Here is a 57,671-nt window from a genome sequence, read left to right on the forward strand (position 1 = left end):
GAACAGATATTATTGCAAGTCATTAGAGCTACAAAGGGGTGGATCAATTATCATGGTATATCAGATAATCAAAGACGAGTAAGTTCATTTATTCACCAAACTAGGCGAGCAATATATGGGTGGTTTAATAGAATGGGTGGGAAGCGTAAGATGAATTGGCAAAGATTAGCTGAAATACTCAAAAGGGTCGACTTTCCAAATAAGTGGAAGACCATTTCAATGTTCTAAAACCAACAAAAAAAAATAGGGTACAAGCCTATCTTACCTTTCGGGAGCCGGATGCGGTAGCTCTGCATGTCCGGTTCTGAGGAGGGGCTTAACCAAGCAATTGGTTAGGTCTACTCACAAAGTTCATTTTTTATTTTCCAATAAATCATATTTAAAGAGCCTTTCTAATTAAGTGTGTAAATTTTTCATAGGGCTTAAATTCTACCTTCAAATTTTATCAAAAAGTGAGCCATAGCTGCGTTCCAGTTCGGAATCGGCATAACCCATTTCTTGGTCATATAATCAATTGCCAAATATAAGGTCTTAAAAACGGCATTATCATTTGGAAAAACCCTTTTATTCTTAGTAACCTTACGTAATTGGCTATTGACAGATTCTATACTATTAGTTGTGTATATTACTTTCCTTATCGCCTCAGGGTATTCTAGAAAAACCATTAAATTTTCCCAATGAACATACCAAGATTTAGCAATTTGTGGATACTGTTTACTCCATTTAGCTTCAAAAGATTCTAAAGCAAGATGTGCTTCTTCCTCTGTGCTAGCAGTATATATAGGCTTTAAATCAGCCGCTAATTCTTTTCGGTCTTTATATGATACCAATTGCAATAATTAACACAGTGGTGTAAAATGGGTTTTTAACTGATAAAGGTACTCAAATGGCTAGGTTAATATTACCACAAGGTTTTCATGGTCATGATTTTATAAAAATGATGAAACATGAGCCGCATGGTCGAAATCGTATACGTTTATTGGCGATGTATCACCTTCAATTAGGCAAATCTTTAAAAGCCATATCTGAAATAGTGAAGTCACACTGGAAAACTGTGCAATCATGGCTCAGAAGATTTAGGAATCATGGTTTTGAAGGATTATTTGAATCACAAAGAAGCGGTGCCCCTAGGAAGATTAACACTATACAAGAGTCTGCTCTTTTTGATAAAATCAATACGCTCAGTGAAAGTAAAACTGGTGGGTATATAACTGGAAAGGAGCTACATATCATGTTACTTGAGGAATATGGTGCTAAATGCGCTTTAAAAACAGTCTACAATACTATGCACCGCCTTGGTTTTAGCTGGATTACTTCTCGTTCAATGCATCCAAAGTCAAATCAAGAGACTCAAAATACATATAAAAAAACTTCCCAGACATGTTAACAAAATTATTACCAAAAAATATCGATAGATGTAAAGTTGATATATGGTCTCAGGATGAAACTCGAGTTGGGCAACAAGGTAGCTTAACTCGTATATGGGCTAAGCGTGGCACTAGACCCCGTAAAGTTCGGCAACAGCAATTCATTTCAACATATATTTATGGAGCTGCTTGCCATGATACAGGAGAAGCTTTTGCATTAATTTTACCATATGCAAACACACAGGCAATGAATAAATTCTTAGAAGAGCTTTCTCGCAGTATTCAAGGCAACCGACATATAGCTTTACTAACGGATAATGCAGGTTGGCACACAGCCAAAAAACTAACTGTGCCAAGCAATATCACTTTGATACCGCTTCCGCCCTATGCACCGGAACTTAATGCAATGGAACAAGTTTGGGAATGGATCAAAAATCATTTCTTGTCTAACCAATGTTATGGTGTATATGAAGATATCGTCACTATGGCTTGTTACGCTTGGAATCAATTTGCTCATAATGTAGATTTAGTAAAATCAATTATGTATAGAGACTGGATAAACACACCGTGTTAATTATTGCAATTGGTATGATACATATTTTAAACTATTTCTAATCTGATGTACAATACATAATTGATGTTCGGTTTTCGGAAAAACTGCTTCTATTGCCTCAGACATACCGGTTAAATTATCACTGCAAGCAATAAGCATGTCTTGCATACCTCTGTTCTTCATCTCAGTAAAATTACCAAGCCAAAATTTAGCTCCTTCATTTTCACTGTTCCACAATCCTAAAATATCCTTCCTTCCAGATAAATCAATACACGTCAGTTCGGGATAAGATATAGATGAAATAGTAATAGATAAAAGGATTGTCAAAAAGGAGTGCCTGCAGTATTTATATTTTTAAACAAAAAAACAAACTACAGGCATGAAAAAAGATATCACAGAATTATATAGTTTTATAGATGATTTTTGTAAAATTTATTTGGAGTATGAACAGAGAAAGTTATTACCATCAAATAAGCAAAGAAATCGCTGTTGTAGCATGAGTCTAAGTGAAATGTTAACAATAATAATTATGTTTCATACATCCTATGCTAAGAATTTTAAATTTTTCTATAAAAGTTATATAGAGTGCATGCATAAGGATGATTTTCCCAAAGCCTTGAGTTATAATAGATTTGTTGAATTAATGGCACGATTATTCATACCGCTAAATATGTTGATTCATTTGTTGTTTGGTGAGGAAACAGGTATTTATTTTATTGACTCTACAACGATTAAAGCTTGTCACAATAAAAGGCGTTATAGCAATAAAGTTTTTAAAGGATTAGCCAAACATAGTAAATCCTCTATGGGGTATTTTTATGGTTTTAAATTACATGTAATAATCAATAATAAAGGGGAGTTTATGGCATTAAAAGTGACCAAAGGCAATGTAGATGATAGGGTTCCAGTACCGGAGTTAACAAAAAGATTAACTGGAATTATAGCAGCTGATAAAGGTTATATTAAGCAAAATTTGTTCTTAAATTTATATGAAAGAGGCTTAAAAATGATTCATGGAATTAAGAAGAATATGGAAAATAAATTAATGGATTTGAAAGAAAAAATCTTACTTCGAAAGCGTAACTTAATTGAAACAGTTTTTGATTATCTAAAAAATAAAATGAACCTTGAACATACTAGACATAGATCACCAATAAATGCCTTTGTCCATATATTATCTACTCTTGTTGCTTACTCATTAAAGAAAAATAAACCTTCAACAAAATTTGATTTTAATCTACATGTTCACAATATCCTTATCCCGAATTGACGTAATACCTAATGCTACATATACAGACTTATTGATAATTCGTTTATCTTGACGTACTTTTACTACTAAACAGTCAAAAAATACTATAGCATATACTCGATCCAATGGTCGGCTTTGCCATATCTTGACATCCTCAATTACATCATCAGTAATTTGACTTATCAAACTTTCGCTAACGTCAGCTCCATACAATTCTTGCATTTGAATCTTAATATCAGATAAGCTCATTCCTTTAGCGTATAACGATATTATTTTATCATCAAATCCTTCAATACGTCTTTGACGCTTCGGAATTAATGCAGGTTCAAATGTACTACTTCTATCCCTTGGAACCTCAATCTCTACAACTCCATTATTTGTTACTAGATTCTTTACTTTACTACCATTACGAACATTATTGCTATCAGTATGACAATATTTATCATATCCTAAGTGATTATTCATCTCTGACTGCAATGCCTTCTCTACAAGCCTTTTGGTTAATTGTTTTAATAAACCATCCTCTTTAAATAAAGTTGATATATCTGTATCATTATTTATTAATAAATCTATTGCTTGATTCATTGCTTCATTTTGTTTGTGACGCATTATAATTTCTCCTTTTGTTATATTATATTTTTATATAACCTTTGAAAAATTTACACACTTATTTGTACAGAGCCCATTCTGGAGTTTTATAATCCAAAGCTTGATGCATCCTTTGTCTATTATAAAAGTCCATATATTCGTTAATTGCTGTCTTTGCCTCCTTTACTGTTGTTAAAATAATCCGATAAATTTTTTCCTGTTTTAATGATCGCCAAAAACGTTCAATAAAAATATTATCTAAGGCTCGTCCCTTACCATCCATACTAATCAAGATATTATGTAGCTTTAGCATACTAATAAAATTCTCCGAGGTAAATTGTACTCCTTGATCAGTATTAAATATTTTTGGCATACCATATTTTTCTATAGCGTCTTCAAGGGCTGTTACACAAAATTCACTTTCCAAACTAATGGAGATTCGCCAACTTAGAATATAACGACTATACCAGTCAATAATAGCTACTAAATATACGAACCCTTGGCTCAGTCTTATATACGTTATATCTGCACTCCAAACCTGGTTTGGCAATACTATTTCTAATCCTTTTAGTAAATAAGGATATATTTTATGCGCTTGATTCCTCTTGCTTAAATTTATTTTAGGATAAACAGCTTCAAGACCCATTATCTTGTAGTAACGTCTAACAGCTTTACGACCTACCGAAAAACCTTGGGCTTGTAAATATTTAGCCATCCGCCGCATACCATAATATGGATGCATAGTATAGGTCTAATCAATTATTGCCATAATCTTGATATCTTGTTCACTAATACCAGTAGGTTGATAGTAATAGGTTGACCTGCTAATATCCAATAACTTACACTGTTGTACAATTGTTAACTTATTATGATTAGGCTCTATTATATTACACCTAACCTTTAATTCCAAACAATGCAGATTTTTTTTGAGCCAGTCACTAAGGTGGTCCACTTTGTCTAGACAAAGTGGACCACCTTAGCTTTTTAGGTGCAAAAATAGTCGTTCAACACTCCAACGAAATTTATATAAAGCAAAAATATCTTGCTCTATTTCAATTGAAGACACCAGAACCATCAGCTCACTCTTATCATTTCTATATGCGGTAAAATTAACCTTTCTATTCCATAATATACCACTACAAGCCCTATACTCTAAGGCTTTAACATCACTAAATATTCTTTCAATGGTTAAAGTTCTTAAACCTTTTGTAAGACGAATTTTATGATCCATTTTTAATGGAATAACAAACTTTAGATGGTTATTTATCAGAAAGTCTAACCATTCTTTATTCATAAATTCTCTATCAGCAAGCAAATATTTTATTCTTTCAACGCCAAAATTATTAATAAATTTCTGTAAAAATTCCTTCATAAATTCTGCAGAACACCCGCCACCATGCGACAAAGTCTTCCAGTTTCTGTTTCGATGTAGCATAAACTTTTACATCTTTTGTTTTCATTAGTTTGACTTGCAAACCAAGCTTAGCAATTTCCTGTGACCAATAATTAGCTCCTCCACATGCTTCCATAGCTACCAATGAACTTTTATCGAGATTGCTTAAATAGGCTATTAACTCATCTCTTGTAACTTTTTGATAACCTATTTTTTTGCCATTTTGATCGACTTGCACCAAGTGCATACTATTTTTTGCTAAATCTATTCCTATTATAGTATTTTTTATGCTATTATTTATCATGGTATGGACCTATTAATTAAATTATTATTTAATTTGGAGCAGCTGAAAACTATTTTTCAGCTGACTCCGTACAAGTAAAGCATATTTCGCTTCACTCGTCCATACCATCATTCCCGCTTCGGTGCGGAATCTATAATACCTCAGGGTATTTTTAGATCCCGCACTGAAGCAGGGATGACAACCATGATCCTATATTTTATTCAAATCTGCAAAAAAACTTGATTATCGAGTTTAAGAAAACAATAATTGAAAAATCGTCATTGCGAGGAGACCGTAAGGTCGACGAAGCAATCCAGAAAAGTGATTAGAAATGGATTGCCACGCCACCTACGGTGTATAGTACCCTACAATTTTGAGAAGATGAAGAAGAATGGTTGATTTAGAGTGGTGTGAAGTAGTATAAGGTAGGTATTTTTATAACAAAATGCATAATATAATACTTCAAGAATTGATTTTATATATAGACGGAAATAAATCAAGATTAAAATGTTTGGTTGGTATGGTAATTAGTTTGCTGACGGGCAGCTCAATTTATCAAAAAGGTTTAGCACTTGGTATTTTAGGTGATGCTAAAGCGACGTCAAAAACTCATAGAATTTATCGTTTTTTAAAAGATTTTAATTTTGATTATATGAAGGTTGGCTATTTGCTATTAAGCTTTTTTGCTTCAAAAAATTATGTCGTAGCAATGGATAGGACAAGTTGGAAATTTGGTAAATCCGATATTAATATTTTATTTTTAGTAATGGTAATTGGTAAAATATCGGTGCCAATATTCTGGAAGACTTTGTCGCATGGTGGCGGGTGTTCTGCAGAATTTATGAAGGAATTTTTACAGAAATTTATTAATAATTTTGGCGTTGAAAGAATAAAATATTTGCTTGCTGATAGAGAATTTATGAATAAAGAATGGTTAGACTTTCTGATAAATAACCATCTAAAGTTTGTTATTCCATTAAAAATGGATCATAAAATTCGTCTTACAAAAGGTTTAAGAACTTTAACCATTGAAAGAATATTTAGTGATGTTAAAGCCTTAGAGTATAGGGCTTGTAGTGGTATATTATGGAATAGAAAGGTTAATTTTACCGCATATAGAAATGATAAGAGCGAGCTGATGGTTCTGGTGTCTTCAATTGAAATAGAGCAAGATATTTTTGCTTTATATAAATTTTGTTGGAGTGTTGAACGACTATTTTTGCACCTAAAAAGCGGTGGTTTTGATATTGAAAAAAGTCACATTGTAAAATTGGATAGATTTGAAAAATTATTAGTGATAACTGCTATTGCTTCAGCTTTAATAGTCAAAAATGGAATAATACAAAATGCCTTAAATCCCATCCGAATAAAACGGTACAAAACCATTGAAAGACAATTGTTTTCATTATTTACCTATGGCTTTGATCATATCAAAAATGCTTTTTATCAATCTACAACAGCCATAACGCAGCTAATATCCACATTATTAATACCTCCCAAACAAAAACTTTTTTCTATCCTAATACCATCTTTACAAAAATTGTAGGGTACTATGGTCAAATTCACTCGTCCATATATGACAAAAAACTCAGGTGTCATCCCTGCGAAGGCAGGGATATAAAGATTCCCGCCTACGCGGGAATGATGGTATGGACGAGTGAAGCGAAATATGCTTTACTGGTACGGAGTCAGCTGAAAAATAGTTTTCAGCTGCTCCAAATTAAATAATAATTTAATTAATAGGTCCATACCATGATAAATAATAGCATAAAAAATACTATAATAGGAATAGATTTAGCAAAAAATAGTATGCACTTGGTGCAAGTCGATCAAAATGGCAAAAAAATAGGTTATCAAAAAGTTACAAGAGATGAGTTAATAGCCTATTTAAGCAATCTCGATAAAAGTTCATTGCTAGCTATGGAAGCATGTGGAGGAGCTAATTATTGGTCACAGGAAATTGCTAAGCTTGGTTTGCAAGTCAAACTAATGAAAACAAAAGATGTAAAAGTTTATGCTACATCGAAACAGAAAAATGATTATAACGATGCGTTAGCAATATGCAAAGCGGCTCGTGATCCAGAATTAAAAACTGTGCTGCCAAAAAGCAAAGAGGAACAAGATATAAAATTTTTGCATAAAATTAGAAGTAATACGATCAGAGATCGTGTGCAAAAAACTAATTCTACAATATCAAGTTTATGTGAATATGGCTATAATACAAAATTAAGTAAAAATAAATTTTGCAAATCATGTAGGCTGGAGGTAGAGTTAGCGTATAGTAAAGGTTATATAAATTCTGGGATACGGTCAATTTTACTTTTAGAATGTAAAGAAATTGAGGATTTATGTGACAAAGAGAAAACTTTAGAAAAGCTGATTATCAGCAATAATAAGCAAAGTGAGAAAGCTACTAGGTTGCAGACAATTTTTGGCATTGGAGCAATCAATGCTAGTTGTTTGAGTGTAGCCCCAATGGAAAGTTATCCAACCCCGAGGGATTTTGCTGCTTCGCTTGGTTTGGTACCAAAGCAACATAGCTCAGGAGGTAAGATAGTTTTAGGAGGGATTACCAAACAGGGAGATAGATATGCCAGAACTATGTTGATTCAAGCCGCAAGGACAATAGCAATAAGAGCAAAAAGTGGTAAGGAATCGAAAGATAAACTAGTGCAGTGGGCAGTGAAGAAATTTGCTGAAAATAAATCATATAATATTATATGTGTTGGTTTAGCAAATAAGTTAGCAAGGATTGCTTATGCAGTAGTCACCAATGGTAGCGAATATGTTGCAAATTAGTTTAGTTGAGAAAAAAGAAGAAACTATGTCAACTAAATAAAAATTGGTAATTGATAAATATTGCGAGTAAAGAATAGTAACAATAAAGAGAACGAAAGTTAAAGAGTTAATGAATAAGTATTCTGAATAAAATCCGTAATTATGTCGAGGCTCTAGAAGCCGTGGGAATGAGAGGTCACTCAAGGATATTTATAAGAATGCAGAAACCATTATGGCACTCGATGCCGAATATATGACCGCTTCCTTTGTGGCTCTATTTTTTTATTTTCTTTGTTGACAAATTCACTCGTCCATATATGACAGTAGTGGGTGGAAATGATAATAGTGGGCGGGAATTACAATTTACAACTAGATGGGTTTTGCTGAATAAAGATATAAAATTTGTGGTAGTAGCATTTGCTACTGTTTCTAGGTTTGTTTCTTTTATTTCAGCTATTTTTTCTGCTACATATTTGACAAAAGCTGGTTCATTTTGTTTGCCACGCATCGGAACAGGGGCAAGATAAGGAGAATCTGTTTCAATTAATAACCGGTCTAGTGGAATATAACGTACTATATCCTGTAAAGCGGTGGAGTTTTTAAAGGTTACAATTCCAGCAATCGATATATACATACCAAGGTCAAGCATTTTTTTTGCTAAATGCTTTGAAGCGGTAAAGCAATGAATAAGACCGTGAAACGCGGTATTTTGCATTTCGCTACTTAAAATATCAATAGTATCTTGTTCTGCCTCTCTTGTATGGACTATAATTGGCAACCCGGTACTTTGAGATGCCTGTATATGTTGCCCAAAAGAACTAATTTGTTGATGTTTGTTTGATGTCTGGTAATAATAATCTAGACCAGTTTCACCAATGCCAATAATTTTCGGATGATTACAATATTCCATAATAGTTTCGCACGAGACAATTTCCTTCACTTCATTGGGGTGAACTCCACACGAAGCAAAAACATTACCGTATCTTACGGCTATTTCTAAAATATCCGGCAATTCCTCAATGGTAGTACATATAGTCTGCATGTACTTAACATTATTGTTCTCAGCTCTGCTTATTATGGCTGATAAATCTTCTTTTAACATGTTAAGGTGACAATGAGAATCAATTAATATATTTTCTGCATAAGCCAGGCTAGTTGGTGATTTTGTCGTCGAATTATGGATCATCATTTTATCCAATTTTTTGTAATTATGATATTAGCAATTTTTTCTACTTCATTAAGAGGGGCATAATTATAGTTTTCAAGCTGAATTACAGATTTGTCTAGTATTTTAGCTATTCCTAATTCTAGCAAATTTTGTGTAAATGCTAGATGTTTAGGTGATTTAAAATTACTAGGACAGAATATATAAAGAGGTTTACCAGTGGAAGCTGCCTCACTACACATAGAAATCGAATCAGCAGTAGAAATTATGTAATCTGCCTGTGCCAACATACCAAAATAAGGGTTAGATTTAGCTTTTTCCTCTGTTGGATCGTAAATAATAGCCGATGAAGGTACCTTATTTTTGATAATTTGTTTTGCTGAATTAGGAGTACGTCGACTAAAGCTAATAAACAAGGTATGTTTTTCATCTTGATTCTTATAGTCAATTGATGAGAAATTGGGGACGTTGTCACTCGTCGCTCGCCTATTACTTATAGGCGTCGCTCCATCGTTCCTAGCCCCAAATTCTCCTGAATTGACTATAGTAAGATTAGATAATATTGCAGCAAATTCTCGAGCATTTTCATCGGTAAATTGATAATTTTTGCTATTACCACCAATAATTACTGATATAAACTGCTTAAGATATGGATAATTTTTGCGTAACTCAATACCGCCAGCTTGTATTTTTGCTTGAACATTATTAAGAGCTCCAGTAATTCTCAATATATTCTTGTCATTCGTGCATAGTTCTTCCCTGCTAACCTTATCATGATGCGGTAAAATAATTATATCAAATTGCTTAAATGGTAGATTAGGGTGCATAATTTGAACAATTTTTACTTTACCAGCAGATTTATGTTTTAAATAGCTCGCTAAAGAAGCGGTTCTTCTCCCAGCAGAAATTATTAAGTCAGGGAAGCCTTCCATTTCCCACGATTGTAACAGCTGCTTTTTTACATGGATAGGGCTAAGGGCTAGTAAAAAATTTGGTAATTTACCCCAAAAATTATATTCAATAGGTTTTAATTGATAACCAAGACCAAGCTTTTCTGCTAGAGCTATAGCTTGATTGACATTACCCACCCTGCTGTCAGCTAATACCCAAATCTTGGGTTTAATATTGTGCATTTTTCATAATTATTGTTAAGTTATCATTTTATCAATAGCTAATTCACTATTTATTGATTTTATATTTACAATATCCCCGCTACCGATCCTACTAGAAAGAATCATTTTGGCGAAATTATTCTGTAATTCTCGTTGAATAACTCTTTTCAATGGTCTAGCACCAAACATTGAATCATAACCTTTATCAGCCAGGTAATTTATTGCCGATTGATCAAATTGCAATGTAATATTTTGTTGTGAAAGAATTTCTTTCAAATTATCTAGTTGTATTTTGACAATATCATGTATGTCAGCACGAGTTAGTTTATGGAATAGAATAATCTCATCTAGCCTATTTAAGAACTCAGGTTTAAATACTGCTCGTACATATTGCATTACTTGTTCTTTAATTGCATCTTGGTCATCATCTTGCTGTTGATTAATAAGTATTTCAGCCCCAAGGTTGGAAGTAAGAACAATGATGGTATTTTTAAAATCAACGGTTATTCCTTGACTATCAGTTAGACGCCCTTCATCCAAAATTTGTAACATGATATTGAAAACATCCGTATGGGCTTTTTCTACCTCATCAAATAAAATAACTTGATAAGGTCTCCTACGTACTGCTTCTGTTAAAACTCCTCCCTGCTCATAACCAACATAGCCTGGAGGAGCCCCAATCAAACGTGATATAGAGTGTTTTTCCATATATTCAGACATATCAATTCTGAGGATGGCATTACGATCGTCAAATAAAAAAAGTGCCAAAGCTTTGGTTAGTTCCGTTTTACCAACACCAGTTGGACCTAAGAATAAAAACGATCCAAGTGGTCTATTATGATCCTGTATTCCAGCACGAGAACGACGCACAGCATCGCTGACTCCTTTTATAGCTTCATCTTGACCGATTACCGATTGACGTAGTTTATCTTCCATCGCTAATAACTTCTCACGTTCGCTTGATAGCATTGTGTCAATCGGTATACCAGTAATTTTGGAAATAATTATAGCTATATCGTTTTCTGATACAACTTCTTTTGATAATTTGTTATTTCCCCCTTCTATTGCTTGTTGTAGTTTCTTAGTCAAATCAGGAATAATACCATATTTCAGCTCGCTAGCTCGGGCAAGATCACTACTTCTTTCTGCTCTTTCAAGTTCTAAACGAGCTTTTTCTAGCTCTTCTTTTAATTTTTGTTCAATATGTATTTTGGATTTTTCAGCTTGCCAGCTAGCATTCATATCGTAAGAACGAGATTCAAGTTTAGTTAATTCGTCTGTTAATTGGATAATTTTCTTTTTTGAATATTCATCATCTTCTTTTTTTAGAGCTGCTAGCTCAATTTTTATTTGAATGATACGACGATCAAGCTCATCTAATTCTTCCGGTTTGCTAGATAATTCTATTTTTAGCCGACTACATGCTTCATCGATTAAATCAATAGCTTTATCTGGTAAATAACGATCGGTAATATATCTGTTAGATAGAGTGCTAGCGGCAACTATAGCACTATCAGCAATTCTTACGCCATGATGTAATTCGTATTTGTCCTTAATACCACGCAGAATCGAAATAGTATCTTCTACTGTTGGTTCACTAACGTAAACTGCTTGAAATCTTCTGGCAAGAGCGGTATCTTTCTCGATATATTTACGATATTCATCTAAAGTCGTAGCACCGATACAATGGAGCTCTCCTCTAGCAAGCATTGGCTTTAGTAAATTTGATGCATCCATGGCTCCGTCTGTCTTACCAGTTCCTACTAAAAGATGTAGCTCATCAATAAATAAAATAATCTCCCCACTAGAGTGCTTAATCTCATTTAATACAGCTTTTAGTCGTTCTTCGAATTCACCACGATATTTAGCCCCAGCAATTAAAGCTCCCATATCAAGTTCAATGATTCGACAATTTGCTAGAGTTTCTGGAATATCTTGGCTAAATATTCTTTGGGCTAACCCTTCTATTATGGCTGTTTTACCAACTCCTGGCTCTCCCATTAGCACGGGGTTATTTTTCATTCTTCTCGACAAAACTTGCACGGTTCTTCTAATTTCTTCATCTCTACCGATGATTGGATCAAGTTTACCAAGTTCTGCTAGCTCGGTTACATCTCTACCATATTTTTTTAGGGCGTCATAACTACTTTCAGAAGAATTATTATCTGCTGTCTTACCTTTTCTTAACTGTAAAATTGCTGCGTTTATTTTTTTATTAGTTATGGCATTCTCTGATAAAATCTTACCAGCAGAGGTTTGGTCATATGATAATGCCTCAAAAATTCTCTCAATAGTTATAAAACTATCGGCATTATTCTTTGCAAGCTCTGATGCTTTATCAAGTAATTTTAGTGCTTCTGATGATAAGTAAAGTTGTCCTCCTCCCTCTATTTGCACTTTTGGGATTTTGTTTAATTCTACGGTTATAGCTCTATTCAAATCATCGAAGCTAGTACCTAAAGTATTAATAAGATTATCAATAACTCCACTATCATCGTTTAATAAACTCGCCAATATGTGTAATGGCAATATTTGCTGATGATCATTTTTTGCTGCTATGCTTTGGGCATTAGACAATACAGATTTTGCGTGGGTAGTAAATTTATCTATGTTCATTGCCATAACCTCATAAATTTTAAATTAACTCAAAGTTTATTATAGCCAACCCGATTAGTATTACTCCGTCATTGCGAGACCACGCAAGTAGGTCGTGGCAATCCACACTTATTGGATTGCTTCGGAGGCGTAAGCCTCCTCGCAATGACGTTTTAGTTTCCACCGTCATTACGAGCGAACATATGTGAACGTGGCAATCCTTTCTAATCACTTTTCTGGATTGCTTCGTCGACCTGTGGTCTCCTCGCAATGACGGTTTCTCAATTATTGTTTTCTTAAACTAACATGCGGTCTCCTCGCAATGACGTTAGTTTGTTATGAGCTATACTATAAATATATCATAATATTTTCTTCCACTAAGTCTTTAAATATATAATTAATGGTGAATAATAATACAAGAGATGCTGGTATATTAAATCAATAAATCAAATTTCTTGATTAATTTACTTAAATCTTATAGAACTCATAGGAGTAGTATAATGAAAACCCTGAATTTAGGGTATTCCATTTTATTTTATATAATATAAATTATTTTTTAGATCGGTAATGAATCATAACATAGTTAACTTGGTAGCTGCAATTGTCTTATCCCTTGGGATTATTTTTGGATGGCAATATTTTTATGATAAACCAAGATTACAAAAATTAGAACAGCAAAATAAAATATATAACAAGCAAGTTCAAGAGTTAAAGAATATTCAAGTAGCAACCCCTGAAGAAGCTGAATCACTTATTTCTACTAAGAGAATTCGGATAGACTCAGAATTACTTTCTGGATCAATTGCTTTAAAAGGACTCCGGTTTGATGATTTAATTTTGTTGAAATATAAGCAAGATTTATCACCAGATAGTAAACCTGTTGTGTTATTTGCCCATTCTCAGTCAGAAGAAGCCTATTTTGCTGAAATAGGCTGGTTTAACAAGGATAGTAGTATTATTCTTCCTGATAGTGAAACTCTTTGGCAGGCTGATAATGATCAGTTAACGCCTACAAACCCTGTGAATTTATCATGGATCAACAAAGATGGGGTTAAATTCTTGGTTACGATAAGTATGGATAGTAATTATTTATTTACCATAGATCAAACTACGGTGAATGATAGCAAAGAACCAATCTCAGTGCAATATTATGGACTAATTAACCGTAAATATACTGGCGGCAAAGAGAAATTGATTAATCTCCATCAAGGACCAATTGGTGTTATTGATGGTAGGCTTAAAGAACATTCTTTTGACGATTTAAAAGATAAAAAAACTGAGAAATTTCCACAAACTGTTGTTGATTGGGTTGGTATAACCGATAAATATTGGTTAGCTTCCTTAATTCCAGATAAAGCTAGTATGTATAGTTCTAACTTCAATTATGCAATAAAAAACGGTGTTAAAAAATACCAGATCGACTTCATTTCTTCAACTCAGACTATAGAAGTAGGAAAAAAATTCACTATATCGCAAAGATTATTTGCCGGAGCAAAGAAAGTTGATTTATTGGATAAATACGAAAAGCAATATAATATTAAGTTATTTGATCGGGCAATTGATTTTGGTTGGTTTTATATAATCACTAAACCACTCTTTAATGTTATGAACTTTTTTTATCACTATGTTGGTAACTTTGGCATTAGTATTTTGATTGTAACTGTTATTATAAAATTGCTAATGTTTACTTTTGCTAATAAACAATATCGTTCTATGAAAAAAATGAAAAATCTTCAACCTGAAGCAGAGAGAATTAGGGCATTATATGCTGATGATAAAATGAGACTTAACCAAGAAGTTATGGCTTTGTATAAACGAGAAAAGGTTAATCCCCTCGCTGGTTGTTTACCGATTATTTTACAAATCCCGGTATTTTTCTCAATTTACAAAGTGTTGTACGTAACTATTGAGATGCGTCAGGCACCGTTTTTTGGTTGGATAAAAGATCTGTCTGCTCCCGATCCAACATCAATTTTTAACTTGTTCGGATTACTGCCATTTGCTTGTCCAAGCTTCCTGATGATTGGTGTATGGCCTATTTTTATGGCTCTTATTATGTTCTTACAGCAAAGGATGAGTCCAGAACCAGCCGATCCAATTCAAGCTCAAGTAACGAAATTTATGCCACTGGTTTTTTTAGTAATGTGTAGTAGTTTTCCAGCAGGAGTAGTGATTTATTGGTCCTGGAATAATATTTTATCAATAATTCAGCAATATTACATCAATAAGCTAGATAAGAATGTCGGTTGATAAGGTTACTCACCTTACGCATGGCATTTAAAAGTCATATAGAAAATAGTTTGGCGTCATTGCGAGAAGCTACTTTAGTAGTGACGAAGCAATCTAATGAATGTGGATTGCCACGACCACGTAGTGGTCTCGCAATGACGTTTTGTACTTTTCTGGAATTTTTAAATTGTCATGGGGTTTATGCATAAGGTGAGTAAAGTTACAAAACTATTCCGGCAAGAGGTAAAATTTATAGCTGGTGTGGCAAAAATAAATCAGTTCCCTAATACATCTGTACCAGAGATTGCCTTTGTTGGTAAATCAAATGTTGGTAAGTCGAGTTTGATTAATAGTATCTGTAATAATTCAAGTATTGCTAAGGTTTCTAATACTCCTGGTCGCACTAGGCAAATAAATTTTTTCTCCCTTATCGATAGACTTATTTTAGTTGATCTTCCTGGATATGGCTTTGCTGAAGTGCCAATATATATCAAACAACAGTGGGAAGTATTAATAACATACTATCTCAGAATGAGTGTAAATCTCAAATTAGTAAATTTGTTGATTGATGCCAGAAGAGGAGTAAAGCAAAATGATATGGAAATTGCTAAATTGTTACTTTCTTGCAATAAAGATTTTCAAATTGTTTTCACAAAGTCAGATAAGGCAACAGATAAAGAAAACCTAACGGCGACAGCACAGAATTTTCTTGCAACTTTGGGCTACTCCTGTAATGTAATTTATACAAGTAGTAGGAGTAAAGAAGGGGAAAAAGAATTGCGGTTTAGTTTGGCAAAATGCATTAAATTGTAAACTCACCTCACGCATGGCATTTAAAAGTCATATAGAAAATAGCTTGGCGTTATTGTATAGGCGTCAGTTTAAGAAAATAAAGTAGAAAAGTCGTCGTTGCGAGCCACCGTAGGTGGCGTGGCAATCCATTTCTAATCACTTTTCTGGATTGCTTCGTCGACCTTACGGTCTCCTCGCAATGACGGTTTTTCAATTATTGTTTTCTCAAACTGACGCTTATGCGTACGTTCGCTCGCAATGACGTTTTAATTGGCAACTCACGTTAATGAAAAAAAATAAGTAATATTACAAAAATAATGAAAACATCTATTAGTGGAGCATAAAAATCTGCTATATTTATAGATATAACCGAATTTGAGTTAAAGGGGATTAATTTATGTCAGGTAGTTTAGTATCAGATCCGTTATTTGTTGGTTTAACAAGACCTGCAATGATATTTGGCGTGAGTATAAAATTTGCAGCACTTAATATGATCATATCGATGTCATTATTTATTCAAAGTAATAGTATTATGAATTTGCTTGTTGCTTTTGTAATTCATATGATAGGGTATGTAATATGTTTTAAAGAACCAAGATTTATAGAATTGTTCTTAAATAAATCTTCTAAATGTAGCCAGTGTCCTAATAAATCATTCTATGGAGCGAACTCATACGGTATTTAAAAGAACAGTTATAAAATGACAAAATGATAAAATTATCTGTAACAAAAACAGCAAAAGAATCGAGTTCTAGGAAAGAAAAACCTACTTCTCACTTTATTCCTTATAAGTGTCATTGGGATAGTAATACTATCTTAACCAAAAATAACGAATTATTACAAGTAGTAAAGATAGGGGGATTTTCCTTTGAAACAGCTGATGATGAAGATTTAGATATTAAAAAAAATATCAGGAATTCTTTGCTTAAAAATATGTCGTCAGGCAACATTGTGATGTATTTCCACACGATCAGGAGGCGTAGACCAGTGATTTTTGATGGGCTGGAATATACCTCTGATCCTACCATAAAAGTACCTAATGATTTCACAACTTATTTATCAAATGAATGGCGTAAGAAACATGCCGGTTCTAGGTCTTTTTTTAATGAGTTGTACGTTAGTATTCTTTATCGACCAGATAAAGCTGGAGTTGCTGTAATCGAGTACTTTGTTAAGAAGTTGATGCAAAAGTCTAATAAATCGGCTTGGGAAAATGACATGCGAGAGATGCAGGACAGTCTACGAGAAATGTCCTCAAGAGTAGTTAACACCTTCTATAGTTATGGTGCTACGCTACTTGGCGTCCACAAATCTAGTAGTGGTTATTGTTGTGATATTATGGAGTTTCTTGGTACTCTGGTAAATTGTGGTTCTTCAATGCAAATGGTTGTTCCCAGAAACTCCATAGACCAATATCTTCCAACCCATAGATTATTTTTTGGTTCTAGATCCATAGAAGCACGTGGTCCAGCGGGTAGAAGATATGCTGGGATACTAAGTATTTTAGAATATGGACCATCTACATCAGCTGGGATATTTGATGGCTTTTTACAAATGCCCTTTGAATTTGTTATGACTCAGAGTTTTATTTTTGCTAATAGAACGGTGGCAATTAATAAAATGCAACTACAACAAAATAGGATGATTCAATCAGACGATAAGGCTGTATCACAAGTTGCCGAAATCTCTCGAGCACTTGATATGGCTACCAGTGGTGATATTGGTTTTGGAGAACACCATTTTTCACTTCTCTGCTCTGATAGTAATTTAAAATCTCTTGAAGATACTTTATCTATGGCTTCTGTTGAACTCTCCAATTCTGGAATTCAACCTGTTAGAGAAAAAATTAATATGGAACCGAGTTATTGGGGACAGCTTCCTGGGAATATGGATTATATAGTAAGAGGTTCGACTATCAATACTTTAAACATGGCTAGTTTTGCATCTATGCATAATTATCCATTAGGTAAGGTTTTTAATAATCACTGGGGAGAATATGTGACTGTACTCGATACTACTTCGGGTACTCCTTTTTATTTCAGTTTTCATGTTAGGGACGTTGGGCATAGTTTGATTATTGGTCCAACTGGGGCTGGTAAAACAGTATTAATGAATTTTTTATGTGCACAAGCACAAAAATTTAAACCGAGAATGTTCTTTTTTGATAAAGATCACGGTGCTGAAATATTTATTAGATCACTTAATGGGGTTTATACCACAATTGATCCGGGGGGAGAATGTAACTTTAATCCCTTGCAACTTGATGATACTGGAGAGAATAGAGCCTTTATATTAGAGTGGCTTAAAGTATTGGTTACTTCTAATGGAGAATCGGTATCATCAGAAGATAATAAGACTTTATCACAAGCAGTAAGCGGTAATTTTAAGCTGCAAAAGAAAGATAGAAGGTTAAAAAATGTTGTAGCATTTTTAGGCATTGATGGTCCTAATAGTTTGGCAGGTAGGATTGCTATGTGGGTTGGGAGAGGTTCGCATGCCAGAATATTTGATAATGAGACAGATAATATTGATTTACAGAAAGCTCGAGTATTTGGTTTTGATATGACAGAGTTGTTAAAAGATCCAGTTAGTCTTGCTCCTGTATTATTATACATCTTCCATAGAATTAGTATTTCTTTAGATGGTCAAAGAACTATGATAGTTCTTGATGAGGCATGGGCTTTGATTGATAATCCAGTATTTGCCCCCAAAATTAAGGACTGGCTAAAAGTTTTGCGTAAGTTAAATACTTTTGTAATTTTTGCTACCCAAAGCGTTGAAGATGCAGCTAAAAGCAGAATCAGCGATACTCTGATTCAACAAACTGCAACCCAAATATTTTTACCCAATCTTAAGGCAACTGATATTTATCGTAGTGCCTTTATGCTTAGTCAACGGGAATATATTTTAATAAAAACTACTGATCCAACATCACGTTATTTTTTAATAAAACAGGGAGTAGATGCGGTTGTTGCTAAAATAAACCTAGATGGTATGAATGATATTATTAATGTTCTTTCTGGTCGGGTTGAAACGGTGTTATTGTTGAATCAGATTAGAGAGCAATATGGTGATGAGCCTGAAAAATGGTTACCTGTATTTTATGAGGAAGTAAAGTCACTTTAGTTAATTTATGCATTACAAACATAGAAAATTATTATTATACTGTAACTTTAGTGTCAGTGGTTTATTGTGTAGTGTTAAAGCATTTGGTAGTATACTGATCTTATGTAGTATACTCAATATTACTGTTATCCATAATAGTTTTGCAGAAGAAAAAGATACTTTAGATACTATAATTGATATTCTTTCAGGTTTGACTTGTGAAACTCAAGGAGTTGGTGACTTATTACGTACAGAATTTTCTCACACTTGTATACCAGGATCGTTTTTTTCCTTTGCTACTGCGAATATAATCTCGCCAGGGGTTTATGCCAATACGATGCTGCGTCTTAAAATAAATGATCATGAATTATTTGATAGAGATTACCCTGGGGGGCAGTGTGCAAGAAATAATAAAATTGATCCAAACGATCCCAAATTAACCTTTGCATTTTGTAATAATATTAAGCTACAAACCGCTAGGATAAAGGCAATAGGTATTTCTGCCATTGCTATTGCTAAAGCCGTATTAACCGGCTCCGATCCATGGAATGATATTATGGAGGCTTGGAAAAGTAATAAGGGCGATTTTCATGTTATTTATAAGGATCAGAAAGATGGTGATACTGATGTAATGTTGGACGTGCTTTTGCCAGTTATTTTTAAAGTAGTAAGGCAAAAGGATACTATGTGTGTAGCTGCTCCTACTATATTGGCAGATTGGGTGCCGGTTGGTTGTAAGTATATTAGAGAGCCCCAACCTGAATCTATATATGCGTCTTTTATGAATCTTAGCGATAATTCTCAAAATGGTTCTAACAAAACTGCTACTGATCCAATGGCGATAGTTGATTGTGGTTTATCAGCCTCTAGTTGTTATCAAAGGGCTTATAATAATTCTAAGACAGCCATAGTTATCTCTGCTCCATTAATTGAATGTATTAAAGAAATGACAGCAAGATTACTGATTAGTAAAGATGTTTGTACATTTGATGATGTTAATAAAGTGATTAATTCCAGTAAAAGGGAGAGTAGTGTATTATTTCAATTTCAGCGTAATATGCACAGAACTGTCACTGCTTTATTAACTATATATGTAATTTTCTTTGGTTTTAAAATCATACTTTCTAGTGAAATTCCACCTAAAAATGAAATAATTAATTTTGTATTAAAAATGTTATTTGTAACCTATTTCTCTGTAGGTATAAATATTAATCCCAGTAGTGGTTCTGACTATAATCGACTAGATGGTATGGTGCAATGGGCTTTTCCTTTGTTATTAGGAGGAATAGATACGCTTGGTGGTTGGGTTATGAATTCTTCCCCATCAGATTTGTGTAAATTTAACCCTGAAGATTATAGCGATAAGAGTCTTTCTTATCTGCCATTATGGGATGCATTAGATTGTCGGGTAAGTCATTATTTGGGATTAGATATACTATCAACGATGATGGTAGAAAATCAATATAGAAATCATGATTTCAAAAGTTTTGACTTTTTTAGTTTTTCAGCTCCACCTTATGTATATTTACTGATTCCTGCTATTATTTCAGGTAACATGACTCTTGTATCTTTGGCACTTTCTTATCCTTTGTTAGTGATATCTGTTGGAGCATTTATGGTGAATGCTACAGTGATGTGCATGATATCCATAGTAATATTGGGTGTTTTAGCACCTCTTTTTGTACCAATGTTTTTATTTGAATATACACGAGGTTACTTTGAATCGTGGGTAAAATTGCTAATATCATTTTTGTTACAGCCTATGGTGGTGGTGACATTTATGATTATGATGTTTTCGGTTTACGATGTTGGTTTTTATGGTCACTGTAAATATACAAGTAAAACCATAAACAATAGTATAGAAAGTGGTGGTGACGGAAAAAGAGCTGTAAAAATATTTTTTGTTGATAATGACTGGAAAAATTATAATAAAGTAGAAGATGTTAAAAGTTGTAAGAATAGCCTAGGTTATATGCTTAATAATCCACTTGCAACAGTTGTTGATTTTGCTAAAGATAACCTAAATGAGATGCTTAAAGAAAAGCCAGGAAGTGGTAGTACAGATAGTTATTTATCTAAATTTCAGTTTCTGCAGGGTATTGTTATGGGTCCCGGTATGTTCTTTGTATCACCAAAATTAATTTTTGAAAAAATTAAAGATATTGTGCTAGCGTTAATTACTGCCTGCTTTACTTTGTATTTAATGTATCATCTTAGTGCTAAATTGGCAGAATTTGCAGCTGATATGACCGAGGGTGTGGCACTTAGTAGTGTTGCAATTCATCCGCAAGCAATATTTAAAGCTGGTATGGCTGCTATTGGAGCAGCTGGAAATATGGCAGGAGATAAAGCAGCCGGAGGAGGGGGGGCTAAGGATTTGGCTGGTGGTGGTAAAGGTGGCGATAAAGGTGAATTAGCTGGAGATAGTAGTAGTACTACTGGTGATGAATCAGTAGGAGATAGCGTAAGTACCGGTGGTTCATCTGGAGCTACTGGTTCAGCAGGAGGTGGAACGAAATCTTTAGGAGGTACTGGAGTTTCTCTGCAAATTCGTCACATTGCAGAAGCTACTGTAGCTGCTGTCAATGAAGGTGGTTCTTCAAGTGGAGGAGGGGGTTCACAGGAATCAAGAAGTAATTTAGAAACGAGTGTTGGTGAAAGTCCTGTTTTAGCGGCAACTACTACAATAGCAGTAACAGATAGTCCTATTGATAAATCACCACCGCTAGCTACCAATAAACAGGAATTAGGTAAGCCCCTAGAAAAAGCAACTCCTGCATCAGCATTGTCAAAAGAGAAAAATGCTTCTGGTGCTTCTGGAGTACTTTCTAAAACTTCGAGAGAAATGGAGGATCACACTTTAAAATCTGGAGATACTGGTTACGTTAAACAAGAAATAAGAAATCGTGAAATAAAAGATAGAAATGCTAAATTAGAGGAACAAGCATTTAAAGATTTCAAAGCAAAATCTATTAAAAATAGAGCAGCTAGACAAGTTATAGCTGATAGTGCTAATGTAAAAGTAAAAAAAGATGGCTCTGATGAAAACTCATAAAGCCACTCACCTTACGCATAAACCTAGTAGCAATTTAAAAATTGCAAAAAAGTACAAGACGTCATTGCGAGGAGGTGCGAGCCAAGAAGCAATCCATAAAACTAACCAAAAATGGATTGCTTCGTCGTGCGGTTCCCGCATTCCTCGCAATGACGTCAGACTATTTTTCCTATGTCTTTTAAATGCCATGTGTAAAGTGAGTAAAGCCATACAAATTTTTATACAATTTTGCTTAATATTTTTTGCAGTTGAGGCTTTTGCTTGTTATGGAGAGCTGTGTCCATCAGTCTCATTTGGAACCGATGATTATTTAAAGAAAAGTACTGCTTACGGTCATATTATGTTTAGTATTGATATGACCAACCCTCTTGCTCCTGATGCTTGCGATCCAAGTGATGCAAAATTTAAATTTTGTCTAAAAAATAAAGAAGGGAGTCCTAAAGAATGTACAGTTATTACTCTTAACTTAAATGACTCTAAGACTCTCGGTGAGTTAAGTGCTGATAATCCTGATTTAGGTGGAAACAGTTTGTTGAAGGATATTATTCTGACAGTAAAAATTGTTGATAGACGCTTATTGTGCCTGGTCATGTCTACTTCAAAAGGACCATTTCCATTGGCTTGTAAGAATACTACCATACCAGCTCCGCCATTGCCGCCAGATGAACAATGTCGGAACATAGGCAAAACTTGTTATATGGGTACTACCAAAAGTCAGTCGTTATTTAATTTTTCTGGGTTAGCTGTAGATTGTATGAAGGAAACTCTGGATAAAGTTTTTTTCCGTTACAGTAACTGTAATCCAAAAAATGATAAAGTTAGTTTGGTTGCCCTTAACCCATTCTCAACCTTTCAAGAATCTTTGAAAATATCTATTAGGGCGGCGTTAATATTATATGTTATGTTTTTTGCTGTTAATATGATTCTAAGTAAGGAATATGGTAATTTGGATAAAATAGCAACTTTTGTTATGAAACTAATAATGGTGACTTATTTTGCTACAGGTATTGGACCAGCTTATTTTAAGGGTGGTAAAGAAACTACTGACAATGGGATGTTGCAGTATGGTTTACCGTTACTTACTGAACTTACTCCACAATTTTCCCAAATAGTTTTTAATTCTGGTGGTTCTAGAGGGTTATGTGAATTTGATGCTAAGAAATATAAAAATGGTTATAGTTTTTATGCCCTTTGGGATGCTGTTGATTGTCGGATAGCTTATTATTTGGGTATGGGGTTAATCTATAATACAGAAGCTATTTTAAATAACGTTCCTAGTACTGTATCGGACAGCAATTTTAAAAAACCTGGTAGTGAAGCTCCGGATGATTTGGGTAAGGTGGGGGCATTCAGATTTTTTACTGTATTATTTGGCTTTTTATTAGCTGGTAATATCATAATAGTAGTATCTGGGCTAATATTTTCTGTAATATTTGTCTCAATAATTTTATATTTTTTAACCCATTACCTAGTATGTTTAGTTACCATATATGTCATGACCTATATTTCTCCTATATTTATTCCTATGGCTTTATTTACCAGAACCAAAGCATATTTTGACGCATGGCTAAAAATTTGTATATCTTGTGCATTGCAACCTGCGGTAGTAGCTGGTTTTATTGCTTTGCTGCTTACTATGTACGATTCGGCAATATACAAAAATTGCCAGTTTATGAGGCATAATTATGTACATAATGAGGTTCAGTTTAGTACTTTTGAGCTTAGATTGCCAATAGATAAACCTGAAGATTGTAGAAATAGTGCTGGGTATAAATTATTACAATATTATTCAGGAGTAGGTTGGGAAAATCATCTTTTAAGTTTTTTCCCAATTAAATCAATTGTTACAGATATCTTCTCATTGATGATAGATTTACTATATGTACTAGTTTTCTCAATTATTTTTTATTATTTCTCAAAATCAATTAGTCAGTTTGCAGCTGAGCTTACTGGAGGACCGATCATGGATTCTGTAACAGCTAGTCCTACTAAGATAGTTGACATGGTTAAGAAAGGGATAGACTTTATTGCAGATGCTTCAGAAAAATCAAGCGGAAAAGTACCCGAAAAGGATCCCGTAGAAAAACCAAGGAAAGGAGGAGAAGAAGCAAAAGATTCTAGTAGTGGTGGTATGAGTGGAGGTGGTAGCGATATGGGTGTAGGTGGTGGCGGTGGTGGTATGAGTCCTGGTGGTGCTGGGTAATGGCTAGAATTAACCATAATAACATTATGATGCCGTCATTGCGAGGAGTACAAAAACCCCTAACGTCATATATGGCATCCAATGAACAATGGATTGCCACGACCACTACGTGGTCTCGCAATGACGGAAGCACTTCTATCCCAATGTCATTGCGAGGAGGTCGTAAGACCGACGAAGCAATCCAAAAAGTGATCAGAAATAGATTGCCACGACCACTACGTGGTCTTGCAATGACGAGTACTTTTACCCAAACGTCATTGCGAGGAGTGCTAAAGCACAACGAAGCAATCCATACAAGCTTCATAGATTGCCACGCTCACATACGTTCGCTCGCAATGACGCCACAAGGTAGATTGAGTCTGTCCTATAGTTTGTGTAAGTTGCAAAGAAAGCAGTAAGAGATTACTGTAAAAAAGTAACTTAAGCAAGCAAGGAGGAATTATGGCTAAAAAATTAGATACAGATAAAGATACATTAAACATCAGTAATCAGCTAGTAGAAGAATTATTATCAAAAGCAGATCCATCGGAGTTATTTGGTCGAGATGGTTTATTTCAACAGCTAAAGAAGCAAATAGTTGAGAAAATATTAGCAAGTGAGTTGGATCATGAATTAGGATATTCAAAACATAGCAAGATGCCAAAAGTAGATAATAATCGTCGTAATGGTAGCTATGAGAAGACAGTAATTGATGGGGATGGTCGTAAGCTGACAGTAGAAGTACCAAGAGATCGGGAAGGAGAGTATAATCCTCAATTAATACCAAAAGGGCTGAGGAGATTTAATGGATTTGATGAGAAAGTGATATCCCTTTATGGTCGCGGTATGACAGTCAGCGAGATCCGAGGGCATTTAGAAGAAATATATCAAACTGATGTATCTGGTGACTTGATATCCACCATAACAGATGGGGTAATAGAAGAAGTAACTAGGTGGCAAAATCGTTGTTTAGATAGGGTGTATCCAATATTATACTTGGACTGTATCTATGTAAAATCTAGAGACAATCACATAGTAATAAATAAAGCAGTATATTTAGCACTTGCTGTAAATATAGAAGGGAAAAAGGAGTTACTTGGCATTTGGATAGGCAAAAATGAAGGTGCTAAATTTTGGATGCAAGTAGTTACTGAGTTAAAGAATCGAGGAATTGAACAAATTTATGTTGCTTGTGTGGATGGTTTAAAGGGCTTTCCAGAAGCTATAAGCAGTGTATTCCCGAGTACTATAGTACAATTATGTATTGTACATATGGTTCGCAATTCAGTAAAGTATGTGTCATATAAAGATTTAAAAGAGGTCACATCAGATCTAAAACAAATTTATACAGCTAATAATGACGAAATGGCACGTTTAAAACTTCAGCAATTTGGTGTAAAATGGGATAAAAAATATCCGGTAATTTCTGATATTTGGCAACGTAATTGGTCTGGGATAATACCGTTTTTTGCCTTTCCTGAAGAGAACAGAAAGGTAATTTATACTACTAACACTATAGAATCTGTAAATCGTCAAATTAGAAAAATCATCAAAAATAAGGGGGTGTTTCCAGATGATAAGTCAATTCAAAAAATAATATTTTTATCCCTACAAAATGCAGCCAAAAAATGGACCATGCCTATTAAAGATTGGTCTTTAGCTTTAAATCAATTTGAAATACTTTGTGGAGATTTTAAATATGATTTATTGGAAAATAAAAAATGAACTTACACAAATTAAATGATTGACTCGGTAGATTACTTTGTTTGGGCGTCACACCTTCTTGTAATTACGTCAATTTGTTATGGATAAATACTAATGGGGTTAGCTATAACTTGGATATTATCATATGAAAGGAAATTTATCAAAACTTATAATGTTACTAGGTCTAATTGCTTTATTGGTTAGCCTTGTTATGGTAGTGCTTGCGATGATAGGATCAGTAAAAATTACTAATGGTTGTCTTATGAGATATGATGACACACAGGGTGGTAATACCGATTATATTACTAATACGCTAATGCTTAATGCAACAGGAAACTATACTGTTATTACTGAAACAAACCCAGATGGTTCGCTCAATACTAAATATGATCCTAACCATTACGGAGAATGGTTAAATACTAACCTAGCTGTTACAAATGAGCAGGAGATTCAGTTTTCAATAAAAGGGAATATAAGTCTCTGCAGGGCTTATATTCCCCCAAATAATATCCAACAACTTTCAGATTTGGATAGCAATGGTAACAGAATTGCCATTCCTAGAGTTGAAGAAACTAATGTGGAACCGTTATCTTTAATTTTTGATGCTAAAACTGATGAATGGCGAAATATAGCTGAATTATTTGCTAATGATGAGGTTGTAATATCAATTTTGTCGGATCAAAAGAAATTGCCAGATATGGTTAATGTTAGTGTAAAAAATATCTTTAAGTTTGTTAAGCAAGATGGTGAATCTAAAAATTTTATAGAAACAGCAGATTGCTCGGAAGGGAAGAGAGAATACAAACCATTATGTGGTAGATATTCAATATATTCTGGGAAGTATGTTAGTGGTTGTAAATGGGTTGATGGTTTATATAATGGCCCCAGTGTAAGGTCCTGTCCTTCTGGTTGTTTTTTGGGTTGTATGGAACTAATTGGTGGTTTTTGTACTGTAGCATTTGGTTGTTGTGAAACCTATAGCTGCCCTAAAGACGGGGCTTGGGTTAATGATATGAAGGAAGCACCAGAACCTTATCGAGATGATGGTTTTTTTACATCTCCTTGGTCTAGTGATGTTGGAAAATTATTTACGGATTTTCATCCGGAATGTTCTAATAATTCAAATATTCCATCTTCTACATGCCCAGATGTTGATCATAGTATTAAAGATAAAGACTATATACAAGGAGACTACCAGAAAAAAAGACATTTTTGGTATGCCGCTCCAACAGGTCTATTATACAGACTCGATAATAGTGGGACTCCATCTAAATCTCCAGGAACAGTCTATATGTTTGCTAAAATAAATGATAAAGACAAGGGAAATGATAGTAAGGTGGCTAATAGTAAATATCAAATTATTTATAACGATATTATAACCGCTACAGCAAAAAGCTATTTACAATATCGTTTTTGGTCAAAATATTCTGATTATAGCCAAAATACTGGTGGTTATGTGTTAAATATTAAGCAAACTAAATGTCGAAGAAGTAATGGTAATAGTTTTGATGATGTTATAGAGAATCGTGGTAGAGTACAGTATTTAATAATGCCGTATGGTGAAAATCCTAACAAGACTAGTACAATTTATAGCACTACTAATATTCAAGTGAAAGATGCAGATGGTAATGCAAAAATTACGGCGAATGATACTGGATATTTATGGATGAGAATTTACAATGCAAAAGAGGATTATAAAGAAAGTTATGGTAGGTATAAAGTAGAATTTCGTACATCACAAAAGGTGGGTAGCTTTACTTTTAATGTTCTAAATCCTTTATTTGAGTTGTTAAAAGGAAAAATCAAGGATGCTGCGGTAACGATTTTTAAGAACATGACTTGCTATGGTGGTGGAACTACTACTTGTAGTAACTTTTTTAACTATATAAAAGCAGTATTAATTCTTTACGTTATGTTATATGGGGCAATGTTTTTACTAGGCATGGTTAAAATCAATCAACAGGATTTGATAATTAGGATAGCAAAAATTGCCATAGTTAGTGGATTAATGAATGAGAGTACTTTTAGATTTTTTAATGAATATATATTTGATTTTATCACTAATTTTTCAGATGGGATAATCTCTAATATGAGTGGTTATAGTATGTTTTCATCTACGGATAAGATATCAAATCCTTTTATGTTCTTAGATGCATTAATGAGTAAAATATTATTTAGTAAAACTTTTGCTGGTCAAGTGCTATCTTTATTATCAATGGGCCTTAGTGGACTGATTTATTTTGTTATACTATTTATTAGTATAATTATAGTAATCATTACCGTTCTTCGGGCGGTAGCAGTTTATATTATGGCATTTATGGCAACAGCTTTATTAATCGGCATAGCTCCACTATTTCTTACATTTATGCTATTTGATTTTACTAGATATTTATTTGATAATTGGGTGCGATTTACTTTTAGATATATGATAGAACCGGTAATCTTAATGGCAGGAATTATTATACTTACTCAGTTGTTTACAATTTACTTGGATTTTACAACTGGTTATAGTGTGTGTTGGAAATGTGCTTTACCAATAAAAATTCCATTCCCTGCCATTCCGGGTCTTCCTGCAATTTTCTCTAATTTAGAGATTTTTTGTATTAATTGGTTTGCACCTTGGGGGATGGATCCTCGTTCTGGGATGATGGGCTTGAATATGCAACATTATATTGCTTTGATTATCATTTCCTATGGAATGTATGGTTATGTTGAGTTTTCTGGGCAGATGGTGGCAAAATTGACTAGTACTGCTGGACCTTCTGCTACCTCTATGGGACAAAATATGTCATCGGCAATGGAGCAAGGAGCCTTGAAAAAAGTTGGTTTAGACAAACAAGGAAGAGATGCAATCAAGCAAGATGCTAGTAAAAGATTAAAAGATAGGAATAAAGCCCTTGATAAGGGTAATAAAGCTAGATCAAAAGTTGATACCAAGGATAGTGATGGTAAAAATAAGGCTGAAAGTTCAAATAATAGTGAAGGTGGTGAAAGTGCTTCTAATACGAGTCCGAAATAATAATTGAAAATAAGTGAATAGGATGAGAAATTTTAGGTATTTAATTTTGTTGGTAGATTTACTAGACTTCCTGCATAAGTCAAAGATAGTTGAGGGATTTTTAGGAAAAACGAAGCCTGCTACCCTCGCGTACATAGACGATTGTTCGGAGCGGAGGCGAGTTTTGACGACAAAATCACCAACTAGATTGACTTATGCAGGAAGTCTACTATTTAAGGGGCAAATATTTATTGCCTTAGTAGTTCTCTTAGCCTTTCATCCTGCCAAAGCCGATGATAGTAAATATGATTGGATGAATTCAACTTTAAGTGGGCTTGGTGCTTTATTTGCGACATGTCTAGAAGTACCAAAATTTAATGGTATGCAAGAAGGCAGAATTTCTTTAGACTTGGCAAAACCCAATACATGGAATTCTACCGGTAACTACGTTAAAAAAGATAGAGCAATTAAGTTTGAATGGAGTACTAGGGGAGCTGTAAGTAATCCAAGAAAATATTTGGTGATTTACCTTATAGACCCAAGGTTCAATAAACCTCAAATATTTATTAAAACTTTTAATTATTTAACTAATAAGTATGAAGCTACTGATTTTCCAGGATTTAAGTCAACTGATCAAACGAAAGATTATGCAACTTTAGCATTTAATAAAATGCAAAATTATGTAGACTATTTTAATTTTGCTAAAAACAGACAAAAAATTCATATAGAACAAGGTGATGTAATAAACATAACTCTTGCAGCAGCGGGAGAGTTTTTTAGTGCAGCTACTGACAAAGATATGTTAAAAACAGAACTTGATAGTAATACGTTGGGAATAGCGTCACTTTATACTAATAGTAACATTGATAATAAAATATTATATTCAACTACAGAAAAATTATGTAATGTTATTGATCCCTTAAGAAGCTTAGAGTGTACTGGTACTGGAGTAAATACCAAATATAGGACATTAGATAAGCTAATATTAGTTGGTAAGCCATTAACTCAATCATCTATAGACCGTATGAATAATTTACGTGTTACAAATTGTCCTAATTCTGTTAATGATAATGATCCAGTGTGCTTCTATGATCAAGGAAGAGGAATGAAGATATCGCTAGGTGGGAATGTCATAAAGGGAGAAGCAGAAAGTTTTGTATATTCTGAATCTTTAAAAAAGAATTTCTTATATTACAAGTCTAACGTTGCCGGAAATTTGGATTTTTCAACTAATTGGTCAATTCAAGGTATGTTTACTGCTCTGGATAAGCCTCTAATGAGTGATTGGACTAGCTTTTCTAGTCTTGGTGAGCTTAGTTCTTATATTAATGGTTCTACTGTAGATTTGAGTGCTAAATTCTTACATTTTGGACGCTACATTATGATTGTAGAAGTAGGTAATGGTGATAAGGCTATTAGTAATACTCAACAAAAAAACATAGAAGTTGAATATGCTATAATGGAAGATGGTGGAACACCAGATGAAAAATCGACCGTTGGAACACAAATTACCCAAGATTTTTCAATTGATGCTGAAAAAGATGGCTATTTATGGGTTAGAGTCAAGAACCCTAATAAAGAGGTGAGGGGAGAAATTAGTGTAAATTATGCTAATTACACTGGAAGCACTTGGTTCTCAGATATCGTATATAAAGGAGCCGTTAAACCTATTACTGATAGTTTTCATAATTTTACTTGGCATTTCTATACTAAACTAACTACTAAAAATGTAACGTTACGACGAATCATAAAATCAGTATTAGTTCTCTATGTAATTATATATGCGTTAACCTTTTTAGCAGGTGCTACCCAGATAACGGCTAAAGATTTATTAACTAGGTTTATAAAAATAGCTTTGGTAGCAGTGCTACTAGGAGAAAATAGTTGGAGCTTTTTTAATGATTATTTATTTAGTGCTTTTATTGAGGGTACTGACTATATAATGAGCAATATATCAGGACTCACTAGTTCTAAGTCTAATATTTTTGGTTTTATTGATCCAATATTTGACAAATATACCAATGGTAGATTTTGGTTATTATTGTTCATACAGCTATTACAAATCCATAATGGTCTTATTGTTGTTGCTATCATAACTATTTATTCTCTTACACTCTATTTTAGAGCTATTTTAGAAGTTATTATAGGTTACGTTATAGCATATATTGGTTTGTCAGTTATGATCTCTTTAGCACCATTTTTTATAATCTTGCTATTATTTGAAAAGACTAAAAGTATATTCGATAACTGGCTATCTACTTTATTTGGTTATATGATGCAACCAAGCATATTATTAATATTCTTTCTATTAATAGATCAAGTGATGTCGGAACAACTTTTAAAAATTGTAGTTAGAGCATGTTGGAATCCAGGATTCTTACCAATAGCTATAGGTTTAGATTTAACACATATAGATATACCAATTAATTTTTCTTTTAGTTTGCCATTTTTACCTGGGATACCTTTTTTTAGTCCATCAGTTGCAGAAATTAATGATTTAAACGATTTATTAAATTCTACAGGTACATTTTTGGTAATATTTACCAGTTGTTTGTTATTCTATGCTTATTGCCTAATGGCTCATGGGCTTGTGGATTATGTTACTATAGTGGTTGCCCAATTGACGAACATAACCCCTACAAGACAGGAGGGGAATTTCCAAGAGCCTGATAATCCTACAAAATCTATTATGCAGGATATGGGAACTGTAGCAAAACCTATTAAGGATATAGCTTTTGCCCCAGCGAGAATATTTAAAGATAAAGTAATAGATCAAAATTATAAAGCAAAGGGTAGAGAGGACTCTGAAAATAAAAAAGAATATACAGGCAAAATATTTGCCTCAAGACATGATTCAGATGGTGGTGGAGCAGGTGGTGTATCTAATAAAACAGAATAATTACTATAGTTTGGCGTCATGGTTCAGAGCTACTTTACTAGCATTGAAGCAATCCAGGAAAGTGATTAAAAATGGATTGCTTCGATCATTACATGGTCTCGCAATGACAGTGTATGTACCTCAAACGTCATTGCGAGGAGCTACTTTAGTAGCGACGAAGCAATCCAGGAAAGTTATTAAAAAGGGATTGCTTCAATCATTACATGGTTTCGCAATGACGGCTTGTACTTTTCTACAACTTTTAAATTGTCACGGGGTTTATGCTTAAGGTGAGTTACTATTTAAGTCTAGGGTTCTATAAATGAAGAATATTTGTACTATTTTATTAATTTCTATATTTTGCCTTTCAGGATGTACTGGAGATAGGTGTATTGATGCAGATGATTTTGGTTTTATAAAATTTGTAATTTCTTCAAGATACAAAAAAGAACAGTTAAGTGAGCAACAAAAAGATAATCAATCAGCTCCTTGGATCGATACTGGATATAGTGTAAATGGTCAACCACTTACTATATTAGTAAAAACTTGGGATTTTGCCAAAGGAGATAAAAATAGCCCTTCAGAATTATCAGCTTGGTGTGCATGGTATGGTCAGGAAAATAATACCAATACTTTATCTGAATTTTGCAAGAGATTACAAGAATGCCAATTTATAGATGGCATAATGTGTACTAATACTAAGGATGCAAAAGTTAGTAATGCCCCATGCTTATTTAAAAATGGAGTGGGGTTATATTTATTGATTGCTGAGCGTGGTACAGACCCTAATATTTCATTTCAGAAACAACGTGCACCAGATGGTATTACTGCCCATCTTGGTAAGCCTACTGTTAATCTGTATGACCTTACTAAAAGAGGTGAGTTAGTAAAAGCTGGGGGGATAAGTTATAATTATGAAAATGTCAAGAAAGAGTATTACGATAAATCTCCATTATATTTCAAGATTTTAGACAAGTTTTACGATGATAATAATGGTCAGTATCGTGTAGTTATTAAATCTGGGGTTAATGATACTAGACCAGATCCTATTGACTTTTTAATAAATTTAATAAAAGTTGAGTTATTTGGTAAAGGAGAGGAACATGGGTTAGTTAGGAAAATTTACGAAAATATTATTAAAAAACCAGGGTATCGTTTATCTGTTTCGGCTTTGTTGACTTTGTATGTTATATTTACAGGCTTTTCTTTTCTAATTGGCAATGTTAATCTCACCCATACTGAGTTAATAATTAGAATAGTAAAAATTAGTATAGTATCTACTTTACTTAGTTCTACTATTAGCTGGCAATTTTTTCATGATTATTTGTTTGTGTTTTTTGTAGAAGGGGTAGAGCAAATATTACAAATAATTAAACAGACTGCTGCGACTGGACCAGGTTCTTGGAGTATAATAGGCTTGATGATTGCTCCACAAACTATGGCAAAATTATTTTCATTACTGTTTGTCGATCCATTAGGGTTTATATATATAATTCTATTCCTGATAGCTCTTTATTATATCTTCATGATGGTATTTAAGGCTACTATTATATATCTTACGGCATTGATAATTATTGGGATGATTATCATAATGGCACCAATATTCATTTGTTTTATGTTATTTGGTATCACCCGCTCATTGTTTGATAACTGGTTAAGGCAGCTGATATCATATGCTATACAACCGATTATATTATTTACTGGTCTAGCATTTATTTCAATGATTATCAGAACAGAAATATATTCTTCACTTGGTTTTGGTGTATGTAAGTATGACTTCCCAAATTTAGGTCCGATAAATGAATTATTTGGTAGTGTTAATGAAGACCTAGATACTAGTCTTGGAGACTCGATATTTTATTGGTGGTTTCCATCTCCAATGAAAGGTAACCAATTTAGTAAAGCAAGAGCTGATATATTAGTACCTGTTGATCATCGTGTAAGGGATAATTCGCCAGAAGGTAGTTCGCCGGAGGGTAGACTATGTTCAGCTTATGAATGTCAGGAGAATAGATATATTGAGTTACCATTTTTAGATCCAGTCAAAGATTTAGCAAGAATTAACAACTTTTTTAATGGTAAATTTGTTCAGTTGGATGGATTATTGTTAATTTTTGTATGTGTTTATTTACTAAGTAAATTTAATGATATAGCTGTTTCAAGTGCTAAATTCTTATCTAGCACATCAGGTAATCTAACAAAATTACAAGCGGTTGGACAAGCTGCCTTTGCCCCTATTCAGCAACAAATAGAGAGACCTGCAAACTATGCTTTTGGGGATGTCAAGAAAAGGGTGGATCAACAAGTTGAGAAGGTAAGTATGTTTGTTGCCAGTGAGTATGAAAGTTGGAAGATGGGGGGTGTAGAACGAGAGGCACTTGACCCCAAATCAGTAAATTCGAGTGTTTTAAGTGAAGTAAAAAGAAATTACGGTATAGACTATAAAGACGTTAATGTTAAAGCTGAAAGTGATTATCACAGAGCTATTAACGAGGTTATGAAAACCATTAAACCTGATGAATCAGTTAAAGAATTTACTGGCAGTAGTTATTCAGCACTTCGAGATCATTTAGCAGCTCTTAAATTTGGTGAAGGTAAAAAATATGATTCTCTTAATGAAGATCAAAAGAAACAACTTAATGAGTCAATGAAAACTAAAGATGGTAAGAGTTTAGGAGAATTAGCCAGTGATGCAAAGTTTACCAAAGATTTCCAACAGGCTTATATGAACTCGCATCAAGAAATGTCAAAAAGAGGAATAGGATTATTTGGTAAAAATATAGCTCCTCTCAGAAGTTGGCAAGAGATTAACAAGCGTGTTGAGGAAAAGAAAGCGTTACGGGATAAAAAACGTAGGAATATAGGGGAGAAAATATATGCTGGTTATGAAGGGTTAAAGCGGGAAGCTCTGACGGCTGTTGTTGGTAAGGATTTACGTGATGCTTTTGAGGGGAACTTGACTGGGGCTGAGTGGGAAGATTTTAATTATAATGATCCAAGACTTAGAACCCATAATGAATCACTTAAGGATGACCAACGAGCTTTGGAACATCAAAAACTTAAGACAAAAATCAATAAAGAAACTATAGCTGTTCAGGAAGATATCGCATCTCCTGAATATTTAGCTAAACTTGAATTACAGGGTAGAACAACAGATATTGATTATTATGAACAATTAACCAACAAAGATCTTTCCTTTCAGGTATATAATGCTCTTGCTCAAGGTGAAAATGATGGAGAAAATCCAGTATTAATGGGGGAAAGATTTATGCGAGAGAAAGCAACAGATACTCAAACTCGTGAAATGATTGACAATGCCCATAAGATTGAGCAAAGAATGATTGATGAGGATAGATATATACGTAGACAAGAACATTATGATATTATGCGTGAGAAAGCCGAAAGTAATGGTGATAGTCAATCTTTAGAATATAGTAAAGCAGTACTGAAGAGAATAGAAGAAAGAAAAGAGCTTATTAAAAGTGAAGTGAAATCGCATGTTGATGGGATCAATCAATATCGTTTAGCTGCTAAAATGTCTAAATATGAAAAGGATTATAGCTAACCCAGCTGTTCATCCTTTATGACATCTAACTTTTTTGTCATTTCCGCGAAAGTTTCCTGACTTCGGAAAATAGTTAAAGATAAGTGTATAGAAAAAGTAGGAGAAAAAGGGTTTTGTTAATTAGAGAGCGTTTGTTGTGCCTCCGTATATTTTTATTATTGACATACAATATTTTAGTAGATATACTAACCAACAATTAGTTTTAAATATGCTACCGATATGTTTGTTAGAGTCAAAAAATCTGCTACCCGTAATGTTAACGCTGTTCAACTAGTGGAAGGGATACGCGATCCCATAACTAATAAAGTAAAACAACGGGTTGTTCGATATATTGGTAGTGCATCAGACCAAGAAGAAATAACTAAACTAATAGAGCTTGCTGAATTCATTAAGGTTGAAATCACTAGGCTCTCCCGACTTCCGCAAAAAAATGTTGAAAGATGGGAAGAGAGGATATGGAGGAGCCATAGAGCTGGGAAATGATTTTTTCAGGCGACTTGTTGTGCCTAGTAAATAATTTGTTGTTGACTTTGGTTTTTGTTATGCTATAAATATATTATTACATATTAACTCTACAATTACCCAAATGTACATACGTCGTAAAAAAACTATAGTACCCTACAATTTTGAGAAGATGAAGAAGAATGGTTGATTTAGAGTGGTGTGAAGTAGTATAAGGTAGGTATTTTTATAACAAAATGCATAATATAATACTTCAAGAATTGATTTTATATATAGACGGAAATAAATCAAGATTAAAATGTTTGGTTGGTATGGTAATTAGTTTGCTGACGGGCAGCTCAATTTATCAAAAAGGTTTAGCACTTGGTATTTTAGGTGATGCTAAAGCGACGTCAAAAACTCATAGAATTTATCGTTTTTTAAAAGATTTTAATTTTGATTATATGAAGGTTGGCTATTTGCTATTAAGCTTTTTTGCTTCAAAAAATTATGTCGTAGCAATGGATAGGACAAGTTGGAAATTTGGTAAATCCGATATTAATATTTTATTTTTAGTAATGGTAATTGGTAAAATATCGGTGCCAATATTCTGGAAGACTTTGTCGCATGGTGGCGGGTGTTCTGCAGAATTTATGAAGGAATTTTTACAGAAATTTATTAATAATTTTGGCGTTGAAAGAATAAAATATTTGCTTGCTGATAGAGAATTTATGAATAAAGAATGGTTAGACTTTCTGATAAATAACCATCTAAAGTTTGTTATTCCATTAAAAATGGATCATAAAATTCGTCTTACAAAAGGTTTAAGAACTTTAACCATTGAAAGAATATTTAGTGATGTTAAAGCCTTAGAGTATAGGGCTTGTAGTGGTATATTATGGAATAGAAAGGTTAATTTTACCGCATATAGAAATGATAAGAGCGAGCTGATGGTTCTGGTGTCTTCAATTGAAATAGAGCAAGATATTTTTGCTTTATATAAATTTTGTTGGAGTGTTGAACGACTATTTTTGCACCTAAAAAGCGGTGGTTTTGATATTGAAAAAAGTCACATTGTAAAATTGGATAGATTTGAAAAATTATTAGTGATAACTGCTATTGCTTCAGCTTTAATAGTCAAAAATGGAATAATACAAAATGCCTTAAATCCCATCCGAATAAAACGGTACAAAACCATTGAAAGACAATTGTTTTCATTATTTACCTATGGCTTTGATCATATCAAAAATGCTTTTTATCAATCTACAACAGCCATAACGCAGCTAATATCCACATTATTAATACCTCCCAAACAAAAACTTTTTTCTATCCTAATACCATCTTTACAAAAATTGTAGGGTACTATGGTCCTATACTGCAAACTACTTTACGCTTACGGTTAGGATTTGGTAATATATATTTATTTTGCTCCGTATCAAAATGCTTGCAAAAATCATCAATTAAGCAGAAAATCTCCGTAAGAGGGATCATAATATATTCTCCAATTTTGTTGTTATTATTCGAGAACTTTATAATCCCTCCCTTCTTACTTTTCAAATATTCTTTCTCCTAACACACTAGTTTGAAAGAAGGTTTTATTTTTACCATAGCTCACCACCAACAGTTTGTTTATGTTATTACATAATGCTTAGCATTTTGTTTGGTGCTTACGTCAAACTCAGGTTATTTTACAAAGGAAGAATTCATTATTCTTTAAAACAATCAATAGTGCTGAGATACATAGTGGTCTGTATAGTATAGTAAAGACTTGTAGTGAGAACGAGATCAATGCCTTTAAATATTTAAATTGGCTACAAGAGCAGAGTAGCAAAGCAAAGAAGAGTCCTGCGAATTATACGCCTTTTGCCTATGCAAGATATATGAATAATACGGAATTAATCGAGACAGCAGCTTAAACGACAGGAAGCCAATCATTAGAGAATTTGGCAGAACTAGGATTACCATTATGAATAAGAATGTGTAAGGTTCTATAACAAATTTGATAAGATGAATTATCAGATGGGAAAAGTTTTGCGGTAAATTTACCTTTGGATAGGCGTTTAGAGCATAGCCAAAAGCCTTGACCGTCAAAGGACAAAATTTTAATGGCAGTTCTGTTTTTATTATAGAATAAAAACAAGGAACCATTAAGAGGGTCAGAAGAAAGTTTTTGTCTACAAACAGCGATTAAGCCATCGATACCTTTGCGAAAATCGATGGCAATAGTGGTAACAAAAATAACTGACGCCGGGGTTAGTTGCAACATAAAAATGTCTGAATTATGGTTTTTGGTTCTAGTGTTTGGATAATAAGTTTGGTACCATTTGGTTTAATAATGTGACAAGTATAGTGATTTTGTTTGGGGGCAGCTACAGGATCGGTATCTATAGAATATAATAGTTGAAATGGGAGAAAATTAATATTTTGTTGTAGAGCTTGATTTGAAGTTGAGACAGGAGAAGTTTTGAGGGTAGGCTCATGGGCTTTTTTAATTGAACTGATTGTTGCTTTATTAATATTAAGATGTTTAGCTATCTCTTGGTAAGAATAATGATGGAGTAATTGGTAAACTAATTCCTTTAGATGGTTTGGTATAGGATCAAACTTATTAGTTTTAGTTTGACGCCAGGCTTTAAATTGCTGAGCTACTTGCTCAATAGTAATTGATGGTATTTGCATAGTATGGAATCCAAATGTATAAAAAATTCATACTAGCAAAAACATTAGATAAAGTTATGCAGTTTTGCTGCAGGTATACCTTGCACCAAGTGCATACTATTTTTTGCTAAATCTATTCCTATTATAGTATTTTTTATGCTATTATGAGTCTGTCCTATAGTTTGTGTAAGTTGCAAAGAAAGCAGTAAGAGATTACTGTAAAAAAGTAACTTAAGCAAGCAAGGAGGAATTATGGCTAAAAAATTAGATACAGATAAAGATACATTAAACATCAGTAATCAGCTAGTAGAAGAATTATTATCAAAAGCAGATCCATCGGAGTTATTTGGTCGAGATGGTTTATTTCAACAGCTAAAGAAGCAAATAGTTGAGAAAATATTAGCAAGTGAGTTGGATCATGAATTAGGATATTCAAAACATAGCAAGATGCCAAAAGTAGATAATAATCGTCGTAATGGTAGCTATGAGAAGACAGTAATTGATGGGGATGGTCGTAAGCTGACAGTAGAAGTACCAAGAGATCGGGAAGGAGAGTATAATCCTCAATTAATACCAAAAGGGCTGAGGAGATTTAATGGATTTGATGAGAAAGTGATATCCCTTTATGGTCGCGGTATGACAGTCAGCGAGATCCGAGGGCATTTAGAAGAAATATATCAAACTGATGTATCTGGTGACTTGATATCCACCATAACAGATGGGGTAATAGAAGAAGTAACTAGGTGGCAAAATCGTTGTTTAGATAGGGTGTATCCAATATTATACTTGGACTGTATCTATGTAAAATCTAGAGACAATCACATAGTAATAAATAAAGCAGTATATTTAGCACTTGCTGTAAATATAGAAGGGAAAAAGGAGTTACTTGGCATTTGGATAGGCAAAAATGAAGGTGCTAAATTTTGGATGCAAGTAGTTACTGAGTTAAAGAATCGAGGAATTGAACAAATTTATGTTGCTTGTGTGGATGGTTTAAAGGGCTTTCCAGAAGCTATAAGCAGTGTATTCCCGAGTACTATAGTACAATTATGTATTGTACATATGGTTCGCAATTCAGTAAAGTATGTGTCATATAAAGATTTAAAAGAGGTCACATCAGATCTAAAACAAATTTATACAGCTAATAATGACGAAATGGCACGTTTAAAACTTCAGCAATTTGGTGTAAAATGGGATAAAAAATATCCGGTAATTTCTGATATTTGGCAACGTAATTGGTCTGGGATAATACCGTTTTTTGCCTTTCCTGAAGAGAACAGAAAGGTAATTTATACTACTAACACTATAGAATCTGTAAATCGTCAAATTAGAAAAATTATCAAAAATAAGGGGGTGTTTCCAGATGATAAGTCAATTCAAAAAATAATATTTTTATCCTTACAAAATGCAGCCAAAAAATGGACCATGCCTATTAAAGATTGGTCTTTAGCTTTAAATCAATTTGAAATACTTTGTGGAGATTTTCGGCTCTGTACAAATAAGTGTGTAAATTTTTCAAAGGTTATATAAAAATATAATATAACAAAAGGAGAAATTATAATGCGTCACAAACAAAATGAAGCAATGAATCAAGCAATAGATTTATTAATAAATAATGATACAGATATATCAACTTTATTTAAAGAGGATGGTTTATTAAAACAATTAACCAAAAGGCTTGTAGAGAAGGCATTGCAGTCAGAGATGAATAATCACTTAGGATATGATAAATATTGTCATACTGATAGCAATAATGTTCGTAATGGTAGTAAAGTAAAGAATCTAGTAACAAATAATGGAGTTGTAGAGATTGAGGTTCCAAGGGATAGAAGTAGTACATTTGAACCTGCATTAATTCCGAAGCGTCAAAGACGTATTGAAGGATTTGATGATAAAATAATATCGTTATACGCTAAAGGAATGAGCTTATCTGATATTAAGATTCAAATGCAAGAATTGTATGGAGCTGACGTTAGCGAAAGTTTGATAAGTCAAATTACTGATGATGTAATTGAGGATGTCAAGATATGGCAAAGCCGACCATTGGATCGAGTATATGCTATAGTATTTTTTGACTGTTTAGTAGTAAAAGTACGTCAAGATAAACGAATTATCAATAAGTCTGTATATGTAGCATTAGGTATTGATTTATCTGGAAGGAAGGATATTTTAGGATTGTGGAACAGTGAAAATGAAGGAGCTAAATTTTGGCTTGGTAATTTTACTGAGATGAAGAACAGAGGTATGCAAGACATGCTTATTGCTTGCAGTGATAATTTAACCGGTATGTCTGAGGCAATAGAAGCAGTTTTTCCGAAAACCGAACATCAATTATGTATTGTACATCAGATTAGAAATAGTTTAAAATATGTATCATATAAAGACCGAAAAGAATTAGCGGCTGATTTAAAGCCTATATATACTGCTAGCACAGAGGAAGAAGCACATCTTGCTTTAGAATCTTTTGAAGCTAAATGGAGTAAACAGTATCCACAAATTGCTAAATCTTGGTATGTTCATTGGGAAAATTTAATGGTTTTTCTAGAATACCCTGAGGCGATAAGGAAAGTAATATACACAACTAATAGTATAGAATCTGTCAATAGCCAATTACGTAAGGTTACTAAGAATAAAAGGGTTTTTCCAAATGATAATGCCGTTTTTAAGACCTTATATTTGGCAATTGATTATATGACCAAGAAATGGGTTATGCCGATTCCGAACTGGAACGCAGCTATGGCTCACTTTTTGATAAAATTTGAAGGTAGAATTTAAGCCCTATGAAAAATTTACACACTTAATTAGAAAGGCTCTTTGGATCATAGTACCCTACAATTTTTGTAAAGATGGTATTAGGATAGAAAAAAGTTTTTGTTTGGGAGGTATTAATAATGTGGATATTAGCTGCGTTATGGCTGTTGTAGATTGATAAAAAGCATTTTTGATATGATCAAAGCCATAGGTAAATAATGAAAACAATTGTCTTTCAATGGTTTTGTACCGTTTTATTCGGATGGGATTTAAGGCATTTTGTATTATTCCATTTTTGACTATTAAAGCTGAAGCAATAGCAGTTATCACTAATAATTTTTTAAATCTATCCAAGAGTCAATCATTTAATTTGGAGCAGCTGAAAACTATTTTTCAGCTGACTCCGTACAAGTAAAGCATATTTCGCTTCACTCGTCCATACCATCATTCTCGCTTCCCATTGTCATATATGGACGAGTGAATTTGTCAACAAAGAAAATAAAAAAATAGAGCCACAAAGGAAGCGGTCATATATTCGGCATCGAGTGCCATAATGGTTTCTGCATTCTTATAAATATCCTTGAGTGACCTCTCATTCCCACGGCTTCTAGAGCCTCGACATAATTACGGATTTTATTCAGAATACTTATTCATTAACTCTTTAACTTTCGTTCTCTTTATTGTTACTATTCTTTACTCGCAATATTTATCAATTACCAATTTTTATTTAGTTGACATAGTTTCTTCTTTTTTCTCAACTAAACTAATTTGCAACATATTCGCTACCATTGGTGACTACTGCATAAGCAATCCTTGCTAACTTATTTGCTAAACCAACACATATAATATTATATGATTTATTTTCAGCAAATTTCTTCACTGCCCACTGCACGCACTAGTTTATCTTTCGATTCCTTACCACTTTTTGCTCTTATTGCTATTGTCCTTGCGGCTTGAATCAACATAGTTCTGGCATATCTATCTCCCTGTTTGGTAATCCCTCCTAAAACTATCTTATCTCCTGAGCTATGTTGCTTTGGTACCAAACCAAGCGAAGCAGCAAAATCCCTCGGGGTTGGATAACTTTCCATTGGGGCTACACTCAAACAACTAGCATTGATTGCTCCAATGCCAAAAATTGTCTGCAACCTAGTAGCTTTCTCACTTTGCTTATTATTGCTGATAATCAGCTTTTCTAAAGTTTTCTCTTTGTCACATAAATCCTCAATTTCTTTACATTCTAAAAGTAAAATTGACCGTATCCCAGAATTTATATAACCTTTACTATACGCTAACTCTACCTCCAGCCTACATGATTTGCAAAATTTATTTTTACTTAATTTTGTATTATAGCCATATTCACATAAACTTGATATTGTAGAATTAGTTTTTTGTACACGATCTCTGATCGTATTACTTCTAATTTTATGCAAAAATTTTATATCTTGTTCCTCTTTGCTTTTTGGCAGCACAGTTTTTAATTCTGGATCACGAGCCGCTTTGCATATTGCTAACGCATCGTTATAATCATTTTTCTGTTTCGATGTAGCATAAACTTTTACATCTTTTGTTTTCATTAGTTTGACTTGCAAACCAAGCTTAGCAATTTCCTGTGACCAATAATTAGCTCCTCCACATGCTTCCATAGCTACCAATGAACTTTTATCGAGATTGCTTAAATAGGCTATTAACTCATCTCTTGTAACTTTTTGATAACCTATTTTTTTGCCATTTTGATCGACTTGCACCAAGTGCATACTATTTTTTGCTAAATCTATTCCTATTATAGTATTTTTTATGCTATTATTTATCATGGTATGGACCTATTAATTAAATTATTATTTAATTTGGAGCAGCTGAAAACTATTTTTCAGCTGACTCCGTACAAGTAAAGCATATTTCGCTTCACTCGTCCATACCATCATTCCCGCGTAGGCACATAGGCGTTAAGAAAATAAAGTAGAAAAGTTGTCATTGCGAGCCACCGTAGGTGGCGTGGCAATCCATTATTCATTAAACTAGATTGCTTCGTCGACCTACGGTCTCCTCACAATGACGAACGGGTTAGATATAAAATAAATATTAAGCAAGGCTATCAATTAACTTAGCCATGCCTTCTTCATCTAACTCTTCAAAAAAATCATCGTTGATTTGGATAACTGGTGCATTAACACAAGCACCCAAACATTCAACTTCTGTAAGGCTAAACTTTTTATCGCTGGTTAGCTCACCGAAATTAATAGCAAGTTTATTCTTACAGATAGTAGCAATTTTATCGCTACCCCTTAGCCAACAGGGGGTAGTACCACAAATTTGTATGTGATATCGTCCTACTGGTTGTAGATTAAACATGGTATAGAATGTTGCAACTTCATAAGCTCTGATGAAAGGTATATTTAGAAAATTTGCTACATACTCTATCGATGCTTTAGGTAACCAACCATTCATTTGCCGTTGGGCAAGGTCAAGTAATGGTAGGATCGCACTTTTCTGTCTATTTTCAGGATATTTCTTAATAATATCTTGAGCTTTTTTTAGATTTTCATCATTAAAGCTGAAATTTAGTGGTTCATCATTCATCGATCAATTTCTCCAAAAACAATGTCAAGACTGGCAATAATAGTTACCACATCTGCCATCAAATGTCCTCTCGACATAAAGTCTAAACCTTGCAGATGAGCAAATCCAGGGGCTTTAATACGGCATCTATAAGGTTTATTGCTTCCATCAGAGTATAAATATACCCCAAACTCGCCTTTTGGGGCTTCAACAAACCGATATATCTCGCCTTGTGGTACGTTATATCCTTCAGTATAAAGTTTAAAATGATTAATCATTGCTTCCATCGATTCTTTCATTTTCTTTCTTGATGGTGGGGCAATTTTAGGGTCATCAGTTTTAATACTACCTTTCGGTATTTTTTCAAGACATTGTTGTATAATTTTAAGTGATTGGTACATTTCTTCAATGCGAACCAAATACCTATCATAACAATCACCATTTTTGCCAATTGGTATGTCAAAATCTAGTTCACCATATACATCGTACGGATTGGTTTTTCTAAGATCCCATGCGATACCTGAGCCTCGCAGTATTGGACCAGAAAACCCCCAATCCATAGCTTCTTTTTGGCTTACTGCTCCGATATCTACTAGGCGTTGTTTCCAGATCCTATTGTCATTTAACAAAGTTTCAACATCTTGTAATTTTTTAGGAAATTGTTGAATAAAAATATGAATATCTTCTAATATATCATCTGGTAAGTCTTGGGCAACGCCACCAGGTCTAAAATAATTTGCATGCATCCTAGAACCAGATACACGCTCATAGAATTCCATAATTTTTTCACGTTCCTCAAATAACCATAATAGAGGGGTAGTAGCCCCAACATCTAGAGCTTGGGTTGTGATATTAAGGATGTGATTAAGGATACGGGTAAGTTCAGAAAACATCACTCGAATAAACTGAGCTCGTCTTGGAACTTCGCAGCCAAGCAATCCTTCAACTGTTAAAGCAAAGGCATGTTCTTGACACATTGGCGATACGTAATCTAATCGATCAAAGTATGGTATAGCTTGTAGATATGTTTTATACTCAATTAATTTTTCAGTACCACGATGCAATAAGCCAATATGCGGGTCTGCCTTATTGATAACCTCACCATCCATTTCTAAGATTAATCTTAAAACTCCATGGGTAGCTGGATGTTGTGGTCCAAAATTCAGTACAACATTAGACCTCTTGCCTAACTCTACTTCTGCTGGTAATTTGTACGTCGATTCGGTACTCGAATCCTCACGTACACTAGAGTACGCTGCGGTTCGAGGTGAAGCGTCTCCTTCAAATTCCTCAGCATAAGCGAGTTTTGCAAGAGGTCTATTTTTATTATTATCACTCACCTTATTTTAAACTCCGGCAATTATTGTCCTCTATATCTTTGAGTATATACCAAAATTTCTGTCCACTAAGTGAAAAAGTGAAAAAATTATATAATTAATCTTATTTTTCTATTTCTTTTATCAAAGCCTGTTCACCATCAGTAAGAGTTTCTGTAGAAGGCGATTTAGGGTTTTCTTCATCTTTTACTTTAATAGCAGGTAAGTCATAGTGAGGCGGCATTTCTAGAGTTTTGTTACGTCCTACCTTGTATTCATCAGGTCCAGGGGTCACAATTCCTATTGTTTCTTTTACTTCTTTACTGCATGCAGATAACATTATTACAGTAGCAAATAACCAAAAAATTATACGCACTTAATCTCCTTTTAAATTTATATTTTCCTTAAAAGCAAGCTCACGGATCCTATCTGCTTCAGCTTGTATCATAGTGTGATTATATTGAACATCTTGTTGTTGTTCAACAATTTTCTTAGTCTTATAATAATCATGCAATAAGAACATTACTCCTAATGAAATGAAACTATCAGCTAGATTAAATATTGGAAAACCAAAATCTTGATAATGAAAATAAATAAAATCAAATACCGCTCCATTAACAAAACGATCGATCAAATTACCGATAGCCCCACCAATGACAAAGCTATAACCAACAAAGCCTGTCATTGTCTTACATTTTAATAAGATATACCATAAATATATTATAACAACAGAGTTAATAACTATAAACAACATATTGCTATACTGATAATAATTTCGGAACATTCCAAAACTAATACCATGGTTCCAGCTATAAACTATATCTAAAAAGCTTGTTACCTTCATGGTTAGACCAATCTTGCCCCTTAGATAATTTATAAACCACCATTTTACTAATTGATCTATAATTACCAATTTAATAACTATACGGCTATTTTGACGAATAATTAGTAATATTCTTTTTAATGTTAATAGTATATGCATATTACAAACAATTTTACCGCAAATATTGGTTATTAGATTCTAAACAGTCATGGCAATGTAAAAGTCATAGTAAAATGCTAATCGGGCTAGACCCAAATTCTCCTGAATTGACTATATCAAAAAAATCAAATTTTATGACCATAAATTTTTCATTTTATTAAAAAAACTAGCATCATCTTCATCTTTGTCGCTTGACAATTCTGTATCTAGCATCTCTAGTAATTCTTTTTGTTTTTTAGTAAGATTTTTCGGTATCTCAATATGGATGTGGGCAAACATATCCCCTCTAATGGTTGATCTAACCTTAGACATACCTTTACCTTTTAGTCTTAGTTGCTCGCCATTTTGTGTGCCGGCTGGTATTTTTAACTTTACCTTACCGCCTTCTATATCTGGTATTTCTATTTCTCCACCTAAAATAGCTTTAATGAAACTAATAGGTAGTCGACAATGCAAATTAATTCCATCAACTTTATACAGGTCATGTGGCTTAATAGTAACAAAAATATACAAATCTCCATTACTACCTCCTCGCATTCCGGCATCTCCTTCACCAGTAAGTCTTATTCTTGTGCCTTCCTCAATACCAGCTGGAATATTTACCAATAAATTCCTATGTTGTGAATGACGCCCTTGACCATGACATTTTTTACATGGATTTTTAATTATTTGCCCTACACCTTGGCATTTTGCACAAGTTTGTTCTAAGGTAAAGAAACCCTGCTGTATTCTTGTAGCTCCGTGTCCTCCACAAGTATCACATTTGGTCATGCCAGTATCATTATTTTCTGAACCGCTACCGTTACATGGGGAACACTTTACTTCACTAGTAAAGCTAATATTCTTCTCGATACCACGAAATGCTTCTGACAAAGTAACTGTGATCTCATATTTTAAATCTGAACCTCTAACGCTAGTGGACTGGTGCGACTTTCTTGCCCCGCCGCCCATAAAATCATTAAAAAACTCACCAAATATATCATTCAAATCATGATTTCCCCCTCTAGAAGCCTGCCTTCCAGCTGACGATGCTGCTCCTGAATTATGAAAAGCCTTATGTCCAAAACGATCATATGCTGCTCTTTTCTGCTCATCTTTTAGTATATCATAAGCACTACTTATTTCCTTAAACTTTTTTTCTGCTTGTTGATCCTGTGAATTACGGTCAGGATGATATTGCATAGCTAATTTATGATAAGCCTTCTTTATTTCTGCTTGGCTAGCAGTTTTATTAACTCCAAGTACTTGGTAATAATCTTTTGTAGACATAATAAGGATATCTTATTTTAAATTTTATTTTTAGCCAAAACATCATTGCGAGCGAACGTATGTGAGCGTGGCAATCCATAAATTGTCATATGGATTGCTTCGAGGCTAACGCCTCCTCGCAATCTGATGTATCCCCACGAAATTAAGCACGACAAAGCTCCGTCTTTATAATAGATGCCAGGGGTTCTACCAATGGTTTTATGGCATGCAAATAATTAAATTCAATAATAAATTTCCCAAGGGTAAAATACGAATAAATCTTTTTATCTTTTACTGTGTTAGGTTGGAAAATTCTTTGCATACCTTGGCTATAGCCTACCACACCTATAACCCAATATGTTATAATAACAATGGCAGATAGTAACATTAAAACTCCCCATCTATTCACATCTAAAGTTCGAATATATCTTCCAGCAAGACCAAATTTATGACTTTTTATCACTCGAAACGTCTCCTCTATTTGCATACGTTTGCTATATAACCTCACTATTTCCGCTCCCTTATATTCATCAGAACTTAAGTTAGTTACCAATATCCAAGGTTCTTTTGCAGCTTTGTTATATGAACCATTTGCTGTTTTACTGCTAGTACGATTCCTGCTAACCTTCTGCACTCGACCCTTAGGGACTTTGCAAGTTGTAACCATTCTGCAGGAATATTTATGAGCTTTGGTTAGCAGAATCGTACCACATTCCATCGTTTTTGAACCAATTGATGGCATGAAATTTTCAACTGATATCCAATCCTCATTCTTAGCTAATTTTAAATCTTTTCCTTGTCGTACCCGACACACCCAACTCCACCCTTGTTTTTCTATTTCCTTAAACCATTCAATATGAAAGCCAGCGTCCATAATCACAATAACCCTTTTTCCATCAGGTATTATACTCTTTAATTTATTTAAAAATTCTACCGTTCTGCCCTTTAATTCACCTTCTTCAAACACATCTTGATACAAAGGTAAACTCATCCCTCTTGTACAAAATTGAGCACTTAGCATTTGTACCATGCGATCATCTTTAAGATAACATAAATCAATCACAACACTGTCATCATTAGAATGCTTGATAAACTCAAATATGAAATATGATAAAGCACTATAGAGATTATCAACCTCGTTATATAAATGTTTGTTACCTATACATCTATCAACTTTTTTTATTTTATGTTTTACTTTACTATCACCACTCAAGTTCCTGCCAATTGCACTCAAAGACAAATTCTGACTATATCGCAAGCCTTCTGCAACATCAAGTAACGCATTTAAACGATTATTATGTATAAAAGGACAATGTTCTTTTATTGTCCCAAAATTTGGTTAAAACCTCCGGCTTCAGCCGGAAAAGACTTCAGTCCTTGTTCTAAAATATTTCAATTTACTAATGTTATCATATATATTATTCTCTGAATAGAGAATAATATATATGACTGATTATAGTAAGTCTAGCCACACCGTATTTTACCACCGCTTCCATATCGTTTGGATTACTAAGTATCGATACAAAGTACTCACAGGTAACCTCAGGATTAGAATTAGAGAAATTATTGCTCAGGTAGCAGAATATCTTGGTATCAAAATCATCAATGGAATATTATCTGCCGATCATGTCCATATTATGGCTGAAATTCCACCTCATATATCCATTAGTCAGTTTGTTAAAGCAGCTAAAGGACGTTCATCATATAAAATTCAGCAAGAATTTCCTGAAATTAGAAAAACTTACTGGGGACGCCACTTTTGGGCTAGGGGCTTCTTTAGCTCAACCAGTGGTAATGTCACTGATGATATAATCAATAACTACATTAACAATCATTCAGATGCACATCAGCCTAATAATGTAATGAATATCTCTTTAGAGTAAATCCGTGACTTCTAGTCGCAACTTCAACCTACCAGCTTCAGCTGGTTAGTTATTGAGTACTTCATTTAATACTGTTTTTACATCCATAACCTACTATCTCCATCATCATTAAATAATGAAGATATTCTATCAATTCTTGCTATTTTGCAACAATTTCGTGGGGATACATCAGCTCGCAATGACGGTTGGGATGTATATACGTCATTGCGAGACCATGTAAATGGTTGAAGCAATCCATTGTTCATTAAACTAGATTGCTTCGGAGGTTTACACCTCCTCGCAATGGCATAGTAATTACTTATTACTTACATCCTCGTAATTAGCATCAACTACTTTATCGTCATCACTTGCCTTAGCTTCTGCATTACTATCATCTTCTGACGGAGATTTATACATAGCTTCTCCAATTTTCATGCTTGCTGCCATAAGAGCGTCAGTTTTCGCTTTAATTTCTTCAGGATTATCTGACTCTAAAGCTGCCTTTAACTCTGTTATAGCATTTTCTACTTGTTGTTTATCACTAACTGATATTTTACCATCATATTCTTTTAGAGTCTTTTCAGTTGAATAAATCAAGCTATCGGCATTATTTTTAGCTTCAATTAATTCACGACGCTTTTTATCCTCATCAGCATTTTTTTCCGCATCTTTGACCATTTGTTCAATTTCTGCATCACTAAGCCCTCCGGAAGCCTGGATAGTTACTTTTTGTTCTTTACCACTAGCTTTATCTTTGGCAGAAACGTGAACTATACCATTAACATCGATATCAAAGGTTACTTCAATTTGTGGTGCTCCTCGTGGGGCAGGGGGAATACCATCAAGATTAAATTGCCCAAGCAGCTTATTAGCAGCTGCCATTTCCCGTTCACCTTGGAATACTCTAATCGTTACCGCATGTTGGTTATCGTCCGCTGTAGAGAATGTTTGACTTTTCTTGGTAGGAATAGTTGTATTACGATCAATCAGCCTAGTAAATACCCCCCCAAGAGTTTCAATACCTAAAGATAAAGGGGTAACATCTAGTAATAATATATCAGTAACTTCTTTGTTTAATACCCCACCTTGAATAGCAGCCCCTAGAGCTACGACTTCATCAGGATTTACTCCTCTATGTGGTTCGCGACCAAAAAATTCTTTTACCTTGTCAATAACTTTTGGCATTCTAGTCATACCGCCAACTAGCACTACTTCCTGAATATCTGAGGCTTTTAGCCCAGCATCTTTTAAAGCTTTCTTACATGGTTCTATTGTATCATCAATTAGCGTTGCCACTAAAGATTCTAATTTTGCTCTAGTAAATTTTATATTTAAATGTTTAGGACCTGAACTATCAGCTGTAATATATGGTAAATTAACATCGGTTTGCGGTACAGATGATAATTCTTTTTTAGCTTTTTCTGCAGCTTCTTTCAAACGCTGTAAAGCTAAAGGATCTTTGCGTAAATCCATACCGCTTTCTTTCTTAAATTCATCGATTAAATAATCTAGAATTCTCGAATCAAAATCTTCCCCACCAAGGAAAGTATTACCGTTGGTAGATTTAACCTCAAATACTCCGTTACCTATTTCTAAAATTGATACGTCAAACGTACCGCCACCAAGATCATAAACTGCAATTATTTTGCTTTCAGCTTTATCAAAACCATATGCTAAAGCTGCAGCTGTTGGTTCGTTGATTATCCGTAATACGTCCAAGCCAGCAATTTTTCCAGCATCTTTGGTTGCTTGACGTTGTGCATCGTTAAAATATGCTGGTACAGTAATAACTGCTTGCGTTACCTTTTCACCAAGATAATTTTCAGCTGTTTCCTTCATTTTTTGCAGAATATAAGCACTAATTTGACTAGGTGAATATTTTTCTCCGTTAACTTCAACCCAAGCATCATTATTAGCAGCTTTTACGATTTGGTACGGTACAAGGTCTTGATCTTTTTTAACCATAGGATCAGAGAAATTTCTACCTATCAATCTTTTAACGCCATATAAAGTATTCTTTGGATTGGTCACAGCTTGACGCTTTGCTGGTTCGCCAATTAATTTTTCACCACCGCTAGCAAATCCTACCATTGAGGGAGTCGTTCTAACTCCTTCGGCATTTGCTATAACTTTCGGTTCTTTCCCTTCCATTACTGCAACGCAGGAATTTGTTGTTCCTAAATCTATACCTATAATTTTTGCCATATACACTCCTAATTCCGATTAAACAATTCAACTTAACAAGTTCTGATATAGTAATTTACAATCTATTTTACAAGAGGTGGTGGTGAAAAAAAATCATGAGAATACCCACTATATGGGAGTAGGGTAGGGCATTTAGACGAATCACCTATTTCACTTTGCACATTTCTGCGATTTTGAATTCCCTTAACTCTTTCTTTATTAGAACCTTCTCTTACTTCGATTAATCTTTGTGCTAGATATTTTAACTTAGAACTTTCAGTATAAAGAACCATATGCTTAAAAAACTTTGTAAACTTACCCACTAGCTTATTACCACCATTCCAATACAGAACCTCAATCATCAGCATTTCATTAGGTTTTAGCCTGAATATTGCATGAAAGAATAGAGACAAAACCCTTGTAATACTATATAATATCAGTGTTAAAAGAAGATTACATAGAGGGTTTTGCCATGACAAATTGTACAGGATTAATTTACCAATCGAAAGTAAAAAATCGTCAAATAGAAATAAATTTCACAGGAGGTAATATTAGTAGCGATGGAGGTGTATTATTGCTAAGAGAAGCAGATAAAAGACTTGGTCTAACTAATGAACTGGCTAAGATTTTTCCTGATAAGCGAGATTCTGATAAAATTACTCATACTATTTTAACAATGCTCAAACAGCGTATTTATGGTATTGCTCTTGGTTATGAAGATTTAAATGATCACGATAATTTAAGAAAATGTCCAGCTTTGCAAACAAGTATAGACACACTGGACGATATGGCTAGTAGCTCTACTTTATGCCGTTTAGAAAATAAAGCAGATCGTGGATTTGCTCTTAAAGCTCATAAGGTGATGATTGACAAGTTTGTCGAATCTCATAAAACCGTGCCGAAACAATTAATACTTGATTTTGATGCCACTGATGATGAAATTTATGGCAATCAAGAGGGGAAGTTTTATCATGGATATTATCGTCATAATTGCTTTCTACCTTTATATGTTTTTTGTGGAAAAAAGCTGTTAGTAAGCAATCTTCGCAGCTCAAAGCTAGAACAAGCAAAGCATAGCTGGGCAATATTATCTCTATTAGTCAAGCGTTTTCATCAATCGTGGCCTGAAGTAGAGATTATTTTTCGTGGTGATGGTGGATTTTGTCGTCATCAGATGCTGGATTGGTGTGATGAAAATAATGTAAAATATATAGTCGGAATAGCCCAAAATACTAGACTCAACAAGCTGCTTGAGCCATTGATGCAACAATCTAACGAAGCCTTCACAATTAGCAAAGAGAAGCAACGCTTTTTTAGTGAATTTAAATATAAAGCTGATAGCTGGAGTCGTCATCGTAAGATAGTTGGTAAAGCAGAAGTAATTAGCCTTGGTGAGAATCCAAGATATATAGTAACTAATTTAGCAGGTAAGCCAGAAGATTTATATGATAAAATTTACTGTGCACGTGGAGATATGGAAAATCGTATAAAAGAGCAACAGTTAGAGCTATTTGCCGATCGCACTTCATGCCATAAATGGTGGGCTAATCAACTCAGACTAATTGCAATAATTAACACGGTGTGTTTATCCAGTCTCTATACATAATTGATTTTACTAAATCTACATTATGAGCAAATTGATTCCAAGCGTAACAAGCCATAGTGACGATATCTTCATATACACCATAACATTGGTTAGACAAGAAATGATTTTTGATCCATTCCCAAACTTGTTCCATTGCATTAAGTTCCGGTGCATAGGGCGGAAGCGGTATCAAAGTGATATTGCTTGGCACAGTTAGTTTTTTGGCTGTGTGCCAACCTGCATTATCCGTTAGTAAAGCTATATGTCGGTTGCCTTGAATACTGCGAGAAAGCTCTTCTAAGAATTTATTCATTGCCTGTGTGTTTGCATATGGTAAAATTAATGCAAAAGCTTCTCCTGTATCATGGCAAGCAGCTCCATAAATATATGTTGAAATGAATTGCTGTTGCCGAACTTTACGGGGTCTAGTGCCACGCTTAGCCCATATACGAGTTAAGCTACCTTGTTGCCCAACTCGAGTTTCATCCTGAGACCATATATCAACTTTACATCTATCGATATTTTTTGGTAATAATTTTGTTAACATGTCTGGGAAGTTTTTTTATATGTATTTTGAGTCTCTTGATTTGACTTTGGATGCATTGAACGAGAAGTAATCCAGCTAAAACCAAGGCGGTGCATAGTATTGTAGACTGTTTTTAAAGCGCATTTAGCACCATATTTCTCAAGTAACATGATATGTAGCTCCTTTCCAGTTATATACCCACCAGTTTTACTTTCACTGAGCGTATTGATTTTATCAAAAAGAGCAGACTCTTGTATAGTGTTAATCTTCCTAGGGGCGCCGCTTCTTTGTGATTCAAATAATCCTTCAAAACCATGATTCCTAAATCTTCTGAGCCATGATTGCACAGTTTTCCAGTGTGACTTCACTATTTCAGATATGGCTTTTAAAGATTTGCCTAATTGAAGGTGATACATCGCCAATAAACGTATACGATTTCGACCATGCGGCTCATGTTTCATCATTTTTATAAAATCATGACCATGAAAACCTTGTGGTAATATTAACCTAGCCATTTGAGTACCTTTATCAGTTAAAAACCCATTTTACACCACTGCGTTAATTATTGCAATTGGTATGATAAGTTTTTACAAGGTACTGAATTAGCTAAAGCCTTGGTAGGAACGGTGCGTTTAAAATTGTTCAAAATTGGAGCAGTAATTATTAGAAATACTAGGAGCATTAAATTCTTGTTGTCTTCATCTTATCCTTACCAACATATATGGGATAGTGTTATGAAAAAATTAGCTATAGAATAAGCTAATATGGTACTGTCCCCGGTACAATAAAAAATGGGGGTAAGGGGGGATTTTATCTTAAATCAGGAAGAATTGCATATCTAGACATAATTTAAGTGAAAATTAACATATCCATGACCACTTATAAGCGATATTGCCATTTTATTTTTATAAATACCACCTTCATGCAATATCCAGGCTAGAGACTTCTTTGATGGTTCTTTACTGTTTGATATTATTTCTCTATCTAATAATTTTACAATTACCCCAAATGTGCTATGTTTGTATATGGCATAAATTATAGTCAATTCAGGAGAGTTTATGGCTAGGAACGATGGAGCGACGCCTATAAATAATAGGTGAGCATTGAGCGACAACGTCACCAATTTCTTATCAATTGACTATAACAAGAAAATAAATTGTAAAACATACTTAGTGCTACAAATTTTTGGTGTATAATGAAATGAAAATAATTAATTACCTGAAGTCTTTTTTGTTATTTGAAATACTATCAGGGCTTAGTCTAACTTTGAGGTATTTCTTTAAACCTAAAGTAACGATAAATTATCCCTATGAAAAGGGGCGGATAAGCCCAAGATTTAAGGGTGAACATGCATTAAGGCGTTACGCTAATGGTGAAGAGCGTTGTATTGCCTGTAAGCTTTGCGAAGCAATTTGCCCAGCTCAGGCTATTATTATTGAGGCAAAAGAAAGAGCAGATGGTAGTAGGCGTACTACTAGATATGATATTGATATGACTAAGTGCATTTATTGTGGTCTATGCCAAGAAGCATGCCCAGTTGATGCGATAGTGGAAGGTCCTAATTTTGAATTTGCTACTATTAGTCATCAAGAATTGCTTTATGATAAAGAAAAATTATTGAAGAATGGTGATATGTGGGAGCAAGAATTAGCAATTAAGCTACATAATGATTATAAATATAAATAATTACTGGTAGATAATTATGGAAATGTTTTTTTATTTATTTGCCGGGCTAATGGTTATAAGTAGTGTTTTGGTGGTCATGAGTAAAAATCCTGTTTATTCTGTGTTATGGCTGATCTTTACTTTCTGTAACGGTTCAGGGCTAATGATTCTATTAGGAGCAGAATTTTTAGCAATGATGTTGGTTGTAATATATGTTGGAGCAGTAGCAGTATTGTTTTTGTTTGTTATAATGATGTTGAATATTTGTTTTATGGATATTATTGTACAATTCAAAAAAAACTTATTGATCAGTATGACTGTAGCACTCATTATGTTTGCTGATCTTGTTTTGATAATTTGCTTAGGTGTACAAGGTATAGTGTTAGATAATATGGGTTCTTCAGAGATAGCTAACCATACTAGAGTCAATTCAGGAGAATTTGGGGCTAGGAGCGATGGAGTGACGCCTATAAGTAATAGGCGAGTGACGAGCGACAACGTCCCCAACTTCTCATCAATTGACTCTAATACTCATGCTATTGGACAAGTACTATATACTGAATATATTTTACCTTTCCAAATTTCAGGTATTATTCTATTTATGGCAATGATATCTTGTATTACTCTAACTATTAGGCATCGTAGTGGAGTTAAGAGGCAGGATATTGCCAAGCAACATGCTAAAAACAAGGATAATTGTATATTAATGGTTAAACCGCGTTTAAGTGAAGGAGTGGAAGAAATTCAATATGATTAGTACTATTACTTTGGAACATTATTTAATTTTGTCGGCACTGATTTTCAGTATAGGAATGGTCGGTTTGTTTATGCATCGTAAGAATGTCATAACAATTCTGATGTCGATTGAATTGATGCTGCTAGCTGTCAACATCAATTTTGTCGCATTTTCTGCTTATGCCCATGAGATATCGGGTCAAATTTTTAGTATAATAATCTTAACAATAGCAGCTGCCGAAACCTCTATAGGTCTTGCAATATTATTAGTTTATTTTAGAAATAAAGGTTCGATAGAACTGAGTGATATGAATCAGATGAAAGGTTGATTGATGGAACATATGCGTCATTGCGAGAAGCTACTTTGGTAGCGACGAAGCAATCCCAAAAGCAATCCCAAAAGCAATCCAAATGGATTGCCACGACCACTATGTGGTCTCGCAATGACGTCAGTTTGTTATGGATAAATGCTAATCGGGTTAGCTATACAAAGCATAAGCCCTGATACTAGGCGTATCCCAAAGAGCAATTTAATTTTAGGAATTGGTATGGTAAATGCATTAGCAATATTCACGGTAATGTTACCATTAATATCTGGTATGATTAATGGTTTGTTTTGTCAGTGTTTTAGCAAGAAGCAAGCAGCTTGCATTGCTTCTATTGCAATAAGTTTAGCGGCAATATTCGCTAGCTTTATATTTTATAATGTGGCAATAAACAAAGCCATTATTCATCTAATTTTAGCAAAATGGCTAGTAATTGGTGAGATGAAGATCGATTGGGCAATTTATGTCGATCAGCTGACCGCTATTATGTTTATAGTGGTTACTTGGATTTCAGCGGTGGTACATATTTATTCTCTTGGCTATATGGCAGATGATGAGGGGTTACCTAAATTTCTATCATTTTTATCATTATTTACCTTCTTTATGCTAGCTTTGGTGTCAGCCGATAATTTTGTTCAATTATTTTTTGGTTGGGAAGGTGTTGGTTTATGTTCGTACTTATTAATTGGTTTTTGGTATCAAAAAGAAACGGCAAATAAAGCAGCAATTAAAGCCTTTATCGTCAATAGGATAGGGGATTTTGCCTTTATAGTGGGGATTATTACCATTATTGTTTATTTTGGGGTAGTTGATTTTGCTAGTGTATTTGATAAAGCCCAATTATTGTCTAATATACAATTGAGTATATGGGGTTTTACAGTATCGATAATTGACATAGTCTGTTTGCTATTATTCCTTGGATGTATGGGCAAGTCGGCTCAAATTGGCTTGCATATATGGCTACCAGATGCCATGGAAGGTCCAACACCAGTCTCAGCACTTATTCATGCTGCAACTATGGTAACAGCTGGAGTATTTTTAGTAGCTAGGTGTTCTTATTTATTTGAATATAGTGTAGGGGTATTGAGCTTTATTGCTATTATTGGCGGTATTACCTGTATATTTGCGGCAACTATTGCCATAGTTCAGAATGATATAAAAAAAATTATTGCCTATTCCACTTGTAGCCAGCTTGGCTATATGTTTCTTGCTTGCGGTGTATCAGCTTATAATGCTGGTATT

The 57,671-nt window shown here is 33.9% G+C and carries 47 protein-coding genes and 6 pseudogenes (2 of these 53 only partly in view); 27 read left to right on the forward strand and 26 right to left on the reverse strand.

The window, feature by feature from the left end:
- A protein-coding gene (locus tag NBW66_RS07845; protein ID WP_250310618.1) for a reverse transcriptase domain-containing protein crosses the window boundary here: on the forward strand, nucleotides 1–228 show its end. The gene continues 1,101 nt to the left of window position 1, outside the view; 228 of the gene's 1,329 nt are visible here — the last part of the coding sequence; its start codon lies off the left edge, out of view; it ends in the stop codon at nucleotides 226–228.
- Nucleotides 229–422: 194 nt separating this feature from the next.
- On the opposite strand, the pseudogene NBW66_RS07850 reads toward NBW66_RS07845, so the two are convergent.
- Nucleotides 423–836 (reverse strand): annotated as a pseudogene (locus tag NBW66_RS07850) (transposase); the annotation flags it as partial.
- A 50-nt stretch (nucleotides 837–886) separates the two neighbouring features.
- On the opposite strand from NBW66_RS07850, the gene NBW66_RS07855 reads away from it, so the two are divergent.
- Together NBW66_RS07855 and NBW66_RS07860 are read left to right on the forward strand one after the other, a co-directional pair.
- Nucleotides 887–1,387, forward strand: coding sequence for a helix-turn-helix domain-containing protein (locus NBW66_RS07855; protein ID WP_250310542.1), 501 nt, complete (start codon nucleotides 887–889; stop codon nucleotides 1,385–1,387).
- Nucleotides 1,381–1,941, forward strand: a complete 561-nt coding sequence (locus NBW66_RS07860) for an IS630 family transposase (protein WP_250310543.1) — start codon at nucleotides 1,381–1,383, stop codon at nucleotides 1,939–1,941. The genes NBW66_RS07855 and NBW66_RS07860 overlap by 7 nt, the downstream gene beginning before the upstream one ends.
- Nucleotides 1,942–1,950: 9 nt before the next feature.
- On the opposite strand, the pseudogene NBW66_RS07865 reads toward NBW66_RS07860, so the two are convergent.
- Nucleotides 1,951–2,190: pseudogene (locus tag NBW66_RS07865) on the reverse strand (transposase); the annotation flags it as partial.
- Between the two features lie 109 nt (nucleotides 2,191–2,299).
- Between NBW66_RS07865 and NBW66_RS07870 the strand changes: the two are divergent.
- Nucleotides 2,300–3,190 (forward strand): IS982 family transposase, encoded by an 891-nt coding sequence (locus NBW66_RS07870; RefSeq protein ID WP_250310582.1) that lies wholly within the window; start codon nucleotides 2,300–2,302, stop codon nucleotides 3,188–3,190.
- Here the strand turns inward: NBW66_RS07870 and NBW66_RS07875 are convergent.
- The 5 genes and pseudogenes from NBW66_RS07875 to NBW66_RS07895 form a co-directional block, all read right to left on the reverse strand.
- Nucleotides 3,161–3,778, reverse strand: a pseudogene (locus NBW66_RS07875) (IS256 family transposase); the annotation flags it as partial. The gene NBW66_RS07870 and the pseudogene NBW66_RS07875 overlap by 30 nt on opposite strands.
- 58 nt (nucleotides 3,779–3,836) lie before the next feature.
- Nucleotides 3,837–4,499, reverse strand: coding sequence for an IS3 family transposase (locus tag NBW66_RS07880; RefSeq protein WP_250310621.1), 663 nt, complete (start codon nucleotides 4,497–4,499; stop codon nucleotides 3,837–3,839).
- A 9-nt stretch (nucleotides 4,500–4,508) separates the two neighbouring features.
- Entirely contained in the window at nucleotides 4,509–4,709 is a 201-nt protein-coding gene (locus NBW66_RS07885; RefSeq protein ID WP_250310622.1) for a hypothetical protein, read from the reverse strand.
- Between the two features lie 24 nt (nucleotides 4,710–4,733).
- Entirely contained in the window at nucleotides 4,734–5,192 is a 459-nt protein-coding gene (locus NBW66_RS07890; protein ID WP_250310623.1) for a transposase, read from the reverse strand.
- Nucleotides 5,101–5,454 (reverse strand): hypothetical protein, encoded by a 354-nt coding sequence (locus tag NBW66_RS07895; protein WP_250310624.1) that lies wholly within the window; start codon nucleotides 5,452–5,454, stop codon nucleotides 5,101–5,103. Before NBW66_RS07895 ends, NBW66_RS07890 begins: the two co-directional genes overlap by 92 nt.
- Nucleotides 5,455–5,878: 424 nt before the next feature.
- Here NBW66_RS07895 and NBW66_RS07900 point away from each other — a divergent pair, with 424 nt between their 5' ends.
- Together NBW66_RS07900 and NBW66_RS07905 are read left to right on the forward strand one after the other, a co-directional pair.
- Nucleotides 5,879–6,979: a transposase gene (locus NBW66_RS07900; RefSeq protein ID WP_250310625.1), complete on the forward strand. Its 1,101-nt coding sequence runs from the start codon at nucleotides 5,879–5,881 to the stop codon at nucleotides 6,977–6,979.
- A 206-nt stretch (nucleotides 6,980–7,185) separates the two neighbouring features.
- A complete protein-coding gene (locus tag NBW66_RS07905) occupies nucleotides 7,186–8,232 on the forward strand; it encodes an IS110 family RNA-guided transposase (RefSeq protein ID WP_250310626.1) in 1,047 nt (348 codons plus the stop codon).
- A gap of 253 nt (nucleotides 8,233–8,485) precedes the next feature.
- Here the strand turns inward: NBW66_RS07905 and NBW66_RS07910 are convergent, their stop codons facing one another.
- The 3 genes from NBW66_RS07910 to clpB are packed head-to-tail and all read right to left on the reverse strand — an operon-like array spanning nucleotide 8,486 to nucleotide 13,104.
- The gene (locus NBW66_RS07910; protein ID WP_250312162.1) at nucleotides 8,486–9,343 is read right to left on the reverse strand and encodes a TatD family hydrolase; all 858 of its coding nucleotides are present in this window, start codon (nucleotides 9,341–9,343) and stop codon (nucleotides 8,486–8,488) included.
- 53 nt (nucleotides 9,344–9,396) lie between these two features.
- On the reverse strand, nucleotides 9,397–10,509 hold the full coding sequence (locus NBW66_RS07915; RefSeq protein WP_250310627.1) for a mitochondrial fission ELM1 family protein: 1,113 nt from the start codon (nucleotides 10,507–10,509) through the stop codon (nucleotides 9,397–9,399).
- Between the two features lie 15 nt (nucleotides 10,510–10,524).
- Nucleotides 10,525–13,104, reverse strand: coding sequence for an ATP-dependent chaperone ClpB (clpB, locus tag NBW66_RS07920; protein ID WP_250310628.1), 2,580 nt, complete (start codon nucleotides 13,102–13,104; stop codon nucleotides 10,525–10,527).
- A 546-nt stretch (nucleotides 13,105–13,650) separates the two neighbouring features.
- Between clpB and yidC the strand changes: the two genes are divergently transcribed.
- From yidC to NBW66_RS07980, 12 genes and pseudogenes are all read left to right on the forward strand, one after another.
- Nucleotides 13,651–15,333, forward strand: coding sequence for a membrane protein insertase YidC (gene yidC / locus NBW66_RS07925; RefSeq protein ID WP_250310629.1), 1,683 nt, complete (start codon nucleotides 13,651–13,653; stop codon nucleotides 15,331–15,333).
- Nucleotides 15,334–15,513: 180 nt separating this feature from the next.
- On the forward strand, nucleotides 15,514–16,125 hold the full coding sequence (yihA, locus tag NBW66_RS07930) for a ribosome biogenesis GTP-binding protein YihA/YsxC (protein WP_250310630.1): 612 nt from the start codon (nucleotides 15,514–15,516) through the stop codon (nucleotides 16,123–16,125).
- Between the two features lie 376 nt (nucleotides 16,126–16,501).
- A complete protein-coding gene (locus tag NBW66_RS07935) occupies nucleotides 16,502–16,789 on the forward strand; it encodes a VirB3 family type IV secretion system protein (RefSeq protein WP_094648608.1) in 288 nt (95 codons plus the stop codon).
- A gap of 26 nt (nucleotides 16,790–16,815) precedes the next feature.
- Nucleotides 16,816–19,230 carry a VirB4 family type IV secretion/conjugal transfer ATPase gene (locus tag NBW66_RS07940; RefSeq protein ID WP_250312163.1) on the forward strand — a complete coding sequence of 805 codons (2,415 nt, stop codon included), beginning with the start codon at nucleotides 16,816–16,818 and terminating at the stop codon, nucleotides 19,228–19,230.
- A 7-nt stretch (nucleotides 19,231–19,237) separates the two neighbouring features.
- Nucleotides 19,238–22,264 carry a TrbL/VirB6 family protein gene (locus NBW66_RS07945; protein WP_250310631.1) on the forward strand — a complete coding sequence of 1,009 codons (3,027 nt, stop codon included), beginning with the start codon at nucleotides 19,238–19,240 and terminating at the stop codon, nucleotides 22,262–22,264.
- A 187-nt stretch (nucleotides 22,265–22,451) separates the two neighbouring features.
- Nucleotides 22,452–24,467: a TrbL/VirB6 family protein gene (locus NBW66_RS07950; protein ID WP_410525831.1), complete on the forward strand. Its 2,016-nt coding sequence runs from the start codon at nucleotides 22,452–22,454 to the stop codon at nucleotides 24,465–24,467.
- Between the two features lie 441 nt (nucleotides 24,468–24,908).
- Entirely contained in the window at nucleotides 24,909–26,171 is a 1,263-nt protein-coding gene (locus NBW66_RS07955; protein ID WP_250310633.1) for an IS256 family transposase, read from the forward strand.
- Between the two features lie 124 nt (nucleotides 26,172–26,295).
- Complete coding sequence (locus NBW66_RS07960; protein ID WP_410525787.1) at nucleotides 26,296–29,169, forward strand: TrbL/VirB6 family protein; 2,874 nt, start codon at nucleotides 26,296–26,298, stop codon at nucleotides 29,167–29,169.
- A gap of 223 nt (nucleotides 29,170–29,392) precedes the next feature.
- Nucleotides 29,393–32,047, forward strand: a complete 2,655-nt coding sequence (locus NBW66_RS07965; RefSeq protein ID WP_410525832.1) for a TrbL/VirB6 family protein — start codon at nucleotides 29,393–29,395, stop codon at nucleotides 32,045–32,047.
- A 301-nt stretch (nucleotides 32,048–32,348) separates the two neighbouring features.
- The gene (locus NBW66_RS07970) at nucleotides 32,349–35,591 is read left to right on the forward strand and encodes a TrbL/VirB6 family protein (protein WP_250310636.1); all 3,243 of its coding nucleotides are present in this window, start codon (nucleotides 32,349–32,351) and stop codon (nucleotides 35,589–35,591) included.
- Between the two features lie 219 nt (nucleotides 35,592–35,810).
- Nucleotides 35,811–36,026, forward strand: a pseudogene (locus tag NBW66_RS07975) (IS1634 family transposase); the annotation flags it as partial.
- Nucleotides 36,027–36,289: 263 nt separating this feature from the next.
- Complete coding sequence (locus NBW66_RS07980; protein ID WP_250310625.1) at nucleotides 36,290–37,390, forward strand: transposase; 1,101 nt, start codon at nucleotides 36,290–36,292, stop codon at nucleotides 37,388–37,390.
- A 10-nt stretch (nucleotides 37,391–37,400) separates the two neighbouring features.
- On the opposite strand, the pseudogene NBW66_RS14545 reads toward NBW66_RS07980, so the two are convergent.
- From NBW66_RS14545 to NBW66_RS07990, 3 genes and pseudogenes are all read right to left on the reverse strand, one after another.
- A pseudogene (locus NBW66_RS14545) lies at nucleotides 37,401–37,523 on the reverse strand (IS982 family transposase); the annotation flags it as partial.
- A 421-nt stretch (nucleotides 37,524–37,944) separates the two neighbouring features.
- Nucleotides 37,945–38,298, reverse strand: a complete 354-nt coding sequence (tnpB, locus tag NBW66_RS07985; RefSeq protein WP_250310638.1) for an IS66 family insertion sequence element accessory protein TnpB — start codon at nucleotides 38,296–38,298, stop codon at nucleotides 37,945–37,947.
- Nucleotides 38,286–38,711: a hypothetical protein gene (locus NBW66_RS07990; protein WP_250310639.1), complete on the reverse strand. Its 426-nt coding sequence runs from the start codon at nucleotides 38,709–38,711 to the stop codon at nucleotides 38,286–38,288. Before NBW66_RS07990 ends, tnpB begins: the two co-directional genes overlap by 13 nt.
- Before the next feature lie 231 nt (nucleotides 38,712–38,942).
- Between NBW66_RS07990 and NBW66_RS07995 the strand changes: the two genes are divergently transcribed.
- Nucleotides 38,943–40,220, forward strand: a complete 1,278-nt coding sequence (locus NBW66_RS07995) for an IS256 family transposase (RefSeq protein WP_250310640.1) — start codon at nucleotides 38,943–38,945, stop codon at nucleotides 40,218–40,220.
- Nucleotides 40,221–40,250: 30 nt separating this feature from the next.
- Nucleotides 40,251–41,465: an IS256 family transposase gene (locus NBW66_RS08000; protein ID WP_250310568.1), complete on the forward strand. Its 1,215-nt coding sequence runs from the start codon at nucleotides 40,251–40,253 to the stop codon at nucleotides 41,463–41,465.
- Nucleotides 41,466–41,519: 54 nt separating this feature from the next.
- Here the strand turns inward: NBW66_RS08000 and NBW66_RS08005 are convergent, their stop codons facing one another.
- The 9 genes from NBW66_RS08005 to NBW66_RS08040 form a co-directional block, all read right to left on the reverse strand.
- Nucleotides 41,520–41,795 carry a hypothetical protein gene (locus tag NBW66_RS08005; protein ID WP_250310641.1) on the reverse strand — a complete coding sequence of 92 codons (276 nt, stop codon included), beginning with the start codon at nucleotides 41,793–41,795 and terminating at the stop codon, nucleotides 41,520–41,522.
- A 409-nt stretch (nucleotides 41,796–42,204) separates the two neighbouring features.
- Nucleotides 42,205–42,333, reverse strand: a complete 129-nt coding sequence (locus NBW66_RS14550) for a hypothetical protein (protein ID WP_284346674.1) — start codon at nucleotides 42,331–42,333, stop codon at nucleotides 42,205–42,207.
- The gene (locus NBW66_RS08010) at nucleotides 42,305–43,255 is read right to left on the reverse strand and encodes an IS110 family RNA-guided transposase (RefSeq protein ID WP_250310642.1); all 951 of its coding nucleotides are present in this window, start codon (nucleotides 43,253–43,255) and stop codon (nucleotides 42,305–42,307) included. The genes NBW66_RS14550 and NBW66_RS08010 overlap by 29 nt, the downstream gene beginning before the upstream one ends.
- Nucleotides 43,256–43,523: 268 nt before the next feature.
- Nucleotides 43,524–44,021: an NADH-quinone oxidoreductase subunit NuoE gene (gene nuoE, locus NBW66_RS08015; protein WP_250310643.1), complete on the reverse strand. Its 498-nt coding sequence runs from the start codon at nucleotides 44,019–44,021 to the stop codon at nucleotides 43,524–43,526.
- The gene (gene nuoD / locus NBW66_RS08020; protein WP_410525833.1) at nucleotides 44,018–45,166 is read right to left on the reverse strand and encodes an NADH dehydrogenase (quinone) subunit D; all 1,149 of its coding nucleotides are present in this window, start codon (nucleotides 45,164–45,166) and stop codon (nucleotides 44,018–44,020) included. The genes nuoE and nuoD overlap by 4 nt, the downstream gene beginning before the upstream one ends.
- A 274-nt stretch (nucleotides 45,167–45,440) precedes the next feature.
- Nucleotides 45,441–45,656 carry a DUF3035 domain-containing protein gene (locus NBW66_RS08025; protein ID WP_250310645.1) on the reverse strand — a complete coding sequence of 72 codons (216 nt, stop codon included), beginning with the start codon at nucleotides 45,654–45,656 and terminating at the stop codon, nucleotides 45,441–45,443.
- Between the two features lie 36 nt (nucleotides 45,657–45,692).
- On the reverse strand, nucleotides 45,693–46,292 hold the full coding sequence (lspA, locus tag NBW66_RS08030) for a signal peptidase II (protein ID WP_250312164.1): 600 nt from the start codon (nucleotides 46,290–46,292) through the stop codon (nucleotides 45,693–45,695).
- A gap of 138 nt (nucleotides 46,293–46,430) precedes the next feature.
- The gene (gene dnaJ / locus NBW66_RS08035) at nucleotides 46,431–47,567 is read right to left on the reverse strand and encodes a molecular chaperone DnaJ (RefSeq protein WP_250310646.1); all 1,137 of its coding nucleotides are present in this window, start codon (nucleotides 47,565–47,567) and stop codon (nucleotides 46,431–46,433) included.
- Between the two features lie 142 nt (nucleotides 47,568–47,709).
- On the reverse strand, nucleotides 47,710–48,804 hold the full coding sequence (locus tag NBW66_RS08040) for an IS4 family transposase (protein ID WP_250310647.1): 1,095 nt from the start codon (nucleotides 48,802–48,804) through the stop codon (nucleotides 47,710–47,712).
- A 187-nt stretch (nucleotides 48,805–48,991) separates the two neighbouring features.
- Here NBW66_RS08040 and tnpA point away from each other — a divergent pair, with 187 nt between their 5' ends.
- Nucleotides 48,992–49,429 (forward strand): IS200/IS605 family transposase, encoded by a 438-nt coding sequence (tnpA, locus tag NBW66_RS08045; RefSeq protein ID WP_250310592.1) that lies wholly within the window; start codon nucleotides 48,992–48,994, stop codon nucleotides 49,427–49,429.
- A 294-nt stretch (nucleotides 49,430–49,723) separates the two neighbouring features.
- On the opposite strand, the gene dnaK is transcribed toward tnpA, so the two are convergent.
- The gene (gene dnaK / locus NBW66_RS08050) at nucleotides 49,724–51,613 is read right to left on the reverse strand and encodes a molecular chaperone DnaK (RefSeq protein WP_250310648.1); all 1,890 of its coding nucleotides are present in this window, start codon (nucleotides 51,611–51,613) and stop codon (nucleotides 49,724–49,726) included.
- A gap of 62 nt (nucleotides 51,614–51,675) precedes the next feature.
- Complete coding sequence (locus NBW66_RS08055; RefSeq protein WP_250310649.1) at nucleotides 51,676–51,954, reverse strand: hypothetical protein; 279 nt, start codon at nucleotides 51,952–51,954, stop codon at nucleotides 51,676–51,678.
- A 77-nt stretch (nucleotides 51,955–52,031) separates the two neighbouring features.
- Between NBW66_RS08055 and NBW66_RS08060 the strand changes: the two genes are divergently transcribed.
- Complete coding sequence (locus NBW66_RS08060) at nucleotides 52,032–53,198, forward strand: IS1380 family transposase (RefSeq protein WP_250310650.1); 1,167 nt, start codon at nucleotides 52,032–52,034, stop codon at nucleotides 53,196–53,198.
- Here NBW66_RS08060 and NBW66_RS08065 read toward each other — a convergent pair.
- Nucleotides 53,164–53,724, reverse strand: coding sequence for an IS630 family transposase (locus NBW66_RS08065; RefSeq protein WP_250310543.1), 561 nt, complete (start codon nucleotides 53,722–53,724; stop codon nucleotides 53,164–53,166). The genes NBW66_RS08060 and NBW66_RS08065 overlap by 35 nt on opposite strands.
- Nucleotides 53,718–54,218, reverse strand: a complete 501-nt coding sequence (locus NBW66_RS08070) for a helix-turn-helix domain-containing protein (RefSeq protein WP_250310651.1) — start codon at nucleotides 54,216–54,218, stop codon at nucleotides 53,718–53,720. Before NBW66_RS08070 ends, NBW66_RS08065 begins: the two co-directional genes overlap by 7 nt.
- Nucleotides 54,219–54,245: 27 nt before the next feature.
- On the opposite strand from NBW66_RS08070, the gene NBW66_RS14555 reads away from it, so the two are divergent.
- The 5 genes and pseudogenes from NBW66_RS14555 to nuoL all read left to right on the forward strand — a co-directional run.
- On the forward strand, nucleotides 54,246–54,461 hold the full coding sequence (locus NBW66_RS14555) for a transposase (protein WP_284346747.1): 216 nt from the start codon (nucleotides 54,246–54,248) through the stop codon (nucleotides 54,459–54,461).
- Nucleotides 54,462–54,909: 448 nt separating this feature from the next.
- Complete coding sequence (gene nuoI, locus NBW66_RS08080) at nucleotides 54,910–55,389, forward strand: NADH-quinone oxidoreductase subunit NuoI (protein ID WP_250312165.1); 480 nt, start codon at nucleotides 54,910–54,912, stop codon at nucleotides 55,387–55,389.
- Between the two features lie 16 nt (nucleotides 55,390–55,405).
- Nucleotides 55,406–56,039 (forward strand): annotated as a pseudogene (locus tag NBW66_RS08085) (NADH-quinone oxidoreductase subunit J); the annotation flags it as partial.
- 78 nt (nucleotides 56,040–56,117) lie between these two features.
- Nucleotides 56,118–56,432, forward strand: coding sequence for an NADH-quinone oxidoreductase subunit NuoK (nuoK, locus tag NBW66_RS08090; protein ID WP_250310654.1), 315 nt, complete (start codon nucleotides 56,118–56,120; stop codon nucleotides 56,430–56,432).
- Nucleotides 56,433–56,651: 219 nt separating this feature from the next.
- Nucleotides 56,652–57,671: the 5' portion of an NADH-quinone oxidoreductase subunit L gene (nuoL, locus tag NBW66_RS08095; RefSeq protein WP_250312166.1), read on the forward strand. 897 nt of this gene lie beyond the right edge of the window; only the first 1,020 of its 1,917 coding nucleotides appear in the window; it begins with the start codon at nucleotides 56,652–56,654; its stop codon lies beyond the right edge, outside the window.

Origin of the sequence: Rickettsia endosymbiont of Oedothorax gibbosus (assembly GCF_936269705.1) — a bacterium.
Lineage (GTDB): Bacteria > Pseudomonadota > Alphaproteobacteria > Rickettsiales > Rickettsiaceae > Tisiphia.

Excerpts from the sequence above, each read along its gene's own strand:
- NBW66_RS07855 (WP_250310542.1), top strand. The coding sequence starts at position 887 with ATGGCTAGGTTAATATTACCACAAGGTTTTCATGGTCATGATTTTATA.
- NBW66_RS07860 (WP_250310543.1), top strand. The coding sequence starts at position 1,381 with ATGTTAACAAAATTATTACCAAAAAATATCGATAGATGTAAAGTTGAT.
- NBW66_RS07870 (WP_250310582.1), top strand. The coding sequence starts at position 2,300 with ATGAAAAAAGATATCACAGAATTATATAGTTTTATAGATGATTTTTGT.
- NBW66_RS07880 (WP_250310621.1), bottom strand. The coding sequence starts at position 4,499 with ATGCATCCATATTATGGTATGCGGCGGATGGCTAAATATTTACAAGCC.
- NBW66_RS07890 (WP_250310623.1), bottom strand. The coding sequence starts at position 5,192 with ATGCTACATCGAAACAGAAACTGGAAGACTTTGTCGCATGGTGGCGGG.
- NBW66_RS07895 (WP_250310624.1), bottom strand. The coding sequence starts at position 5,454 with ATGATAAATAATAGCATAAAAAATACTATAATAGGAATAGATTTAGCA.
- NBW66_RS07900 (WP_250310625.1), top strand. The coding sequence starts at position 5,879 with ATGCATAATATAATACTTCAAGAATTGATTTTATATATAGACGGAAAT.
- NBW66_RS07905 (WP_250310626.1), top strand. The coding sequence starts at position 7,186 with ATGATAAATAATAGCATAAAAAATACTATAATAGGAATAGATTTAGCA.
- NBW66_RS07915 (WP_250310627.1), bottom strand. The coding sequence starts at position 10,509 with ATGCACAATATTAAACCCAAGATTTGGGTATTAGCTGACAGCAGGGTG.
- clpB (WP_250310628.1), bottom strand. The coding sequence starts at position 13,104 with ATGAACATAGATAAATTTACTACCCACGCAAAATCTGTATTGTCTAAT.
- yidC (WP_250310629.1), top strand. The coding sequence starts at position 13,651 with ATGAATCATAACATAGTTAACTTGGTAGCTGCAATTGTCTTATCCCTT.
- yihA (WP_250310630.1), top strand. The coding sequence starts at position 15,514 with ATGCATAAGGTGAGTAAAGTTACAAAACTATTCCGGCAAGAGGTAAAA.
- NBW66_RS07935 (WP_094648608.1), top strand. The coding sequence starts at position 16,502 with ATGTCAGGTAGTTTAGTATCAGATCCGTTATTTGTTGGTTTAACAAGA.
- NBW66_RS07945 (WP_250310631.1), top strand. The coding sequence starts at position 19,238 with ATGCATTACAAACATAGAAAATTATTATTATACTGTAACTTTAGTGTC.
- NBW66_RS07950 (WP_410525831.1), top strand. The coding sequence starts at position 22,452 with ATGTGTAAAGTGAGTAAAGCCATACAAATTTTTATACAATTTTGCTTA.
- NBW66_RS07955 (WP_250310633.1), top strand. The coding sequence starts at position 24,909 with ATGGCTAAAAAATTAGATACAGATAAAGATACATTAAACATCAGTAAT.
- NBW66_RS07960 (WP_410525787.1), top strand. The coding sequence starts at position 26,296 with ATGAAAGGAAATTTATCAAAACTTATAATGTTACTAGGTCTAATTGCT.
- NBW66_RS07970 (WP_250310636.1), top strand. The coding sequence starts at position 32,349 with ATGAAGAATATTTGTACTATTTTATTAATTTCTATATTTTGCCTTTCA.
- NBW66_RS07980 (WP_250310625.1), top strand. The coding sequence starts at position 36,290 with ATGCATAATATAATACTTCAAGAATTGATTTTATATATAGACGGAAAT.
- tnpB (WP_250310638.1), bottom strand. The coding sequence starts at position 38,298 with ATGTTGCAACTAACCCCGGCGTCAGTTATTTTTGTTACCACTATTGCC.
- NBW66_RS07990 (WP_250310639.1), bottom strand. The coding sequence starts at position 38,711 with ATGCAAATACCATCAATTACTATTGAGCAAGTAGCTCAGCAATTTAAA.
- NBW66_RS07995 (WP_250310640.1), top strand. The coding sequence starts at position 38,943 with ATGGCTAAAAAATTAGATACAGATAAAGATACATTAAACATCAGTAAT.
- NBW66_RS08000 (WP_250310568.1), top strand. The coding sequence starts at position 40,251 with ATGCGTCACAAACAAAATGAAGCAATGAATCAAGCAATAGATTTATTA.
- NBW66_RS08010 (WP_250310642.1), bottom strand. The coding sequence starts at position 43,255 with ATGATAAATAATAGCATAAAAAATACTATAATAGGAATAGATTTAGCA.
- nuoE (WP_250310643.1), bottom strand. The coding sequence starts at position 44,021 with ATGAATGATGAACCACTAAATTTCAGCTTTAATGATGAAAATCTAAAA.
- NBW66_RS08025 (WP_250310645.1), bottom strand. The coding sequence starts at position 45,656 with ATGTTATCTGCATGCAGTAAAGAAGTAAAAGAAACAATAGGAATTGTG.
- dnaJ (WP_250310646.1), bottom strand. The coding sequence starts at position 47,567 with ATGTCTACAAAAGATTATTACCAAGTACTTGGAGTTAATAAAACTGCT.
- tnpA (WP_250310592.1), top strand. The coding sequence starts at position 48,992 with ATGACTGATTATAGTAAGTCTAGCCACACCGTATTTTACCACCGCTTC.
- dnaK (WP_250310648.1), bottom strand. The coding sequence starts at position 51,613 with ATGGCAAAAATTATAGGTATAGATTTAGGAACAACAAATTCCTGCGTT.
- NBW66_RS08055 (WP_250310649.1), bottom strand. The coding sequence starts at position 51,954 with ATGATTGAGGTTCTGTATTGGAATGGTGGTAATAAGCTAGTGGGTAAG.
- NBW66_RS08065 (WP_250310543.1), bottom strand. The coding sequence starts at position 53,724 with ATGTTAACAAAATTATTACCAAAAAATATCGATAGATGTAAAGTTGAT.
- NBW66_RS08070 (WP_250310651.1), bottom strand. The coding sequence starts at position 54,218 with ATGGCTAGGTTAATATTACCACAAGGTTTTCATGGTCATGATTTTATA.
- nuoK (WP_250310654.1), top strand. The coding sequence starts at position 56,118 with ATGATTAGTACTATTACTTTGGAACATTATTTAATTTTGTCGGCACTG.